This is a genomic window from Kluyvera huaxiensis, assembly GCF_040149365.1.
Lineage (GTDB): Bacteria > Pseudomonadota > Gammaproteobacteria > Enterobacterales > Enterobacteriaceae > Kluyvera > Kluyvera intermedia_A.
In genome coordinates this window covers 229,200-281,727 of record NZ_JBEFLV010000004.1, presented here as the reverse complement: position 1 = coordinate 281,727, position 52,528 = coordinate 229,200, and the positions used below count along the sequence as shown (strand labels likewise).

The following is a 52,528-nucleotide window of genomic DNA, read 5'->3' as shown; positions in this document are numbered from 1 at the left end:
GATACGTCGGGGCTAAATCGCGCCAGCGCTGGCTGTTTTACGCGTATGACAGGCTCCGGAAGACGGTTGTTGCGCACGTATTCGGTGAACGCACTATGGCGACGCTGGGGCGTCTTATGAGCCTGCTGTCACCCTTTGACGTGGTGATATGGATGACGGATGGCTGGCCGCTGTATGAATCCCGCCTGAAGGGAAAGCTGCACGTAATCAGCAAGCGATATACGCAGCGAATTGAGCGGCATAACCTGAATCTGAGGCAGCACCTGGCACGGCTGGGACGGAAGTCGCTGTCGTTCTCAAAATCGGTGGAGCTGCATGACAAAGTCATCGGGCATTATCTGAACATAAAACACTATCAATAAGTTGGAGTCATTACCCTCCTTATTAATTGAGAATGTTATTCTCATCTTGTTAAAAGCAATGTTGGGCCCTGACGCCAGATGAATAATCTGTCGCACATGGATGATTAATGCGAAAACCAACACTCCCCAGTAGCAATTTGGCCTGAACATCGGCCACCATAATCACCATCTCCGGTTTAATTTTGAGATATCCAGATAAAATGACATGGTGGCTGCATTATTTCCCCGCAGACCAAACATTTTTTTCGTTTTCTGCCTTAAATAATATATATGTTTCTCATTGAACCCAGCTATTTCATTTATTTGCGATACAGAATATCCTTCGCAGAAATAGCGAAATACAATAAGCTCCCGTTCAGAGAATTCCCTCTGATTGAAAATAGACTCACTTGCCTCATACAGGCATGAGTACAGCTCTGCAAAGCTTATCCTCTCAGGGATGAGCCATGGAAACGGCCCCTGAAAAGCATAATCGGAAGAAACATCCATCTTGTATAACAGTATGATTCGGCAGTGAGAACTACGTGAAGCTAATAAACTGAGTATGCGGTGTCTTTCTACAACGTCAGAAATATAAACTACAATGACATCACTGACGGATGTTCGTAAGTAACACTGCGACTGCAATTGCCAGGAATGGATTATTGAAACGTTTCCATCCTGAATAACTTCATCATCTTGTAATGCAAAAAGGAAAAAACTGTTATCCGAGATAATACACTTTCTCATATATTACCCCAACATCCTGGTCAGACTTTATTTAGCATCCATGTTGCATAATGCTAAAACCCTACTATCCAAACACCAGACGATTATATACACAGCAGCTATATATCGTCAAAAACGATCAATTAATTGCTACTGATAGTTATTATCTATTAATTTGGCGGATATGGATCGCCTTGATCGATCAATTATTTAATAAAAACAGGCAGATCAAGTAAATAGACAATTTAATTTTAGGATTTTTCCAAAAATAAGAAATTATTCTTATTGCTGTGTATCGATAAGGGATTGTAATGTTATGTAAAGATTATGTTTGAATTCATAATTTAACTTAATTGTTACATATTGGTTAATTGATTTAAATCAATTAATCAGTTATGTCGAAAAACACTTAGATTGATCTGATGTGGCTTATCATAAATAACATAGCCATTTATAGGTAATAACCGATTCTGATAGATACTCTACAGAGAGTATGGGGAGCACCTGGCGGCAGGAAAATAGGTTGGAAGGTAAGTTCAGAACGAAAAAAGAGACAGCATGCATTTCTGCGATACTGCCTCTTCTAGCGACAAAGAAAAGCCCATTTGTCTGGCCCCGCGAGTCAGTTTGTTAACAACTCAACCCTCGCAGGAGCGCACGGTTACGCCTTGCTGATGATAACCGGTACGCTCTTATAGGCAGGCGTCAGACTTTGCGTATCCACGGCATCCAGCGACAGTAATACGTTAGCCTCGGGCAGGTAAGCACCAATAGACCCCGCAGCCATGCTGTAGATAACTACAGTCAAGCCGTACATGGTGCGCTGAGAATCCGGCTGGCCGTTATCATCCAGCGCCTGGAGATGAATAACATCCCCTTCAACCAGACCCCGTGCATCGGTTTCTGCCTGACTTAAGAACACTACATCACGACGTCCGGTGATCCCGCGATAGCGATCGTTCATCCCGTAAATCGTGGTGTTGTACTGATCGTGGCTACGCAGCGTGGCCAGCACCAGCGCATCGGCAGGCTGTTTATCACGTTTAACGGCATGCTGGCGGCTCACCACAAAATTGGCTTTACCGGTAGCGGTATGCCACTCGCGGCGTGAAGCCGGGATATCCATCCGAAAACCACCGGGCTTTTCGATCCGCGTATTATAGTCAGCGAACGATGGGATCACGTCGGCAATCGCCTCGCGAATCAAATCGTAGTTACCGCTCATCGCTTCCCAGTTAACAGGGGAATTCGGCAACGTGGCGCGAGCCATTTCGGCCACAATCGCCGGTTCTGATTTCAGCCACGCTGACGCGGGTTTCAACGCCCCGCAGGAGGCGTGTACCATCGACATGGAATCCTCAACGGTGACGGATTGAACGCCCGTCGACTGTATATCACGTTCGGTTCGCCCCAATGCGGGCAGTAAATAGTTGTGCTTCGCCAGCAACAGGTGCGAGCGGTTAAGTTTAGTCGCGACATGGACCTGCAGATCCAGCTTTTTCATCGCCTCGAAGGTCCGCTGCGGCTGCGGCATTGCCACCGCCAGATTGCCGCCCATACAGATAAGCGCTTTCGCCTCTTCCCGCTCGATGGCACGGATACTCTCCACGCTCGAACGACCGTGTTTACGCGACACGTTAATATTGAAGCGAGCTTCGAGACGCTGTAAAAACGCCTCTGACGCGGCTTCGTTGATTCCCACCGACCGGTCGCCCTGCACGTTAGAGTGGCCGCGCAGCGGACAAATACCGGCCCCGCGTTTGCCAATATTACCTTTTAGCAGCAGCAGGTTAACCAGTTGCTGAACGTTCTCGGTGCCGTTCTTATGCTGCGTAATCCCCAGCCCGTAGCAAACAATCGTCGCCTTCGATTTATCGTAGCGGTACGCCAGATCTTCCATCTGACTGCGCGTAAGCCCCGAGTCCTGTTCCAGATCTGCCCAGCGACACTGGTGCAGATCGTCATACAACGCTTGATACCCTTGGGTATGCTCAGCCAGAAACGCGCGGTCGAGGCACGGTTGCTGACCGAGCAAAATTCTGGCTTCATCCATCTCAATCAGCGCTTTCATTACCCCTTTGAGCAGCGAAGCATCACCGCCCATTTTAAGCTGGTAGTAATCATTACTCAGAACGGTGGAATGGCCTTTGAGCATATCGGTGGGGCTTTGCGGAAAGCTAAAGCGCTCAAGTCCTCGCTCCGCCAGCGGGTTAATAGAAATAATCCGTGCGCCGCGCTGCGCCACTTCCCGAAGCGTGGTTAACATCCGCGGGTGGTTGGTACCCGGATTATGGCCGATACAAATCACCAGATCGCAGTGCTCAAAATCCTCGAGTTCAACGGTACCTTTGCCCATCCCAATAGACTGGGTCAGCCCGGCGCTGGTTGGCCCGTGACACATGTTGGAGCAGTCGGGGAAGTTGTTGCTGCCGTATTCGCGGGCAAACAGCTGATAGAGGAATGCCGCTTCGTTGGAGGTACGTCCGGAGGTATAAAACTCTACCTGCTCCGGGGAATCATAGCTGCGTAGACGCTCGCCGATTTCCGCAAATGCCTGCTGCCACTCCACCGCCTGCCAGCGGTCGGTCGCGCGGTCATACTTCAGCGGATGCGTCAGGCGGCCGATATTTTCCAGCTCATAGTCGCTGTAATTCCAGAGTTCGGCCACCGAATGCTGGCGGAAAAACGCTGGCGAGGCTTTCTTACTGGTGGTCTCCCAGGAGACCGCCTTAACGCCGTTTTCGCAAAGCTCCATCGACGAACGATGCTCAGGGTCAGGCCACGCGCAGCCTGGGCAGTCAAAACCTTTTACCTGGTTCATCCTGAACATGGCGATAATATCGCGCGCAACGGCCTTTTGTGAAAATACCGACGCCGTCACTGCTTTGACCGCGCCCCATCCACCCGCAGGCCCTTGATAGCCGCTTACACCCTGAACCCCATTGCTCATTTTTACCGCTTATTCTGTAGACTATTTCAATACTGAATACGGTAGCAATTTCATCGGGCTAAAGATTTCCTCTTCACGGAGTACGCGGGCTCTACGCTGTACGGGTTAGAAAACCGCTCCCTGCAGGTGGCATATCTCATCACCCAAAGCACGCGAGACACAGGCGCTCCCACACGAAAAAAGGGGTTGATCTGATACGAACAACCTCTTATTTTCATCGCTGTTTTTTTAACTGGGCCCTACGATGTCGACGATGAAAACAGCGAACACGTTAGTGAACAGCGGAATAATAAGAAGAATAAGCTGAGGAATTTGTTATGTGGTTATTTATTGGTACCGCGGCTGTCGCCATTCTGGCAACGCTGATGCTGGTCTGGCTTGACGACAGAATTGCCGACCCAGAGTAGATACGGATAACGTTCCGCGCCAGAGGATGGCGCGGAACATGAAGCATTACAGAGACTTCGCCAGACGTTCCACGGCGGTCATCAAGCCATCTTCCGACACGGTGGAGTAGGATAAACGCAGGGTGCGGGTATCCGGATTGTCGTTATAGAACGCTTCACCCGGCACATACACTACGCCATTCTCCAGCGTCTTTTTCAGCCACTGCATGGTATCGAACGGATAGCGGAAGCGCGCCCACAGGAACATCCCCCCTTTCGGTCGGCTAAATTCCAGATGCTCGCCCAGGCGAGTTTCCAGCGCATTGGCCAGCGCTTCGCATTTCTTGCGGTAGTCTTCACGGATAAGCGCAATCTGGTTTTCCAGGCGATTCATACCCAGATACTCAGTAGTAATCACCTGCGACAACATATTGGTATGCAGATCGGCGGCCTGTTTGACGATAACCGTCTGCTGCGCCAGCCAGTCTGGCATCACTATCCAGCCAATACGCATCCCCGGCGCGAGGATCTTGGAGAAGGTTGAGGTGTACACCACCTGATCTTCACAGCCCAATTCCACAGCGTGCTGATACAACGGGCGCTGCACTTCATCGGTAAAGCTGATTTCGCCGTACGGATCGTCTTCGATGATCACAAAGTCATGCTGTTTCGCCAGCTCGACTAGCCGACGACGACGATCGTCGCTCAGAGTTTTACCGCCCGGATTACCGAAGGTTGGCACCAGATAAACCGCTTTGACGGTAGTGGTCGCCAGCAGTTCGGCAAGCTGTTCCACCAGCATGCCGTTGTCGTCGGTATCAACGCTGAGAATATTGGCCTGCGCCAGCTGGAAAACCTGCAGCGCCGCCAGATAGGTCGGACGCTCAACCACAATCGCATCGCCCGGATCGAGCAGCGTACGCGCTACAATATCCAGCGATTGCTGCGATCCAGAGGTGATGTACACATGGTTTGCCTGGCAGGCTACGCCGCGCGCCTGGCACAGCTCGCTGACGGCCTGACGCAGCGGCGGATAGCCTTCGGTCAAACCATACTGGAATGCGTCGTTGAAGCGCTCGCTCATCACTTTCTGCACCGCCAGCTCAAGCCCTTCGGTATCAAAAAGCTCCGGGGCAGGAATACCACCGCCAAGAGAAATCACGCCGGGCAATTTACTGTGTTTTAAGAGTTCGCGGACGGCGGAGGGTTTGAGTTCACCCGCGCGGACGGCAAGGCGCCGATCGTGCATAGTATTTTCCTTTTCTGTCTTGTTGTTGTGTTTATTGCCAGCGGATTTTTAAAAGTAGCCCGGTCGAACGCAGCGACATCGGGCTACTCATCCGCCTTTACTCGTTATCTTTTATGACGATCAGCGGTTCGATATCGCTCTCTTTTTTAATCACCAGAGAGTCATCGCCCCGCAGGCAGGTGCCGCCATAGTTACCGCCAACGGTAAAGGTACATACCTGAATATATTTTCCCGCCACGTTTGGCAAGCACCAAAGTTGCTGGTAAATATTTTTCCGGTCGACAAACTTACCGCTGGTTTGATCCAGCAGTTGATCATGACCGCTAACCAGATCGATATTGCTGCCGCAGCGGCCGGAAATCGGCTTCACGGCGTAGCCGGTTTTCGCCAGATGCTCACTCACCTCAAAATCGGTATCCAGTAGATACGGATGGTTCGGGAACAGCGACCACAGCACAGGCAGAATCGCTTTGTTACCCGGAATGACCGTCCACAGCGGTTCAAATACCATCACTTCCGGGCGCAGCAGCACGTCAATCAGGCGCACTTCATTATCCGGATGACCGGTACGAATCGGCACCGCCGCGTACTCGCTTTCACTGACTTCACGCACCTGTTCGATGGCAGTTTCCCATGCCCAGGTTTTCCACACGCAGTTAACCAGACGCCCGTCACCGTCAATCAACTGGCCTGCGGCATCCCAGCGCAGCTCATCAAGGCCGTAGAGAATTTTGCACTCAAAGCCCGCTTGGGTCAGCGCGCGCTGCATAAACTGGGCGTGATAGTTCTCTTCGAGATCTTTGTCCTGCATGATGTGCACGAACGGTCTGGCCAGGCTGTGTTTCCACGCCCCCACCAGCTCACTCAGCAGCTCTTCCGCCGGGTTATGACCGGTGCCCTGATAGCCGGTTTTCAGCCATTGTTCAAGGATCAGACCGCCTTCAGTATGGCAGGAAGCGGAGTCGGCATTGTATTCATAAACCTTCAGGCCGCGCTCATCCATGCAGAAATCCATCCGCCCGGTTATCATATCGTGGCGACGGCGCTGCCATGACAGACGCAGACGCGGCCAGAGGATTTTCGGGATATCAAACAACGCCAGCAGATTGTCGTCGCGCATCACTTTGTCGGTGGCGTGGAGATACATCAGGTGCATCTCGTTGGTCGCTTTAATCAGTTCCTGCTCTGCGCTTTCCGTCATGGTGAAGTACTGATACGGGTCGCGGTTAATCACGTGGCCGTTAGCGGCAACATACGCTTTTTGCAGCGAGTCGCGCTCGTCCAACCAATCGCCATCGAATTGACCGTGATTGTCGAGACGCGCCCCGCCAAGCTTCAGCGCCTCACCGGCAATGGCTGGCTGCGGCAAGCTATAACGCGCATCATCGCTCTGGATCATCCAGCCGAGAATGGTGGTGTCGTCGAAGGTGTCATGCAGGATGTAGTGACCGTCTTTGATTTCAAGCGTCAGCTCGCGGGTCCACTGCTGGCCTGCGGGCAGCGGCGAGTGCAGCACGTTCTGTTCGGCAATGCGCACTTTGTTGCCAAGCAACTGGGTAATGACCGCGACGTGGCCGGTTTCATTAAACTCACCGCCCTTCTGCCAGATAAGCAGCGAGCCGACGAGCGGCGGACGACGGGAGCCGTTAGCGAAAGCCTGCAAAGGAAGAATGGCGTCATTCACCACCTGGCGCAGATAGCGCAGCGAGAAGATCTCGTAGGCCATGCCGACATCGGTGAAGACAAATCCGTAGGTGATAAACAGGAAGCGGCGGGCAAACTCCACGCATTGCCACTTGTAGCCCATATATTCGTTGTCGATGTAGCTGCGAAACGATGCGTCGTCAGGCATGTCACCTGGCTTTAAACTGCTGTAATTCGAAGAGTAAATGGCTACGCCACCCGGCGCATACCCCAACAACGTGCCAAATGGGGCGTCACTATTGGTACTTCCCGTATTCATGAACCTTCCTCAAACATACCGTGCGATTTACTCGCCTGAACGTTGAAATTTATCCGACAAAAGTGGATTAATCATACACCCGAGTATGCGAGGATGACCTATCGCTGGGAAAAATAATCCTCCGAAAAATACACATTAACGACATCAGGAGTCCGCATGAGTTTACAGGCACAACCGCTGGTCTGGGGCCACGGAGCGCGCACGTTCGAGGTGTTTCTGGAACCTACCTGTCCATTTTCCGTAAAGACATTCAATAAGCTGGACGCGCTGCTAGCGCTGGCCGGCGAAGACAAGGTCAGCGTAAAAATTCGCTTGCAGTCACAGCCGTGGCATCTGTTTTCCGGGGTGATTGTTCGCTGCATTCTCGCCGCCTCTACCCTGGCAGACGGCAAAGCCGCCGCGCATAAGGTGATGAAAGCGGTCGCCGATCATCGCGAAGAGTTTGAATTTACCGATCACTGCAGCGGCCCCAACATGCAGGCCACACCGCAGGAGATTATTGAGCGCCTGGAACGCTACAGCGGCGTGCCGCTGGCCGAGGCGTTTGCCCAGCCCGAGCTGCAAAAAGAGATCAAATGGCACGCCCGCTATGCCCGGCAGAACGGCGTTCACGTCTCGCCAACCTTTATGGTTAACGGTCTGGTTCAGCCAGATTTAGGCAGCGGCGACGATATCAGCGTCTGGGCAGCACGGATTTTTGCCTGAGACTGCTACACTTTCACCCTCAACACATCATCAAAATAAGGCGAGCGATTATGTCAGAGAACACCTATCAGCCACCCAAAGTCTGGGAGTGGACGCAAAGCAGCGGCGGCGCATTCGCCAATATCAACCGCCCGATTTCCGGCGCAACTCATGAACAGGCGCTGCCGGTAGGCCAGCATCCACTTCAGCTTTACTCTCTGGGCACGCCAAACGGCCAGAAAGTTACCATCATGCTGGAAGAGCTGCTGGCGGTAGGCGTCACGGAAGCAGAGTACGATGCGTGGTTAATCCGCATTGGCGAGGGCGACCAGTTCTCCAGCGGTTTTGTCGAAGTGAATCCGAACTCAAAAATTCCTGCATTGAGCGACCATTCCACCACGCCGCCAACCCGCGTGTTCGAGTCCGGCAATATTCTGCTGTACCTGGCGGAGAAATTCGGTCACTTCCTGCCAAAAGACCCGGCAGGACGTACTGAAACCCTGAACTGGCTGTTCTGGCTTCAGGGCTCAGCCCCGTTCCTCGGCGGCGGCTTTGGCCACTTCTATAATTATGCGCCGGTCAAAATTGAGTACGCGATCAACCGCTTCACCATGGAAGCTAAGCGTCAACTCGACGTGCTGGACAAACAGCTGGCGCGCGGACGCTATGTTGCCGGAGAAGAGTACACCATCGCCGATATGGCAATCTGGCCGTGGTACGGCAACGTAGTGCTGGGCAACGTCTACGGCGCGGATGAGTTCCTCGACGCACAGAGCTACAAAAACGTGATGCGTTGGGCGCAGGACATCGCCAGCCGCCCAGGCGTGAAGCGTGGCCGTATCGTTAACCGCACCAATGGCCCATTGAATGAGCAGTTGCACGAGCGTCATGATGCCAGCGACTTCGATACCAACACCGAAGATAAGCGTCAGAAATAAACGTCTCCAGCCGGGTGCTTAGCACCCGGTTTTACTGCCCCTCCAGACGGTAGCCCGCCATAAAGTAGCGTACGGTGGTGCTGGAGTCGTGCTCCTTAAAGAAGTCCATCACCATCTCTTTATCCAGCCCGTAGCGCCGCGTCAAAATTCCCGCCTCCCAGGCACTCAACTGACGGTCGCCGGTTTTCTCAAACATGCGGTGCGAAAAGCCCAGCACGAAGCCGCGCTTGTAGTCCGCACAAAATCCGACCACTTTCTGCGCGCTATCGGCATAAGGCGCCTTCATCCCCGCAATCAGCCCCTTACCAAAATGGTTGTCCATCGTTCCCCCCACTCACTCGTTATATATAAAATTATATAGCGATATTTTGAGCAATGGCTAGCGCTATTTATCGGCTACCTATAAAGAGGCACAACGCTGGCTTTTTCTGCGCATGTGATCGAGCCAACGGGCATTCATATCGAAACAACGTATTGTGGAAACAGCGTTTCAAAAAAAGAAAGGAGAAGTTATGGCCTGGCAAGCAAACCCAGCCCGTTATGAAAGTATGCAGTATCGCTACTGTGGCCGCAGCGGCCTCCAGCTTCCTACTCTATCCCTCGGCCTATGGCACAGCTTTGGCCACATCCACGCACTCGATGAACAGCGCGCGCTGCTGCGCAAAGCCTTTGACTGCGGTATCACCCACTTCGACCTCGCCAATAACTACGGCCCACCACCGGGCAGCGCTGAAGAGAATTTCGGCCGTCTGTTACGTGACGATTTTGCCAGCTACCGCGACGAACTGATTATCTCCACCAAAGCGGGCTACGACATGTGGGCAGGGCCTTACGGATCCGGCGGCTCGCGCAAATATCTACTGTCCAGCCTCGATCAAAGCCTCAAGCGTATGGGGCTGGATTATGTCGATATCTTCTACTCTCACCGGGTCGATGAAAAAACGCCGATGGAAGAGACCGCCGCCGCGCTGGCGCAGGCGGTACAAAGCGGTAAAGCGCTATACGTAGGGATCACCTCGTATTCAACCGAACGCACCCAGGCAATGGCTGAACTGCTGCGCGAATGGAAAATCCCGTTACTCATCCACCAGCCGTCTTATAACTTGTTAAACCGCTGGGTAGATAAGAGCGGCCTGCTCGATGCCCTTGAACACAACGGCGTCGGCTGTATTGCCTTTACCCCACTAGCGCAAGGGCTGCTGACCGGTAAATACCTCAACGGTATTCCCGACGGTTCACGCATGCAAACAGAAGGTAAAAAGGCGCGAGGCCTAACGGAAAACATGCTGAGCGAAAGCAACCTGAGCAGCCTACGCTTGCTCAATGAATTGGCGCAGCAGCGTGGACAGTCGATGGCACAAATGGCGCTGAGCTGGCTGCTTAAAGACCAACGTGTGACGTCGGTCCTGATTGGCGCAAGCCGTCCGGAACAAATAGAAGAGAACGTGAAAGCGTTGGATAATCTGCATTTCTCGCCTGAAGAGCTGGCGCAGATAGATAAACACGTGGCGGATGGGCAGCTAAATCTCTGGCAGGCGTCGTCTGATAAATAGAGAGTCTGCGCATCAGCAGGCCGGATAAGGTGTTATCCGGCCTGCAATATATTCACAGGGAATACGCTAAAGTCAGCCTTTTTTCGCGCGGGTTACGCTATCGAGGTAGCCCATCACAAACGCCGAAAGTACAAAAGTCAGGTGGATAATCACGTACCACATCAGCTTGTTGTCCGGGACGTTTTTAGCATCCATAAACACTCGCAGCAGGTGAATAGACGAGATGGCCACAATCGACGCCGCCACTTTATTTTTCAGCGAGGTGGCATCCATTTTACCCAGCCAGTTCAGCTTCTCTTTGTGGGCGCTAATATCCAGCTGCGAGACGAAGTTCTCATAGCCGGAAAACATCACCATCACCAGCAACCCGCCGACCAGCGTCATGTCCACCAGCGACAGCAGGGTCAGTATCAGATCCGCTTCGGCCAGGCTGAAGATATTAGGCAGAACATGAAAGATCTCCTGAAAGAACTTGATGGCTAAAGCCAGCAGCCCCAGCGAAAGACCAAAATAAACCGGGGCCAGAATCCAGCGCGATGCATACATCATATTCTCAAGAAAGCGTTCCATAGTGTCCTGTTGATAAGTCAAATCCGGCAGAGAGTATATCGCAACTACGCAACATAATATCAACAGCTAAAATCACACATCATGAGGGCGAATAAACGGCCGCTGATAGTCTGGCCATACCAACGCAACCAGCTCGGGATAGGCTTCCTGAGCAAATTCCCGGTAGCACTGCTGAAGACTGGTCACCACCGGATCGCCCAGCGTAACCTGCTCGCCCTTGAGGCAGCGTCGTTTGATCTCGTCGTAATACTCATAGACGGCACCATTGAGGTCACGACAGCGCTCCTGCGCTTCAAAAAGGCCGGGCGTTTCTTTTAATTCATCAATCGACATGCGCTTAATCGTGGACTGGAGAAAATCGATATACTCATGATTAATACGCCAATACCATGGCGGGGTAATGGTACTCATCAGCCCGGCGAAATGGTTTTCACCTTCATCTTTGTTCAGCGTCGCGGCTTCTGTAGGTGCCGCCTTTTCATTATCAGTATCAGATGTTTCGTTATTTTGACCATACATGAAAAATAAAATAATGACGGTGAGTAACAGCAACACCATCACAAAATAAATAATACCGCTCATGGTTTTCTCCACTTTTTTTGATTTTAAAAGTGCTCCATGATAATGTCAACGAACCTCACTATAATAAAAACTACGCTCCTGCCAATCGAATGATGATGCCTATATGATAGCTGAAACCCTTATCCCAGCTCGCTTTTGTATCTCAGCCGTAGACGCTGAGAGCAGTGATGTGAAGCCGCTTCAGCTCGTCGAGCCGGAGAAGGCTTCGCTCGCCGATTGGCAGGATGAGATATTGATAAGCGGCGGTCAGTCCCGTAACCCATTACTCGAAGAGCGCGATCGTCATATTAAAGATAGATTATATCGGGTGGCTAAAATTGAAGCCTTTGCCCTTATGCTAAATAACCTGGTCGTACAGGGGGAGATCTCCGCGCTGGAGTTAAGTCAAATTATAGAGTTAAAAACCCAGGACATTAATGAAGACGGTAATAAAATCTGGCTTAATTTAATGACCCAGGAAAGAGCTGCTCCGCTGTTTTATAATCTGACGGAAAAGTAGTATGAAACTTGTCGATGTTACTGAGGCTAATATAACGTTAAGCCCGCAGATAAGTGATGAAACGCTTCTCCAGCGAAATCTTCAGGCATTACGTGATGAAAAAAACGCCGAAGGTCGTCGTATCTCTAGCCCTTCAGCGCCCATTCCCGCGGCGTTAGTCAAAATGAAGTGGCAAAACCGCCGTGAAATCTATGCTTATCAGGTCAAAGAGGAAATCTTTGGCTCCGCGCTGTGTGAAGTGATGGCGCGTTATCCCCACCTGCGGGACAAAATCCTGGCGCATACGGAAGCCTGCTATCAGCACGTCCTCAGCCGGGAGACCGCGACTCTCGAGATCAGTCGCGGCCTGGCCGACGGTGATTATCGGACGTCTAATATCATCCTGAAAATAGACAAGGATGACGAAAAACAGCCGGATCAGCCGATAATATCCAGAGCAAAATGATCGAACGCGCAGGAGCCGCCCGCTATCGTTGATTCCAGTGATAGCGCCAATAGCCCTACTTTTGCCCCAACCCATTTCCCTTTCCCTGCGGCAAAGGATTGCGGGATAGACCGCCAATCACCGCCATTCTGTCGCCAGGCAAAGCGGCAGATTCCCCCTAAGGAAACGTCTACCTTCATCTCGCAGGTTGCGGCATCAACATGCGCTATCGCCTCGCGGCTTTCACGTACGACTCCCGCATCGCTCATCCAGCCCGTCACCCACAGCAGCCGCTGCCTATCACCGACGTTTTCCAGCAGCAGTGCAGCATAACGTTCACCGTAGACAATCAGCCCACCGGCGTCACCGGACGTCGCCGCATTTAGCACCAACGAAGTCTGAGCGGAGAATTGCCAGGCCGGAAACTTTTGCAGCAACAGATTAGGTAGCCAGTAGAAATTATGCTTATTTTCTATCTGCGGTAGCGCGCAACAGCGGAGGTTCAACTGATGCTTTCCCGCTAGCAGCCACGCGGGATTGGGGTTGGCCTGCCACTGCCATTGCAGGCCGGGCTTACCATCAGAAAAATCATCGCTCGTTTGCGGCAGCACACGTGGGGATAGCGGCAGGCTTGCCGGGCGCGGCCCACGCATTATAGGTTGCCCTTCACCATCCTCACCCAGCGGTTCACCAATGCGTGGCCAGCCGTCGGCCTCCCAGCGCATCGGCTGAAGGTGCACAATGCGCCCGTACAAATGCGCGTCCTGGAAATGGACAAACCAACATTCGCCATCGTCCAGCTCAACCCACCCGCCCTGGTGCGGGCCATTAACCGGCGTATTCCCCTGGAACAAAACGTTTTTCGCCACCCACGGGCCCGTCATCTTTTTGGCACGCAGCACCGTTTCCCACCCGGTTTCCACACTGCCCGCTGGGGCAAAGATGTAATACCACTCGCCGCGTTTATAGACTTTTGGCCCTTCCAGCGTGGGCTGATCGCAGCTACCGTCATAGATAATGCGCCCTTCCCCCAAAAGCTGTTTACCGTCAGGTGACATAGCGAATAGCTGCAGTTGATGTTTAATCCCACTGCGGCTGTGGGCGAACGCGTGTACCAGCCATGCTTCGCCGTTGTCATCCCAAAACGGACACGGATCGATCCACCCTTTAGCCGCTTGCACACGGTGCGGTGGGCTCCACTCTCCCCATGGGGAGTCGGTGTGACACATGAAAATCCCTTCATCCGGGGTACTGAAAAACACCCACAGTTTATTATCGTGCCAGCGAATCGACGGCGCCCAGACGCCTTTTCCTGGCTGGTATTCATCAAACCCAGCCAGCGGTAAGGCGTTAAAAACATGATTGATGATTTTCCAGCTCACCAGGTCAGTCGAATGTAGAATCGGCAACGCTGGCATATGGTTAAAGCTGGAGGAAACCATAAAGAAATCATCGCCTACCCGCACGATATCCGGGTCTGAATAGTCCGCACAGAGGATCGGATTCTGATAGTCATTTGATGTCATCGCGCCCTCCTTAGGCCTTGTGCAGTACGCCAGTCACGGCTTCTGGTTTGGCATCGTTTAGCGCTGAGTTTGCCTGCTGGCGGGCCGACAAATCACGTTGAATCGTTGCCATCGCCTGATCATCGAGTTTATAAAAGCGCGACAACCACCACAGCACCAGATAGGAGAGCGATGGCCCCAGGGTCAGCAGCCCAACAATCCCCATTGTCGCCATCGGCGTTTGTACCGATACGCCCGCCTGATAGCCAAAGAATCCCAGCGAGAAGCCCACCACCGCACCGGCAACCGCCATCCCCATTTTCAGCGCAAACAGATTGCCAGAGTAAGACAGCCCGGTAATGCGACGACCAAATTTCCACTCGCCGTAGTCAGCGGCATTGGCCATCATGTTCCATTTAAACGGTTGATACATCTGGTGGAAGAAGCCAACGAGGAAATACAGCGGGAACACCACCGGCAGCCAGGTCGGCGGCACGAAGAACATCACCACACCGACCACAACCAACAGCAGGTTAATGTTTTTAAACAGCGACACTGCGCGATAGCGTTTTGCCAGCCAGCCTGCGGCGATACTGCCGATAATAGTGCCAACCACGCTGGTTGAAATAAACGCCGACTTCATCGCCGTCCCGGCTGCGGACTCGACGCCGCCCATCATCAGGTAGGTGGCGTAGTACAAGGTTGCCGCACCGCGCATAACCCCCGCCATGCTGGAGAAAAAGGTGATGATCGCCACGATCCGCCACTGATCGTTTGCCAGCAGCGAACGCAGATCCTCCCGAATACTACTTTGCTGTTCCACCGCCGGCGCAACACGCTCTTTGGTTGAGAAGAAACAGAACAGGAGCATCACTATGGCTATCATCCCCATGATCCCCATGGTGGCCTGAAAACCGAACTGCTTATCGTCTTTGCCCAGATAATCGACGAGGAACAAGGTCGCCACAGAGACCATCAGCCCGGCAACGGAAGAGATAGTAAACCGGTAAGATTGCGCCGACAGGCGGTCTTTTTCATCACGGGTAATGACACCGCCAAGCGCACAGTAGGGAATATTGATAAAGGTGTAACACAGCATTAGCAAGGTGTATGTCAGGTAGGCATATACCAACTTACCGGACTCACTAAAGGCTGGCGTAGTGAAGGTCATTACCGCCAGCACGGCGTAAGGAACAGCAAACCAGATAAGCCACGGGCGGAAGTGGCCCCAGCGGGTTTTTACCCGGTCGGCAACGATGCCGGTCAGCGGGTCGGTTATCGCATCAAGTACACGAGTCACCAGAAACATGACCCCCACAGCGGCTGCCGAGAGGCCGTATATATCCGTGTAAAACCAGGTCAAAAACATCGTTACCGAAGAGTAGACGATGCCGCAAGCGGCATCGCCCATGCCGTATCCCAGCTTTTCTGAAATAGACAATTTTGTATCGTTTGCCACGAGGTAATCCCCTTTAATTGAAGAGGCTTCAATGTAGGAGGATGAAAAAAACAATCCTATTGTCTTTTTTCGTACTGGTATTACGTTTTATAGCAACTGCGGAAGCTGTCACACATCTTGATCATTTATCATACAACTTTCATTTTTGTGACTTTACACCGGGCTAAATACTGAAACAGCCGACTACGGTTCATGCCCAACCCGATGCAGGTGCTTATATTATTGTTAGCATTCAGAATTAATCGCAGAAAGGTTAATAATATATTCCACGAATTAAATCGTACTAAATAACACTTAATTTTTGATTGTATTTAGAGAGTCACAATAGGACTTAAGGGAAATATTCAGCGCGGCAGGAGAGCATAAAAACGAATGGCGCAGAGTGCGCCATTCGGGATGATTATTTTTTGGCGACGGTCTCTTCGCCGACCAGGCCAATCTTCAGATAGCCTGCCTGATGTAGGGTGTCCATCACCTTCATCATCGTTTCGTAATCAACCGTCTTATCAGCACGGAAGAAGACGGTGGTATCTTTCTTACCTTCCGTCAGCGTTTCTAGCGCGGAAACCATGTTGTCTTCGGTAATGGGGTCATTGCCGAGGAACATAGATTTATCCGCTTTCACCGACAGATAAACCGGTTTTTCCGGACGCGGCTGCGGCTGGCTTGAAGAAGCCGGCAGGTTGACTTTAACATCAACGGTTGCCAGCGGTGCCGCCACCATGAAGATAATCAGCAGTACCAACATAACGTCGATAAACGGCGTTACGTTGATGTCATGCATTTCGCCGGTATCGTCCAGATTTTCATTAAGACGCATTGCCATGGGGCATTAACCTACTCGTAATTTCTGGGCGGTACGAACCGGATGCACGCCGCTGGCGCTGAGATCCAGATCGCGGCTCTGCAGCAGCAACACCTGGGCTGCAACGTCGCTGAGGCTCGCTTTAAAGCCGCCGATAAGACGCGCGAAGACGTTATAGATAACCACGGCAGGAATTGCAGCGAACAGACCAATTGCGGTCGCCAGCAGCGCTTCTGCAATACCCGGGGCCACGACCGCCAGGTTGGTGGTTTGCGTCTGGGCAATACCGATGAAGCTGTTCATGATGCCCCATACGGTACCAAACAGACCCACGAATGGAGAAATAGCACCGATGGTCGCGAGGAAGCCATTACCACGGCCCATGTGACGCCCAACCGCCGCCACGCGACGCTCAAGACGGAAACCGGTACGTTCTTTAATGCCTTCGTTATCTTCCGAACCCGCAGAGAGCTCCAGCTCGTTCTGCGCTTCGTTGATTAATTGGCTGCTCAGGCTGCGGGCATCAAATGCCGTTGCCACTTCACTCGCCTGGTTAAGAGAACGAACGTCCCCTAACAGTTTTTGTTCGCGCTTGAGGCGGCGCTTATGGGAGAGAAGCTCTGCACCCTTGCTGAAGAAGATGGCCCAGGTGACGACGGATGCCAAAATCAGGCCGATCATGACCACTTTAACCACGATGTCGGCATGATGATACATACCCCAAACGGAGAGATCCGCCTGCATCAAATTATTACCCACTGTGTATCTCCAGGACATAAATCACAAAATCTGAGCACAATAATATCAAAAAAACGTCGAATTGATAGTAGTTCTCATTAGTATTTGCATATTGACCTAAATCACACTTATTTTCCTTGCGCTTACGCAGTAAAAAAGTTTTCTCCGCCGGATACGGCAAAATTTTCTGCTGTATGTGCATGAAACGCTATACCCTGCTGACAATCGTGATAGTTTAGACGTCCAGACGTATAAAAACAGGTAAAACAGACATGGCAGATAAGCACCTCGATACCGCGCTGGTTAACGCCGGACGCAGTAAAAAATATACCCAGGGTTCGGTCAACAGCGTGATTCAGCGGGCTTCTTCGCTGGTCTTTGAAACGGTAGCCGCCAAGAAACACGCCACCCATAACCGCGCCAACGGCGAGCTGTTTTATGGCCGTCGCGGTACGCTCACCCATTTCTCGCTACAGGAAGCGATGTGTGAACTGGAAGGCGGTGCGGGCTGCGCCCTTTTCCCGTGCGGTGCGGCGGCTGTCGCCAATACCATTCTGGCGTTCGTCGAACAGGGCGATCACGTGCTGATGACCAACACCGCCTATGAGCCGAGCCAGGATTTCTGCACTAAAATTCTGGCCAAACTCGGCGTCGCCACCAGCTGGTTCGATCCGCTGATTGGCGAAGAGATTGCCACCCTCATCCAGCCCAATACCAAAGTGGTGTTCCTTGAGTCTCCGGGCTCCATCACCATGGAAGTCCATGACGTTCCGGCAATCGTTGCCGCCGTACGTCGCGTCGCCCCCGACGCTATCATCATGATCGATAACACCTGGGCGGCAGGCATCCTGTTCAAAGCGCTGGATTTCGGCATTGATATTTCGATTCAGGCGGGCACTAAATACCTGATCGGCCACTCCGACGCGATGGTCGGCACGGCGGTCTCTAACGAACGCTGCTGGCCGCAGCTACGCGAAAATGCCTATCTGATGGGCCAAATGCTCGACGCCGATACCGCCTACATGACCAGCCGCGGCCTGCGTACGCTGGGAGTACGTTTACGTCAGCACCATGAAAGCAGCCTGAAAGTCGCCGAATGGCTGGCGCAGCAGCCGCAGGTCGAGCGCGTCAACCATCCTGCACTCCCGGGTAGTAAAGGACATGAATTCTGGAAGCGTGATTTTACCGGCAGCAGCGGCCTGTTTTCTTTCGTGTTGAAAAAGCATCTGACCCACGATGAACTGGCAAACTACCTCGATAATTTCTCGCTTTTCAGCATGGCATATTCATGGGGTGGATTTGAGTCGCTGATTCTGGCGAATCAGCCGGAGGAACTTGCCAGCATTCGCCCTGACGGCAAAATCGACTTCAGCGGCACGTTAATTCGCGTCCATATCGGTTTAGAAAACGTTGACGATCTGATTGACGATTTAGCGGCAGGATTTTCCCGCATCGTGTAACATAGCCACCGCCCGACGGCGTAAGGTGTCGGGCAGGTTAACTTATTTTTTGGGCGCTCCGAGTGGCGCCTCAACGATGTTGAGAGCAGTCGTCTCCCGAATCGATACACCCACATCGGGCGTAAACAAATTACGCGTTGTTGTCAGAAAATCGGAACAACGCCGCTTCATTTGTTGCGTACGCGATCAAGGTGTTCTTAATCATTCGGGCGTACAATGTGTGAAAACGCTGTTCCACAGGAATGTTCATGGTCGTTATTCAAGAGATTGTCGCCGCGCTTTGGCAGCACGATTTTGCTGCTCTGGCGAATCCGCACGTCGTGGGGATCGTTTACCTGGTCATGTTTGCCACTCTGTTTCTGGAAAATGGCCTGCTTCCTGCCTCATTCTTACCCGGCGATAGCCTGCTGCTATTGGCGGGGGCACTCATTGCTAAGGGCGTGATGGGTTACGTGCCTACTCTGGTTATCCTGACGACTGCCGCCAGCCTCGGCTGCTGGTTAAGCTATATTCAGGGGCGCTGGCTGGGCAACACTCGCGTGGTGAAAGGCTGGCTGTCGCAACTGCCGGATAAATATCATCAGCGTGCAACCTGCATGTTTGACCGCCATGGTCTGCTGGCCCTGCTGGCCGGGCGCTTCCTGGCGTTTGTGCGTACCCTGCTGCCAACAATGGCGGGTATTTCCGGCTTACCTAACCGCCGTTTCCAGCTGTTTAACTGGCTGAGCGCGCTGCTGTGGGTTGGCGTGGTGACTAGCCTCGGCTATGCCCTGAGCATGATCCCCTTCGTCAAACGCCATGAAGATCAGGTCATGACCTTCCTGATGATTCTGCCAATATTCCTGCTGGTTGCCGGCCTTTTGGGTACGGTCATTGTGGTGATTAAGAAGAAGTACTGCGACGCCTGATTGGCGTATTCACCTGGGCGCTTTTACCGCGCGCATCTTGTGAATTATCTGAAACCCGGCAAATACCTAACATCGTTAGTTTAAGATTGAGATACCCGGGGCGACCGCCGGGTTTGGCGTCCCTCCGGGAACCAATTCCCGGCGTTTCCCCTAATCGCTTTGCTTAAGTGAACAGTGTTAGGTCTTTGCCGGGTTTGCTGTTTCTACATTCCGCGCAAACGCGCCGCATCTTCTCCCGGCGTGATGCCGAAGTAACGCTTAAACTCCCGGCTAAACTGCGACGCGCTCTCGTATCCCACCTGCATTGCCGCCGCGCTGGCCTTCAGTCCGTCATGCACCATCATCATTCTGGCTTTATGCAGGCGATAGGCTTTCAGATATTGCAGCGGTGAGGTGCTGGTGACAGATTTAAAATTATGGTGGAACGCCGACAGGCTCATATTCGCCTCCGCCGCCAGTTGGTCCACGCTTAGGGTTTCGGTGTACTGACTCTCAATGCGTTTGAGGACCCGGCTAATCTGGCTGAAATGGGTTTGACGACTAACCAGCGCCATCAGGGCACCGCCGCGCGGCCCAAGCAGCACGTGGTAGAGCATTTCGCGGATAATCTGTTTACCCAGGATACGCGCGTCCAGCGGTCGCTCCATCACATCAAGCAGGCGCTCTGCGGCGCAGAGAATTTCATCCGACAAGGTGGCGGAGTTTATCCCGCTTTCCGCCATCGCCGGACGAAACAGCGCATCCTCGCCAATATCCATTAGCAGTTCCTGCAACTGTAAAATATCGACGTCGAGGCGAAAACCCGCCAGAGGTGAGTCTTCGGTCGCAAAAGTTTCACATTCGAAGGGTAAAGGTACAGTCAGCAACAGGTATTCGTTGGCATCGTAACGAAAGGTGCGCTCATTGATATAACCGATTTTATAACCGGAAAAGAGAAACACGATGCCCGGCCGGTACATCACCGGCGTGCGCCCGTTCGGTTGAGTACCGTAGATCAGCTGAATATCAGGCAGCACGGCACGTAGATATTGTTCTTTATTTTTCAGCTGCTTAGTTTTTTCTGTCAGCAGCGCACAGATCTCTTCACGGTTCATCAATGGACGCTCCAGATACCTTTTCCGACGCAATCATTGTGGCCATGATTAATGCATTTCTCCAGCCTTATGGAGAAATGGGCAAGACAATCGCAGAAATGTGCATTGAGAGCTTTGCCGGTGAAGACCACAATGATGTCATTCGGCAGCGATCTTCGCCGCCTTGTTTTTCCACCTCTCAAGAAGGGAACGAGCAATGTTTAATTTCGATCTTCACACCCCGACCCGCATTCTGTTCGGTAAAGGCGCTATTGAAAATCTGCGCGCTCAGATCCCAGCTGACGCTCGCGTACTGGTGACTTACGGCGGCGGCAGCGTGAAAAAAACCGGCGTACTGGACCAGGTTCTGAACGCGCTGAAAGGTCTGGACGTGCTGGAATTCGGCGGTATTGAGCCAAACCCATCTTATGAAACCCTGATGAACGCGGTGAAAATTGCCCGCGAACAGAAAGTCACCTTCCTGCTGGCCGTTGGCGGCGGTTCCGTGCTGGATGGCACTAAATTTATTGCAGCAGCAGCCCACTACGATATCAACGTTGATCCTTGGGAAATTCTGGAAACCTACGGCAGCAACGTCACCAGCGCGATTCCGATGGGCTCCGTGCTGACTCTGCCTGCGACCGGTTCCGAATCCAACAAAGGCGCTGTCGTTTCGCGTAAAACCACCGGCGATAAACGCGCCTTTATGTCTGCACACGTGCAGCCCGTGTTTGCCATTCTCGACCCGGTTTACACCTACACCCTGCCGCCACGCCAGGTGGCTAACGGTGTCGTTGATGCCTTCGTGCACACCGTAGAGCAGTATGTGACCTACCCGGTTGACGGTAAAATTCAGGATCGCTTCGCAGAAGGCATTCTGCTGACGCTTATCGAAGACGGCCCGAAAGCGCTGAAAGAACCGGAAAACTACGCCGTACGTGCCAACATCATGTGGGCCGCTACTCAGGCGCTGAACGGTCTGATTGGGGCTGGCGTACCGCAGGACTGGGCCACCCATATGCTGGGCCACGAACTGACGGCAATGCACGGTCTGGACCACGCACAGACGCTGGCAATCGTTCTGCCATCCCTGTGGAATGAAAAACGCGACACCAAGCGTGCAAAACTGCTGCAGTACGCCGAACGCGTGTGGAACATTACCGAAGGCTCTGACGATGTGCGTATCGATGCAGCTATCGCCGCGACCCGCAGCTTCTTCGAACAGATGGGCGTACCAACCCGCTTCTCCGACTACGGTCTGGACGGCAGCTCCATCCCGGCGCTGTTGAAAAAACTCGAAGAACACGGCATGACCAAACTGGGTGAAAATCAGGATATTACCCTGGACGTGAGCCGCCGCATTTACGAAGCAGCCCGTTAATCCTTTCCCACTGAATACCGGCGTCAACACGGTTTTCCCCGGCCACGAGCTCAACAAAGCGGCTGGGGAAAACTGGCGCAGATAACGCATCGGCAGTTTGCAAAACGGCAAGTTTAACTTTCGTTTTTGCGTTTATAGACCAGACTTGATCCTACAAACCTTACCAGGGCATGCCCTGATAAGCTGTAAAAAAGGAGAAATGCATGACACATCCAACCGTGATTAAACTGCACGATGGCAATGTAATGCCGCAGTTGGGCCTGGGCGTATGGCAAGCCAGCAACGAAGAGGTTGTCGCCGCGATCCATAAGGCTATCGAGGTCGGCTATCGGTCTATTGATACCGCCGCCGCGTACAAAAACGAGTCGGGAGTCGGTAAAGCTATCAGCAGCGCAGGTGTGCCTCGCGAAGATCTGTTCATCACCTCTAAGCTTTGGAATGACGCGCATCAGCACCCGGCGCAAGCGCTGCAGGAAAGTCTGGAACACCTCCAGCTCGATTATCTCGATTTATATCTGATCCACTGGCCGGTTCCGGCGATTGACCATTATGTCGAGGCCTGGAAAGGACTCATTGAGCTGCAAAAACAGGGGCTGGTGAAGAGTATCGGCGTCTGTAACTTCCAGGTTCCCCACCTGCAACGGCTGATTGATGAGACCGGTATCGCGCCGGTGATTAACCAGATTGAACTCCACCCGCTGATGCAACAACGCCAGCTCAATACCTGGAATGCGATGCATAAAATCCAGACCGAATCCTGGAGCCCTCTGGCTCAGGGTGGCGCAGGCGTGTTCGATCAGAAAATCATCCATCAATTAGCGGATAAATACGGCAAAACCCCGGCGCAGATCGTCATTCGCTGGCACCTGGACAGTGGTCTGGTGGTGATCCCGAAATCGGTGACGCCATCGCGTATCGTTGAGAACTTCAACGTCTGGGATTTCCGTCTGGATAAAGAGGAATTGAGTGCAATCACCAAGCTGGACCAGAGCAAGCGTCTGGGGCCAGACCCGGATCAGTTCGGCGGGTAATCCTTCCTGCTCCGCCAGATTCTGGCGGAGCATTTCACCTTCACCCCGAAGCGGTAAGAAAACCTCTCCGGGGCCAGCACCCGCTTAGCGCGATGCCGGTTTAGGGCGTTTTTTCCCTTTGTTATCCGCAGGCGTCTGGCGTTGATGCGCCACCGGCGTGTGCTTGGTCAGCGCCGGGCGAGTATTGCGGTTTTGACGACGCGCTTCGCGCATTTCGTCAATAGTCGGCGCCGGTACCAGACAGTCTCGACGGCTGCCGATCAGGTGCTTTTTACCCATCGTTTCCAGCGCCTGACGGATCAGCGGCCAGTTAGCCGGATCGTGATAACGCAGCAGCGCTTTATGCAGACGACGCTGCTTGTCGCCCTTAGGAATCACCACATCTTCACTCTTATAACCAATCTTACCCAGCGGGTTCTTACCGGTGTAATACATGGTGGTCGAGTTGGCCAGCGGCGACGGATAGAAGTTCTGCACCTGATCGAGGCGGAAACGACGCTGTTTCAGCCACAGCGCTAAATTCACCATGTCTTCATCACGTGTGCCTGGGTGCGCCGAGATAAAGTACGGGATCAAATACTGCTCTTTACCCGCCTGTTTTGAGTAGGTATCAAACAGCTCTTTAAAGCGGTCATAGGTGCCCATGCCCGGCTTCATCATCTTCGACAGCGGCCCTTCTTCGGTATGCTCCGGCGCAATCTTCAGGTAGCCGCCCACGTGGTGGGTCGCCAGCTCTTTGATATAGCGCGGATCTTCAACCGCAATGTCATAACGCACGCCGGAAGCAATGAGGATTTTCTTGATGCCTTTAAGCTCGCGGGCACGACGATAAAGATTAATCGTCGGTTCGTGGTTGGTATCCATATGTGGGCAGATGTCCGGATACACGCACGACAGGCGACGACAGGTCTGCTCCGCGCGCGGGGACTTACAGCGCAACATATACATGTTGGCCGTCGGGCCGCCGAGGTCAGAGATAATCCCGGTAAAGCCGGGAACCGTGTCGCGAATAGCTTCGATTTCATTAACAATCGAATCTTCCGAACGGCTCTGAATAATACGCCCTTCGTGCTCGGTGATAGAACAGAACGAACAGCCGCCGAAGCAACCGCGCATGATGTTAATCGAGAAGCGAATCATATCGTACGCCGGGATACGGGCATCGCCGTATGACGGGTGCGGAATACGCTGATACGGCAGCGCGAATACGCTGTCCATCTCTTCGGTCGACAGCGGGATAGCCGGTGGGTTAACCCAAATATAGCGTTCACCGTGTTTTTGCATCAGCGCACGGGCGCAGCCCGGGTTGGTTTCATGATGCAAAATACGTGAAGCGTGAGCGTAGAGAACTTTGTCGCCTTTCACCTTCTCGAAAGACGGCAGCAGAACGTAGGTTTTTTCCCATGGCTTCGGACGCGGCGGCTGTACGGTGACGCGCTTAGCTTCCTGCTTTGGCGGTGCCACGGTTTTGTTATCGGCACACGGCAGGTCTTCACCATACGGATGCGGAATCGGGTCGATTTTGCCCGGGGTGTCGAGGCGCGTGGAGTCGACACCGCTCCAGCCCGGTAGCGCTTCTTTCACCATGATAGCGGTGTTACGCACATCGCGAATTTGGGCGATAGGCTCACCGGCAGCCAGACGGTGTGCGACTTCGACCAGCGGGCGCTCGCCGTTGCCGAACATCAGCATGTCGGCTTTAGAGTCGACCAGCACAGAGCGGCGTACGGTATCAGACCAGTAGTCGTAATGCGCGGTGCGGCGCAGGCTTGCTTCAATGCCGCCAAGAATGACCGGCACATCTTTCCACGCTTCTTTACAGCGCTGGGTATACACCAGCGTCGCGCGGTCCGGGCGTTTCCCGGCGACGTTACCCGCCGTGTAGGCATCGTCATGGCGCAGCTTGCGGTCTGCGGTGTAGCGGTTAATCATCGAGTCCATGTTGCCAGCGGTCACGCCGAAGAACAGGTTTGGTTTGCCCAGACGCATAAAGTCGTCTTTGCTGTTCCAGTCCGGCTGGGCGATGATCCCCACGCGGAAACCCTGAGCTTCCAGCATTCGGCCGCAAATCGCCATCCCAAAGCTCGGGTGGTCGACGTAGGCATCGCCGGTTACCAGAATAATGTCGCAGCTATCCCAGCCGAGTTGATCCATCTCTTCACGTGACATCGGCAAAAATGGAGCCGGCCCAAAGCAGGCGGCCCAGTACTGCGGCCAGGAGAAAAGGTCGCGATCCGGTTGGATCAGGGAGATAGCGCTCATTATGCTTCCAAAAAAATGGTAAAAAAATAATCAAAGGCCGGGGATTATAAGCCCGAATGGCCTATGAATGAAGTGGGATTATTGATGAAGTCATAACCCCGGCATCGCGACGCGCTACCGGGGTTATCGATATGAGGCGATTTACCGGCAGGCCATGAACGCAGCCGCCGGGATTTTATTTAATTACGGCGCGGGGTTAACCAGAATTTGACCAATAGAGCCACGGTCCGCCAGTTCCAGCGTCTGGCTGGAATACTGGAACGGGAAGTGCGGCCATGACGGCTGCGCGTAATACACCAGCAGCTCCACCTGACCATCAACCCATACGGTGTCTTTCCAGCCCCGGTCTTCCGGCATTGGCGTCGCACCGTTGACGTTACGAACCTGGAACGTCACTCCTTCAATATGGAATGACTGCGGCGCGTCGGCGCGAACGGTCCAGCGCTCCCACGTCCCTTGTTGGGCCGTGATATCAATACGTTGTGGATCCCAGCGCTGACCGTTAATCCCCGGATCGTCACCCAACAGAATATCGCGGCTGCGAATCGGGGTACCACTAAGCACGTCCGTCGGCAGTATGCGCATCGGTAAGTTATCGGTCACTAACGGTAACAGGCCCGTAGGACGTAGGGTCAGTACCAGCGTAGAGATCAAAATACTCGACGGCTCAAAGAAGCCGCGGATACGCTCCATAATGCTGGCTGACTCGCCACAGGTGATCGACACTTCATCGCCGTTGGTCATATCCACCAGGATTTCCCGGCGCTCGCCCGGCGCCAGCGAAATCTGCTTGGCTGAAACCGGAGCGGGCAAGAAGCCCTGATCGCTGGAGATCACGTGCAACGGGCGACCGTCGCTCATCTGCAGTAAATAACGACGCGAGTTGGAGGCGTTGAGCAGACGCAGACGGACCCAGCCGCGTGATACTTCGACATAGGGACTCTGTACGCCATTCACCAGCAGCGTATCGCCAACAAAGCCGCCGCTGCCCGGTTCGTCGTACACCGGCGTACCAAAGTTATCCAGACGCTTATCTTGAATGATGATCGGGAAGTCATCTACACCGTAGTGATTCGGGAAAGGTAAGGACTTACTAACTTCATCTTCCACCAGCCACATGCCCGCCAGGCCGTTGTAAACCTGCTGTGCCGTATGGTTTGGCGTATTGGCCTGATACCACAGGGTTGCCGCGTTTTGACGAATCGGCAGCACCGGAGCCCAATCAGCGTTCGGCGTCATCATACGCGCAGCACCGCCAATCAGCGGGCCTGGAACCTGCAGGCCGCGAACGGTCATGGCGACATTTTCAGTCAGTCGGTTGCTGTAGATGAGCTTAACATCATCGCCTTTCCAGACGCGGATCGTCGGCCCAAGATAACGGCCATTGATGCCCCAGACGTTCGCGCGGGTGCCTTCAGCAAAGGACCAATGCGTACGCTGCATCGTTAAGAAAAGGGGTTGTCCGCGGCGGGACTCCAACAGCGGTGGAACCGGCAATGGGAGTTGCTTTCCTGCGGCCTGCGCTCTCAGCGGCACGGCGCCCGCACAAAGCGCAACGCCCGAAGCCTGAATAAACTGACGCCGACTGAGTGACATATAAGCTCCATCAAAACTGACAAATCAAAAATGGGAAATCAATTTCCCAACAGCAAAACGACACACGATGCGGGCGATAGCCCGCATCACAATGCAATATTACACTTTACCGGCAGACTCACGCTGAGCGACTTCACGATCCAGCTCGTCAATTTTTGCCTTCATCACTTCACGACAATGTTTCGCCAAATCACGCACCTGGTCTTTATTCCACGCGCTGGTATCGATTGGCGGCAGCATTTCCACGATCACTAAACCGTTATTCCAGCGGTTGAGATTAATCTTGTTCGACGTATTTGAAACGCAGACCGGAATAATCGGTACGCCTGCCGCAAGCGCCGCATGAAACGCGCCGGTTTTAAACGGTAACAGACCGCGACCACGGCTGCGGGTCCCTTCCGGGAACATCCAGAAAGAGATTTTGCGTTTATTGAACGAATTCACCACTTCCGCAATGGTGCTGTGAGCAGCGGCACGGTTATTACGATCAATGAGCAGGTTGCCCGTCAGCCAGTAAATCTGACCAAAGAACGGGATCCACACCAGACTCTTTTTACCAACGGTTACGGTTGGCGGCTGCACGATGTTCGCGGCCGTCACCATATCGTAGTTATTCTGGTGGTTGGCGATATAGATAGCGTTGCCATAGCTCTCAGCATCAGCAGGCTTGCGGGTCTCGACCTTTAAGCCAAAAACTGGCGCCATACGACCAAACATGCGACCAAAAGTGGAGACATGTTTTGGATTGCGCGGGCTGAACAGGCAGTAGATACAGCCAAAGATGCATACCAGGATGCAATAAATGACAACAATAATGACACGTAAAATTAATAGCATAGCGTCCTCTGAACCCTGAACCGCTTAGAATTATACCCGTCAGATTGAATGATGGCGTGCGCAATACGCACCAGCACCACAGACAACTCACGGGGCATATAAACACATTATCTTTCAAGCCACTCGCCCCTTTGGGACCCGCGCTAGCACGGCACAAAACGCGAACGCGTTGCGTGATGCCTCTTGGATGATGATGTGTATAGATCGGACAAGGCTTTGTTACTTGCAGACCCCTGCAAAAGGGTATTGTTAATCGCAACGGCTGAATTAACAACGATTTTATGTATTCCGTAATGTCCCCCGCCTGACGACGGGGGAATAAGATTACTCTTCGCTGTCGCCCGCCGAAGCGCGCTGCGGCGAATCAATCTCTACGCGGTCAATTTTCTGCAGACCGCGCATCAACGTACCGCGACGACCGCGCTCACCGGTGACTTTCTGCAGCTCTTCCGGACGCAGTTTGATTTTACGTTTACCCACGTGGAAGGTCAGCGTACTTTGCGGCGGCAGAATGTAGAGATGCGCCAGACTATCAACGCCGCTCGCCGCTTCCGCTGACGGGATGTTGATAATCTTGTTGCCTTTGCCTTTCGACAGCTGCGGCAGATCGCTTAGCGGGAACATCAGCATACGACCTGCGCTGGTAATAGCCAGCAGCATATCCGACTCATCTTCCACCACCAGCGGCGGCATAACGTGCGCATTTTCCGGCAGCGAAATCAGCGCCTTACCTGCACGGTTACGAGCCACCAAATCGTTGAAGGTGCACAGGAAACCGTAACCAGCATCGGAAGCCATCAGCAGTTTCCGATCGTCGTTTTCCATCAGCATATGCTCAACAGTGGCACCCGGCGGCAGCGTCAGCTTGCCGGTTAACGGTTCGCCCTGCCCGCGCGCGGACGGTAGCGTAATCGGATCGATGGCGTAGCTACGCCCGGTGGTATCGACAAACACCACCGGTTGATTGCTCTTACCTTTCACCGAGGCTTTCCAGCTATCGCCGGATTTATAGCTGAGCCCCTGCGCATCAATATCATGGCCTTTGGCGCTACGCACCCAGCCCATCTGCGACAAAACGATAGTGACAGGTTCAGATGGCAGCATGTCATGGTCGCTCATGGCCTTCGCTTCTTCGCGCTCGCGCAGCGGAGAACGGCGGTCATCGCCAAAGGCGTCGGAGTCGGCCTGCAGCTCTTTCTTCAGCAGGTTGCTCATCTTGCGCTCAGACGCGAGGATGGCCTGCAGCTGATCGCGCTCTTTCGCCAAATCATCTTGCTCACCGCGGATCTTCACCTCTTCCAGCTTGGCGAGATGGCGCAGTTTCAGCTCAAGAATCGCTTCCGCCTGGGTTTCGCTGATACCAAAGCGCGACATCAGCGCAGGCTTCGGTTCATCTTCCGTACGGATTATCTCAATCACTTCATCAATGTTGAGGAAGGCCACCAGCAAACCTTCGAGGATATGCAGGCGCTTAAGCACTTTTTCCAGACGGTAGTTCAGGCGACGACGTACGGTATCACGACGGAATGCCAGCCATTCGGTGAGGATCTCCAGCAGGTTTTTCACCGCCGGACGCCCATCGAGGCCAATCATGTTGAGGTTGATACGGTAGCTTTTTTCCAGGTCGGTGGTGACGAACAGGTGATTCATCACCGGCTCCATATCCACACGGTTGGAGCGCGGCACAATCACCAGACGCGTCGGGTTTTCGTGGTCAGACTCATCGCGCAGGTCATCAACCATCGGCAGCTTTTTATTGCGCATCTGGGCTGCAATCTGCTCCAGCACTTTTGCGCCGGAAACCTGATGCGGCAGCGCGGTAATCACCACCGCACCGTCTTCTTTGTGCCACACAGCGCGCATACGCACGGAACCGCGACCGTTCTGGTAGATTTTGCGGATTTCCGAGCGAGGGGTAATGATTTCCGCTTCCGTCGGGTAATCCGGCCCCTGCACGATATCCAGCACTTCATCGAGCGTAGTCTGCGGTTTTTCAATTAAGGTGATTGCCGCTTTAGCCACTTCACGCAGGTTGTGCGGCGGAATATCCGTCGCCATACCGACGGCAATACCGGTGGTACCGTTCAGCAGAATATTCGGCAGACGCGCAGGCAGCATTTTCGGCTCCTGCATCGTACCATCGAAGTTCGGCGCCCAATCAGCCGTGCCTTGACCCAGTTCGCTTAACAGCAGATCAGCGTACTTAGACAAACGGGATTCGGTGTAACGCATTGCCGCGAACGATTTCGGATCGTCCGGCGCACCCCAGTTACCCTGCCCGTCAACCAACGGATAACGGTAAGAGAACGGCTGCGCCATCAACACCATCGCTTCGTAACAGGCGCTATCGCCGTGCGGATGGTACTTACCCAATACGTCACCAACGGTACGGGCGGATTTTTTAAATTTGGCACTGGCGTTAAGCCCCAGCTCCGACATCGCATAGACGATGCGACGCTGTACCGGCTTTAAGCCGTCACCGATAAACGGCAACGCCCTGTCCATGATGACGTACATGGAATAGTTTAAGTAGGCGTTTTCCGTGAATTCATGTAGCGCAAGGCGCTCTGCCATATCGCTCATTAACTGGGGATCCTCAATCTGCATGCTGACCGTACGGACGGCAATATTGCCGCAGATAATACCCTATCTCACGTTCTGAGTCACAGCCCGTGAGATAGGTTGCAGGATGGTTAACGCAGCGGTAAATAAATATCGGTTTCTAGCTCATGCTCCGGCACATCGTTAATAAGATTGAGGTAGTGGAAAAACACCGGGGCATCGCGCAGGGCCTCGCCGCTGCCCGGTAGCCAGTCGCGGAACATCGCCCACACCGTCTGGGAAATATTGTCCAGCGAACCGTTATGCCGCCCAACGGCATAGCGCCCACCGGCTATTTCACCGTTGATCACACCAAAATCGTTCTCCGGGATAGCTGCCGACACGCTGCCGCAGATATCGAAGCGGAAGGCTTCGGCAGAGGTAGTGGCCGGATCGTCCCAGGCGATACCAAACGTTTTACTGTCACGCACGGGTGATAAACCGGTGCTTTTACGCCACGCGATAAAGGTCGCGGCGCTGTCGTTAACGAGTTCCGGACTACCACGGTGTTGCAGCATCGCCACCGGCGTTTGCGGGAAATCGACAATATTCACTTCCATCGTTTGCGGCTCCTGTGAGGCCATTTTCGGGACGCGCTGGTGCCAGTCCAGCCAGTCCGGCCGTTGGCGGAACTGGCTTGGGCTTTTACCGAACGCGGTTCTGAAGGCGCGGCTGAACGATTCAGGGCTCTGAAACCCGGCATCAAGCGCAATATCGATAACCTTATCCTGCGGATTAAACGCCAGCCGCCAGGAAGCCCGGCGCAGGCGCAGCCACTGAATATAGCGATACAGCGGCTGGCCGCTGAAGGCCAGAAACTGGCGATGGAAATGATAAGGTGAACAGCAGGCCAGCGCGCTGAGTTTCTCAAGCGTTAGCACTTCATCGAGATGGCGGGCGATATAGTCGCACACCATTGAGAAGCGCTCGCGGTACGCCGTTGTGATTGCATCGTTCATTGCATCCTCCTGATGACCTACTTTGCCTTTCCGGTCGACAATAATCCTGACCGATCTTGCGCAATGCAGTCGAAAACGAGGAGCGGCGGCAGGCGTTAGTTACTGACTTTACGGATCTGCTTCACATCAATTTCGACTGAGTTCCAGTCTTTGTCCACTTCGCCCTGAATCTCAACCAAATCCTGTGGCGTGATGGTCTGGCCGTTCCAGCGTTTATGGTCGATATCGACGTTCACAGTGCCGCTCGAATCCTTGAAAATATACAGATCGTCGGAGACGCGCTCGATAATATTACCGCGCAGAGTGACCCAGGTATCGTCACGCATCGATTTGGCATTTGCCGCCGTGGTGACGGTACCGTTTGGACCGACGAAACCGCCAGCCTGCGAGGTCGTCGTCGTGCTAGCCGGGCCGGAAAAACCGCCCTGATTAGCAGCCAAAGCCGGTGCGGAGGCCAGTGCCAGAATGGCGGCGATAGCAGCAAGTTTCTTCATGATATGTTCTCCCTTATTGGTTTCTGACGCCTATTACACACGCCAATTCTTAACAACTTCTTAAGGAAAAAAAAGATTTTTTATTGCTGTACAGCAGCCGTAAAGGCGCGGTTTACTTGGCTTATAGGGCAGCAGGCAAGGAGTGGCAAATGCGAATTCTATTAGTAGAAGATGACAAACTGATTGGCGACGGCATCAAAACCGGGCTCGGCAAAATGGGCTTTAGCATCGATTGGTTTACCCGTGGTGAAGAGGGCAAAATTGCACTCTACAGCGCGCCGTATGATGCGGTGATCCTCGACCTGACGCTTCCAGGTATCGACGGGCTGGATATTCTGCGCGAGTGGCGCGAAAAATCCCACCACGAGCCAGTGCTGATCCTGACCGCACGCGATGCCCTGAACCAGCGTGTGGAAGGACTTCGTCTTGGTGCCGATGACTACCTGTGCAAACCCTTTGCCCTGATTGAAGTCGCCGCGCGGCTGGAAGCATTGATTCGTCGGGCGCATGGGCAAACCAGCAGCGTGCTGCGCCACGGCGGCGTCGAACTCTGTCCGGGAAAACTGGTCGCCACCCTCGACGGTGAACCGCTGGCGCTAAAGCCGAAAGAGTTTGCGCTACTGGAGCTATTGTTGCGTAACGCCGGACGCGTGCTGCCGCGTAAGCTAATTGAAGAGAAACTCTATAGCTGGGATGAAGAAGTCACCAGCAACGCCATTGAAGTCCACGTCCACCATCTGCGCCGCAAGCTCGGCAGCCATTTTATCCGTACCGTCCACGGTATCGGCTACACCCTGGGTGACCAATGAATCTGCTCCGCCGCCTGAGTTTACGCTTTCGCCTGACGCTGCTGTTTATGCTCCTCGCCGCCGTGGCATGGTGTTTTGCCAGCGCCATCGCCTGGGAGCAGACCACGAATAAACTCGACAAGCTGTTCGACACCCAGCAGATGCTGTTCGCTAAACGCATCAGCGCCATGGACTTTGCCGACCTGCCGACCTCCCGACAGTGGATTCGTGCGCCCAAGAAGGTCAAACATGGGCATCTGGATGAAGATGCCCTGGCCTTCGCTATCTATACCGTCGACGGTGAAATGGTGCTGCATGATGGCGAGAACGGGCCGTACATTCCGTACCATTATCGCCGTGAAGGTTTTGATGACGGCCAGCTCAGCAATGATGACGATCGCTGGCGTTTTCTATGGCTCACCACCGCCGATAAAAAATACCGCATTGTGGTCGGCCAGGAGTGGGACTACCGCCGCGAGATGGCGCTGGATATCATCATCGGTCAGCTCACTCCGTGGCTCGTCGCCCTGCCAGTCATGTTTTTACTGTTGATACTGCTGTTGAGCCGCGAGCTGGCGCCGCTGAAAAAGCTGACCCGAACCCTGCGTCAGCGCGATCCTGACGCCAGCGACCCGCTCGATACTAAAGGCGTGCCAAGTGAAGTCCGGCCGCTGCTGGATGCTCTGAATCACCTGTTCCGCCGCACCCAGGACATGATGATCCGCGAACGACGCTTTACCTCCGACGCCGCCCATGAGCTACGCAGCCCGCTGACCGCGCTGCGGGTACAGGCGGAAGTGGCGCAAATGTCGCAAGATGATCCGCAAAGCCAGAGCAAAGCGCTCTTACAGGTGCACGCCGGGATCGATCGCGCCACCCGCCTGGTAGAACAGCTTCTTACCCTCTCCCGCCTCGACTCGCTGGAGCAGTTGGCCGACGTGCAGACGGTGAATCTCGACGATTTGCTGCAATCTTCGGTGATGGATATCTACCACTCGGCGCAAAAATCCGGGATTGAGATTCGCCTGCATCTGCACGCCCAGCGAGTCAGCCGCACCGCCCAACCGCTACTGCTTAGCCTGCTGGTCCGCAACCTGCTGGATAACGCCGTGCGCTACAGCCCTCCGGGCAGCGTGGTCGACGTCACGCTTGAGCGCAGCGGTTTCAGCGTTCGCGATAACGGGCCGGGTATTAGCCCAGAGGCACTGGCGCGCGTCGGCGAACGCTTCTACCGCCCTCCAGGACAGGATGAAACGGGTAGCGGTCTGGGGTTGTCGATTGTGCAGCGTATTGCCGCATTGCATCAGATGTCTGTCACCTTCAGTAACGCGCCAGAAGGCGGCTTCCGAGTAGAGGTTCTCTGGTAGCAGAATTATTGCGTTTTCAGCAAAAGACTTTGCACATTTTGTACATTTAACCGCTGTACTGAGCCGAGTATTATGGCTGACAAACGCATTTTCCTGAGGATAAATAATGAGCAACATTCTGATCGTCAACGGCGCGAAAAAATTCGGCCACTCTAACGGCCAACTCAACGACACCCTGACTGAAGTCGCGGAGACCTATCTGCGCGACCTCGGGCATGATGTTAAAGTCGTTCGTGCCGATGGCGACTACGACGTCAAAGCAGAAGTGCAGAATTTCCTGTGGGCCGATACCGTTATCTGGCAGATGCCAGGCTGGTGGATGGGCGCACCGTGGACCGTGAAAAAATACATCGATGACGTATTCACCGAAGGTCATGGTTCCCTGTACGCCAGCGATGGTCGCACCCGTTCCGACGCCAGCAAAAAATATGGCTCCGGCGGTCTGATTCAGGGTAAAACCTATATGCTGTCCCTGACCTGGAACGCACCGATGGAAGCCTTCACCGATAAAGAACAGTTCTTCCACGGCGTGGGCGTTGACGGTGTATATCTGCCATTCCACAAAGCCAACCAGTTCCTGGGAATGGAAGCGCTGCCAACCTTCATCACCAATGACGTTATCAAAATGCCGGACGTTCCACGTTATGTTGCAGAATACCGCGAGCATCTTGGGAAGATTTTTGCTTAACTGGTATGCTGGAATTAGAAGGAGTTAATCATGTTGACCGTTATTGCTGAAATCCGTACTCGTCCAGGACAACACCACCGCCAGGCGGTGCTGGAACAGTTTACGAAAATTATCCCTACCGTACTCAAAGAAGACGGTTGCCACGGCTACGCGCCGCTGGTTGATAACGCCGCTGGCGTAAGTTTCCAGACGACTGCACCGGACTCTATCGTGATGGTAGAAGTGTGGGAAAGCGTTGCCCACCTTGAAGCACACCTGCAAACCCCGCACATGAAAGCATGGGGCGAAGCGGTGAAAGGCGACGTGCTGGATACCACTATTCGTATCCTGGAACCGGGCGTTTAAGCGTTCGTTTCATACGGTGATTAACCGGGTTGCATTACGTTGACCCGGTGATATGACATACCCGGAGTCGGCGCTCACGCACCTCGTCCGGGTAATTAACTGCCGTTACCAGTACAGTTTCCAGCTCTGCGTCATGCGCACCAGCGCTTCTACATAGAAGTAATCCCCCCAGCTACAGCACTCATCCACGCCTTTATCGCTGGCGAAATGATAAACCGAATGCTTCAGCACGCCGGTACTCGGCTCGTCCACGCCCACCAGATAGTGTTTAGACAGCGATGACATCATACCCATGGCCCACTGCTGATAGCGCTCGCGATCGGGATCGGTCGTCGGCAAATATTTCACCAGCTCCAACAGGCCGCAGACCGCAATCGCCGCAGATGATGAATCGCGCAGCGCGTCGGTTCCCACCAGCGCCAGATCCCAATGGCATATAGCATCTTCCGGCAGACGGTTGAGGAAGTAATTTGCCAGCTTTTTCGACAGGCTAATCAACTCCGTATCGCCGGTGTAGATGAAGCTCAGCATAAAGCCATAGATTCCCCACGCCTGCCCTCGCGACCAGCACGAGTCATCCGCATAGCCCTGCTGCGTTTTGCCAAAGCGCGGCGCACCGGTCTGCACGTCCATATAGTAAGTGTGATAGGTCGATGCATCGTCGCGCACCAGGTATTTCGCCGACTGGCGGACATGCGCCCGCGCCGCATCAGCAAAGCGCGGGTCGCCGGTTTGCTCAGTCGCCCAGTAGAGCAGCGGCAGGTTCATGGTGCAGTCGATAATCATACGCCCCGCCTGCTCCGGATCGCTCAACACCCCCCAGGCCTGGATAATTTCCGCTTTACGATGGAAACGCTCTAACAGTGCTTCCGCCGCCTGCAGCGAAAACCCTCGCGCATCACGATTCCCGGTCAAACGCCACGCCGATACGCAGGAGAGCGTATACAGGAAACCCAAATCGTGAGTATTGGTATCATGCCGCCCGGCGATGCGCAGACCAAACGAGCGGACATGCTTCTCAGCCAGCGCACGGTATTTTTCATCTCCGGTCATTTCCCATGCCAGCCACAGCTGACCGGTCCAGAAACTGGTGGTCCATTCCACGTTTTCCGTTAACGGGTAGTAGCCATTGACGCAGGCTTCCGCAGGAAACTTATCACCGAAATCCGTTAAATGGCGGCTAATCAGCTTAAGGACATGGCTACGTGCCGAGCAGAGCTCATCGTTAAACGTCTGGAGATTAACGGGGGCACCCGGGTATTCGCGCAGTTTTTCCAGAGCGATATGGTTTAACATTTTCGGTTCCTTCATTCAGTAGAGCTTATTTAGAAATACCGTTTTCAGCCATATCCAGCGCAGGCTGGCGGTGATTCTGGCGTTTACAAGCGGATAAAGTGAAAGCGGAGACAAGCGTGAAGAACAATGCAATGCCGCCCATGATCATATAGGTCTTCTCAAAACCAATGCGGTCGTACAATAAACCTGCGGGCGAAGAGACCACGACGTTGCCGATATACAACATGGCCTGATAGCCGAGTAAATACATGGTGGCATTAACGCGCTTATCGAAATGCTCCGCGATATATTTAAATACCGACACCAGCAGCAGACAAATTTCCAGACCGTATAGCGGTTTAATAACGGAAATCAGCAAGTGAGAATCGCAGACGCCGGAAATAATAAGGCGAGCCCCCACTAATGCGCCAACAATCAGCAGACCGCGTTTAGCGCCGATATAGTTCACGAACATAGGCATAAAGATATACATGACGAATTCAGTACCGGACTGTACCGTGCCCAGCAAACCAAATACCGTGTTACCTTCATGCACATCATTAAAGAAGGTTACGAAGTAGCGCGAGAACTGCTGCTCGGCGACAAACATCATCCATGCGACGCCCGCCACGTAAAGGCAGAAAGCCCAGAATTTGCCGCTTTTCAGTAGGTTGAAAACGTCATTCAGGACAATCTTATCTTTCGAGATTACCGCGTCGGCATTACTGTTTTGCGTATCCACCTTCAGGCTCATCAGCACGGCCAGCATCACCAGCGATGCCACGCTGCCCATAATGAAGTTATAGGCCGGTGAGATATTAAATAACAGGCCGGAGAACGACGATGCCACCGCCCAGCCGAGCGAGCCCCACATACGGATCTGACCAAACTCCATACTGTTTAGGCGGCTGTAGCGATCGGCGTAGGATTCACAGGCAGCAACGCCCGCGTACCATGCAAAGCTCAGATAAATCGCCCCGACCACAATCCCCACCATGGTGTGGGACAGCAGCAGCGGCTGGTAGACATAAATAAAGAACGGCGCCATTAAGGCGGACATCACCACCACAAAGTAGAGCAAATATTTGCTCATGCCGATTTTATCGAGGATATAACCATATATTGGTTTAAGGATCACCGAGAATATCCCGTTAACGGCAAATACGGTACCAATCACCGCCCCGCTCAATTCGGCTTTCTGCCCTAACCAAATGGCAAACAAACCAATACTGGCAGACCAGGTAAAAAAGTATAACAAGATAAAAGAACTTATTTTGTAATATTCCAGCCTGTTTTGAGACGATATCTTTTCCATACAGCCCTCGACAAAACGTTGTAGGGTGCACGCTCTAAACATTTATTTCAGAGCGCGCCAGAGGTTTTTTATTAATGACTATTTTTAAATATGCAGAGAAAGAGTTTTCCCGCAGGTGTTATCCGTCACGCGCAGCGTATTATTATCAATGAGCAACGTTGGCAATATCGGTTGTGGCGCAGCGCGTTCGCCACTGGCGGCCACCGCGCTGCACAGCCAATGTTTACCGGGTTCAATTTCTCCGGTTAAGGTCGGGATAACCGCACACTCAGCAAACATCACGCTGCTATTAGGTGGCGTCACCACGCTATCGCCCTGACGGACGCCAGTCTGCGGCGTAATATCCGCAATCATGCTGACACCGTTGGCGGCATGCACCCGACTGAACTGCGCACGGGATTCGACGTCCGCTTTCATCACCGCAAAACCGCCTTCCACCGTCTGTAGTCGTCGTGCGGTATTCACACGGTGTACGCGCACATGCCACTCGCCGCACGGAATAAGCCAGGTATCAATCTGAACGTCGTGCCACGGCAGCCAACGGGAATAGATAGCGCCATCCAGCATCTCAACGCTGTCGCACTCACGGCGGCCGCGCCAGTAGTTGTCGTTGTCCGATAGCAGCAGCATTGAGTCACAGGCCGCATGTTTGATGCCGTAGCGCCCCCGCTCAATGGTGAAGCCAAAGCGGGTGGAATAGGCAAATTTGGTGTATTTCGCCTCGGTGTTAACGTAGTTGTTCAGCTCCAGCTGACCGGAGGTTAGCATCACCACGTGCTGTGATTTTTCATGGTGCTGCAGGATTTGTTGAGCGGGGATAATGGCGTGAACCGGTGCAAGTTCAGGCAACGGCAGTTCTTGCGCCTGCCAGAAATCGCTATCCGCCGGCAGTGCCAGAATCAGGAACACCTTCAGCGCCCAATATGGCGACCCCGGCGCGTTATAGTCTTCGCACATCGCCAGATTCGGATAAGCAAAGCCCAGGGTTAAGATTCCGTCGCGGTCGAAAATCGGCTTTTCCAGCCACCAGCGCAAGTGGCGCAGGATAATACCCTTCACGACGCCAGGCGCGAAAACATCCAGCCCAGCAAAAGCCACGCCGCTCCAAAATGCGACCATCGCAAAACGGTAATTCAGGCTGCGGCCAAACGGTACCGATGCACCATCGGCGGCAGAGAGATAGATAAAGTCTTTCGCGAACAGGCTGGCCCGTTCGCGCAGCGTCGCCGCACGAACGGGATCATCGTGGGCATTCAGGGTGGCGTAAATCAGGCCGTAGAAATGGAACGCCATCGAGATGTAGTAATCTTTTGGCCGACCGGGGCCGTCAGAGTACCAGCCATCGCCGAGGTAGTACGCTTCCATCATATTGAAACGGCGGTCGATAGCCGCCTGGTCGTATGGCATTCCGGCGCGTTTAAAACCGAGCTGCACGATAATGGCAAAATAGTTCCAGTTGCTATCCGGCATCTGGGCATCGGTAATTTGATTCAGCCAGCGATGCAGGTTCTTCAGCTCCGTTTCACTGAAATGATCGGTTAAGGTGTCCTGCATCAGCGCCAGACCGAGGCCGTAGGCCGCCATCTCAACCAACCGCTGGTCATACGGCCCGGTTTCTCCCCAGTAAGAAGGGCTTTGCGGGTCAGTGCCAAGCTTAATCGCGGTGATGTATTTATCACTAAACGGCACCTCCGCCCCACCCGCCAATAGCGGGAACAGGCCCCAGAGCGCTCTCGATAAGCCCTCCATCTCCGCAATGTCCGTGCTGTAGTGCGTACAGGTTTTACCCAGCGAGAACTGCGCTACGCCTGCGGGGAATTGTTTATCGAGAGCGTTCAGCATCATCATCAGCGTTTGCGTCACATCTTCTCGTGATGACAATATTTTTGATATTTTCGCCACTGTGCTGCCCCTTTATTTAACCATCCTCGAAAGTGGCTAAAGCATAGAGAGTCCGAGGGTTGGAGAAATGTTAACCAGGTCACAACTGATAGCAATGCCTGAACCGCTGCTTGATAAAATTTAAAACAGTGGTTTAGTAGTAAGATTAATGTCGAGAAAATTTAAATCTATTGCACATGACTTCATCCTTGAATGCCGAGCATCTGGAGCTGATCACACTCAATGACACCGTGGCGTCATTCAGCCGGCTTTTTGCCAATAGCGTACGCTACCACCATTGGCATCAATGTCTGGAAATCCTCTACGTTGAAGAGGGTTTCGGCGTGGTCATCGTCGATAATCGCCAGTACACCATGCGGCCCGGCAGGCTGTTTTTCTTCCCACCGTTTACGCTGCATAAAATTATGGTCGACGAGAAAGCCGAAGATAGCTATCGCCGAACCATTATTCATGTCGATCAGCACGCTATTGCCAAACTTCTTCAGCATTTCCCCGACAATCACCGCCGTTTACAGGCACTTTCCGCACGCGGTCGCCCGGCATTTGTTGCCGATTTAGCTGATGCCCATCCTCATATCGACCATCTATTTAGCCTCTACGCCAGCGCGGCAACAACTTCCGGACTCAGCACCGAGCAAATAGCCAATATGCTGATGACGCTCTTCAGTATGCTGCCGCCGGTGCAGGAAAAAATGACCGAGTCGGCGCAGGGTATCGCCACCCCAGTGATGTTCTGGATTGAAGAGAACTACCGGCAGAAATTCAGCCTCGACGCACTAGCGGCAGAATTGGGGAAATCACGCAGCTACCTGTCGCGCCGTTTCCATGCGGAAACCGGTGAGCATATTCACAATTATCTCAATACTCTTCGCCTACGCCGCGCTTGCGAACTGCTGCGGCATAGCGCGCTGCCGGTGAACGAAATTGCCGGGCAGGTGGGATTTTCTGAAGTGACCTACTTTATCAGTTCGTTTAAAAAGGGGATCGGTGAGACCCCCTTGCAGTACCGTAAAAATCACCTTAGCGTCAATAAGTTAGTGAAACACTGACGGTAGCCATAACGAAATAATCGGCACGTAGGTAATGACGATAAGCACGGCAAACAATGCCAGATAGAACGGCAGCATTGATTTCACGACTTGTTCAATCTTGACGCCACTGACGGCGCTGGCAACAAATAATACCGAGCCAACGGGCGGCGTAATCAGACCAATACCCAGATTGGTCATCATAATAATGCCAAAGTGCACCGGGTTAATTCCCAACTGTACCGCGACGGGCAGCAAAATAGGCGTCAAAATAAGAATCAGCGGTGCCATGTCCATCAGGCAGCCCAGCAGCAGCAGCAAAATATTGATAATCAGCAGGATGACGTATTTGTTATCGGACAACGTCAGCAGTGCCGCTGATATCTGCTGCGGCAGATCAACCAGCATCATCACTGAACCAAAGGCAGCCGCAAAGGCAATCAAGACCATCACCATGGTGACCGTTTTGATAGTGCGATGAATTAGCTTAGGAAAATCTCTGAACTTATATTCACGATAGACAAAGAAGGTGACGAACATCGCCCAAATACAGGCAATAGCACCGGACTCCGTCGGCGTGAAGAATCCCGAAAGAATCCCTCCGGAAATAATAACAATGGTGATCAGCCCCCAAATCGCATCCATGGCAATTTTAACCTTGCGACGGAATTCAATTTTTGCCTCTTTCGGGTAGTTATTCTTACGCGCTGAGAATAGGCACAGCACAATCAATGTCCCGCAGAGCACAAACGTGGGAATTATCCCGGCAAGGAACATCGCAGGGATGGTCACGGCGGCGGTATTAGCGACGATGGCAAACAACACCGAGTTATGGCTTGGTGGCACCAGAATGGCTTGTACCGAGGCACTCGCCGTTAGCACCGCCCCAAACGTTCGCGGGTAGCCTTTGCGCTCCATTTCCGGGATCAGCACCGAGCCAATCGATGCGGTATCCGCGACAGATGACCCCGAGATCGCGCCAAACAGCGTGGAGGCCAGGATATTAACCAATGCCAGACCACCACGAATCCAACCGACGAACAACCCGGCAAAATCCACCAGCCTTCGCGCCATTCCCCCTTCGGCCATAATTGCCCCAGCAAAAACAAAGAACGGGACCGTCAACAGGTTCACGTTATCCGTACTGTGGAAAATCGTAATAATCAGGCCATCAAGGGAGAAGTCCGCATACACCGTCACAATCGCCGCGGTAAGGCCAACGGCATAAGCCACCGGCATTCCTATCGCCATGAGCACGACAAAGGTCACTACAAAAACCAGCAACGTCATATCCATAATGATCGCTCCTTAATGGCCAACCGTCGGCGAGCCGTACTGCACCAGTTTTCGGTGCGTCTGCGGCCCACAGAGTAATTTTTCAATGACGAACAACAGCGTAAAGAACGACCCTAGCGGGATAGGTAAATGAGTAATACCGGAGGTCAGTAACGGCAGCGATGGCACGATATCTTCCCAGGCATCCATACAGCCTAAAATTCCCCATCGGATAATATATAAGCAGGTCACTAACATCGCTAAATCGACAACAATCCGTAACCCTTTTTTGGCACTTTCTGGAATATGATCCACCAGCATGGTGATCGCAATATGTCCGCCCGCACGATAGGCAGCCGCTGCGCCAACGAAGGAGAAAGTGATCATACAGATTTGCGACAACGGTTCCGGCCAACTGGTTGAAGCATGTGGTAAAAAATCGAGCCAGCCGGGAAAGTCTGGGCGAAAGCGGGCATAAATACCCACCAGATAAATAAACGTCATAAATAGCAGGCTGATTCCCGATAGCCAGATACAGACGCGGTAAACCCCATCCATAAGTAGAATGTATAAATTCTTCATATGTTCTCCGCAAAGAAGGCAGGCCAATAAAAATAGCCTGCTAAATAATTACTTGGTGTTTTGAATTTCTTGCATCAGTGAGCTGAACTGCTGGCTATATTTTTCGCGGACGGGAGCCGTTGCATCAATAAACGGCTGTTTATCAACCTCAATAAACTGAACGCCCTGTCCCTGAAGTTTTTTGGTAGATTTATCCACATACTGTGCCCACAGCACGCGTTCTTCCGCCTGAGCCTCTTTCGCCAGTTTGACAATTAATGCCTGATCATCAGGCGACAACTTTGCCCATTTCTTTTTCGAGAACACAAAGACTTCTGGAATCATAAAGTGTTCGGTTCTGTCGAAATATTTGGTCCCTGATACGACATAGTTTTCCGTGTCAAACGTCGGTTCATTATTTTCAGCGGCGTCAATAACCCCCGTTTGCAGACTGGCAAAAACATCGCCTACCGCCAGTACGACAGGGTTAGCGCCCATGGCTTTGAAGGAGTCGAGACCAATCGGGTTATTCTGCAGACGAATTTTCACCCCTTTTAGATCAGCCAGCGTTTTCACCGGTTTTTTGGTAATCAGACTGCGCGATCCGGCATCCATCCAGCCAAGAAACACCAGCCCAAGGTTGCTGGCGGTAATTTTCTGCCCCAACTGCGTACCCACATCTCCGTCCAGAACGTGGTGCAGGTGGTCAGTATCGCGAAACACAAATGGCATGTTGAAGACGCTGACTTCCGGAAGAATACCGCCTACGGGGGCCATGGAAACACGAAGAATATCAATCGCGCCGGCACGCGTTTTTTCAAGCGAGGCCCCCTCATCGCCCATTTGTCCATTTGGGAACATCTTGATTGAAAGGCGGCCATCGGTTTCGGTACTAAGCTTTTCCCCCATATGGATAACCGCTGCCGTCGTCGGGTAATCGGCCGGATGCACATCAGAAGCAATAAAAACCGTTTTCGCCATCGACATTGACGATGCCATAAATAGAGAAAGCGAAATAATCCCTGAAATAACATTTATTTTTTTCATGATTCACCTATCAATTATATTCATCAGATATGGGTTATTGGTATGCCAGCCCTTTCGTCCGCACATAACGTTATGCAAACCACCAAAAACTTTCTGTGATAGATAACCAAAAAGAAAAAGGATTTCAAATAAATAAAAAACGCGTTTAAGATAATTAATTTATATTTATTTGGATTGGATTATTTATTTTATAAATGAATATAGTGATTATTTTAAATGTGATTATTTTAAATGCGTTTACTTAAATGAAAGTATAAATAGTTATAGAAACAAGAAGGGTCAAATTAACTTCACAATTGCATACTGTCGCTGGGTGGCGCGATGCCACCCAGCGAACTTTTTAGGCTTCGATATCCGCCATGTCGCCTTTTTCCTGCAGCCAGTTACGGCGATCTTCCGAACGCTTCTTGGCTAACAGCATATCCATGGTGGCATCGGTCTGCTGTTCGTCTTCATCGGTAATGAAAAGCTGTACCAGACGGCGAGTGTTTGGATCTAGCGTTGTTTCACGCAGCTGCATCGGGTTCATTTCACCCAGACCTTTAAAACGCTGCACGTTCGGCTTGCCCTTTTTACGCTTGAGCTGCTCGAGCACGCCCGCTTTCTCTTCTTCGGTCAGGGCGTAGTAAACCTCTTTACCCAGATCGATACGGTACAGCGGTGGCAGCGCTACGTACACGTGGCCTTCTTTCACCAGCGCACGGAAATGCTTCACAAACAGCGCGCACAGCAAAGTCGCAATGTGCAGACCATCGGAGTCCGCATCCGCGAGGATACAGATCTTGCCGTAGCGCAGCTGGCTGAGATCCGTGCTGTCCGGATCGATACCAATGGCTACGGAGATATCGTGTACTTCCTGCGATGCCAGAACTTCATCCGAGGAGACTTCCCAGGTATTCAGGATCTTACCTTTCAGCGGCATGATCGCTTGATATTCACGATCGCGCGCCTGCTTGGCGGATCCGCCTGCAGAATCACCTTCGACGAGGAACAGCTCGGTACGATTGAGATCCTGGGCGGTGCAGTCAGCCAGTTTACCCGGCAGCGCAGGGCCGCTGGTCAGCTTTTTACGCACCACTTTTTTCGCCGCGCGCAGACGACGCTGGGCGCTGGAAATCGCCATCTCAGCCAACAGCTCTGCCGACTGAACGTTCTGATTCAGCCACAGGCTAAAGGCGTCTTTAACCACACCGGAAACGAATGCCGCGCACTGGCGTGAAGAGAGACGCTCTTTGGTCTGACCGGCAAACTGCGGATCCTGCATCTTCACGGAAAGTACGTAGGCACAGCGATCCCAGATATCTTCCGCCGACAGCTTCACGCCGCGCGGCAGGATATTGCGGTACTCGCAGAACTCACGCATCGCATCCAGCAGGCCCTGACGCAGGCCGTTGACGTGCGTCCCGCCCTGCATCGTTGGGATGAGGTTGACGTAGCTTTCGGTCAGCAGCTCGCCGCCTTCCGGCAGCCACAGCAGCGCCCAATCCACCGCTTCGGTTTCCCCGGAGAAATTACCGACAAACGGTTTCTCCGGCAGCAACGGCAGGCCGTTCACCGCTTCGCTCAGGTAGTCGGTCAGGCCGTCAGCATAGCGCCAGGTCTGTTCGGTATCGTTAACTTTATCTTTAAAGACGATTTCCACACCTGGACAAAGTACTGCTTTGGCTTTCAGCAGATGGCTTAAGCGAGAAGCGGAAAAGCGCGGGCTGTCAAAGAAGCTTTCGTCAGGCCAGAAGTGCACGCTGGTCCCGGTGTTGCGTTTACCGCAGGTACCGGAAACATGAAGCTCTTCGACCTTTTCACCGTGTTCAAAAGCGATGCTGTAGATCTGACCGTCACGACGAACGTTCACTTCAACACGCTTTGACAGGGCGTTGACTACCGAGATCCCTACGCCGTGAAGGCCGCCGGAGAACTGGTAGTTTTTATTAGAGAATTTACCGCCCGCATGCAAACGACAGAGGATCAGCTCAATCGCTGGCACCCCCTCTTCCGGGTGAATGTCGACGGGCATGCCGCGGCCGTCATCGATAACTTCCAATGACTGATCGGCATGAAGGATAACCTCAACGCGCTTCGCGTGTCCGGCTAGCGCTTCGTCCACACTGTTATCAATAACTTCCTGACCCATATGGTTAGGGCGTGTGGTATCTGTATACATCCCCGGGCGGCGGCGAACCGGCTCAAGCCCGGTGAGTACCTCAATGGCATCAGCGTTATAAGAAGATTGCGTCATGATCTATTCGTAGGTAGTTGGCGTTGCTTAATGCAACCCCAGAAAATCGATAATCTGTGTGAAGTGATCTTCAAAGCCGGTGAATGCATGATTACCGCCCTCCTCGACCGTTTGTCGACAGGAGGCGAAATAGTCCACGGCCTGGCGATAATCAAGAACTTCGTCGCCGGTTTGTTGAAGCAACCAGATAAGATCCGGCGCCTCAAGGGGATCAATTTGCATCACTTTGAGATCGTAAATATGGCGAGACTCTAGCACATATTGTTGGCCGGTGTAGGGATTCTCGTTCGGGCCAAGAAAATTCGTCAGCAGCTCAAACGGCCTCATCGCCGGGTTGACGACTACCGCAGGCAGCATGAAGCATTGTGACAGCCAGGTGGCGTAATACCCCCCAAGTGACGACCCGACGATACCGAGTGGCTCACCGCCGTTTTTCAGTACCAGCGCTTCAAGCATTTCGGCTGCTTGCGCCGGATAAGCCGGCAACTGCGGAATGAGCATGTTCACATTGGGATAGTGCTCTGCCAGCCACTGCTTAAGCGCAGTGGCTTTCGCCGACCACGGGGAGCTGTTGAATCCGTGCAGATAGAGAAGCGTTGACATCAATAGCCTTCAGATGCGGTGTCAGGATGGAATTCCACCCCGGCCAGACGGCAGACTTCGGTGGTTAATGAGCCATCATCGTGTAACTCCAACCAGCGCCAGCCGGGAGAAACGGTATCCAGGGTAAAGTTCGAACAATGCGGTTTAAACTGCACGCAGGTCGATGGCGTCGCCATAATACGACGACCGTTCCAGTCAACGTCCAGCTCCTGATGGATATGGCCGCAGAGCAGATGTTTCACTCGTGGGTAACGTGCCAGTACGCCATCCAGCGCCCCGGCATTACGCAAGCTGTGTTGATCCAGCCAGCTACAGCCCGAAGGTAGAGGATGATGGTGCAGCAGCAGCAACGTGTAACGCTCAGAGGCTTCCGCCAGACGTTTCTCCAGCCATTCCAGCTGAAAGTCGCTCAGCTCACCATGAGGCACACCGAAAACCTGGCTGTCCAGCAGCAAGATCTGCCAGCGCTCACCGATCAGTACGCGCTTCGCCGATGAAATACCAGCCTCCTGCAGCGTACTGTACATTGAAGGCTGAAAATCGTGATTGCCCGGCAACCAAACGCAAGGTGCAGAAAAACTCGCGATGCCATCAGCAAAGTGCTGATAGGCCGCGGATGAGTGGTCCTGCGCTAAATCGCCAGTTGCAACCACCAGGTCTACATCACGCGCCGAGGCATGAATGGCCTGCAAGACGGCGTGGTAGCTTTCCCAGGTATTCACCCCTAACAGCGTTTCATCCTTCTGGGCAAACAGGTGAGTATCAGTAACTTGCAGTACCCTGACACTGGCCCCACCAGCCAGAGGAAGGTTTAAAAGGCTTTCCAAATGGTGTCCTTAGGTTTCACGATGCAAACATACACGGCATCCTCTCAGGCGACTTCTCGCTGGCAGCGTCATCAATGCCACCTGAAGGGTGCTATGTACAAACCGGAATCGCCATCGCTCCATGTGCTAAACAGAATCTAAGCCAATCGGCCAAAAACTGATTAATTTGATGCTTTTCGTCGCGTTGATGCAACTTTTTATTTGGATAATCATACCGCGCTTTGAAGCGAAAGATCTGCTGACTTGAACACACTTCAGCCACCATCGCATCATGATACAGCCGAACCGTCATCGACGGCAGGCTCCAGTAGCTTACCGCAGGCAGCGTTTGTTCAATCGTCACCAGCGTAGTGTAGCGAGTCGATTCGACTATCGTTAAGCGATATTGCGCATTAGCCACCTGATAGTTCACCGTTTCACCGGCTTCATCAACGCGCGGCAACAAGCGACGCAATTGTGCGAAGTTGGTCTCGCACAGGCGCATCATTTCTGGGAAGTCAGGCGTATATCGCTTCATTTGATCCACTCTTTTCGTAAGTCCTGATAATGCAGCTGTAGCCATTGCAAAGCGATGACAGACGCTGCGTTGTCAATTTTTCCATCCTCTACGCATTGATAAGCGAACTCCCGGCTTACCACATGAACCCGAATATCTTCGTGTTCTTCCGCCAGCCCATGAATACCTTTGGCCGTTGTCGCATCGACTTCACCGACCATAATAGTCAGACGTTCACTGGTGCCCCCAGGACTTGCCAGATAGCTGAGGCACTCCTTCACGCGGCCCACATTCAACCCCGCTTCCTCCTGCGCTTCCCGGCGAGCAACGTCTTCGACGGTTTCCCCTTCTTCTATCATGCCGGCAACCATCTCCAGCAGATAAGGCGTTTCGCTGGTGTCATAGGCGGCAATGCGAATTTGCTCAACCAGCACTACTTCATCACGCACTGGGTCAAAGGGTAGCAAGACTGCGGCATGACCGCGCTCAAAAATTTCGCGTCTAACCTCACCGCTCATCTCGCCGTTAAACAAGCGATGGCGAAAACGGTATACATCAAGCGAAAAAAAACCGCGATATACCGTTTCTCGTGCAATAATTTCTACATCATTTTTCGAGAGCGTTGCCACTGGGTTAACTGTTTTTGTCATGGACAGGCCTATGCAGTGATTGTGTTGAAATTATGGATTTAAAGTTGGTGGGTCAAAGAATCCACTAACTCTATGGTAGATTGGTGCAAATTAACGCCAGATGGCACATTACGACAACTTTTTAACGTGGCAGACTCTGGTACAATCGGCGAATATTTTTTCTGTGAATTAGATCAGCGCTAAGCTTCACAACAAGGAATGCAAATGCAAATGAAGAAATTGCTCCCCATCCTTATTGGTCTGAGCCTTACGGGTTTCAGTACAATGAGCCAGGCAGAGAACCTGTTACAGGTGTATCAGCAGGCACGTACCAGTAACCCAGATCTCCGCAAATCTGCCGCAGATCGTGATGCTGCGTTCGAGAAAATCAACGAAGCGCGCAGCCCTCTGTTACCGCAGTTAGGTTTAGGTGCAGATTATAACTATACCAACGGCTTCCGCGACAGCAACGGCGTGAACTCTAACGTCACCAGCGGTTCGCTGCAGTTAACGCAAAGCCTGTTTGATATGTCCAAATGGCGTGCTCTGACCCTGCAAGAGAAATCGGCAGGCATTCAGGACGTAACGTATCAGACCGATCAGCAAACCCTGATCCTCAATACCGCTACGGCGTACTTCAACGTGCTGAGCGCTATCGACTCGCTCTCCTATACCGAAGCGCAGAAACAAGCGATTTACCGCCAGTTAGATCAGACAACTCAGCGTTTTAACGTGGGTCTGGTAGCAATTACCGACGTGCAGAACGCCCGTTCACAGTACGATACCGTCCTGGCGAACGAAGTGACCGCGCGTAACAACCTCGACAACGCCGTTGAATCGCTGCGTCAGGTCACCGGTAACTACTACCCAGAACTGGCTTCACTGAACGTTGACGGCTTTAAAACCGATAAACCACAGGGCGTGAATGCGCTGCTGAAAGAAGCCGAAAACCGCAACCTGTCTCTGTTACAGGCTCGTCTGAGCCAGGATCTGGCGCGTGAGCAGATTCGTCTGGCCCAAGATGGCCATCTGCCAACGCTGGATTTAACCGCCTCTACCGGGGTGTCTAACACCTCTTACAGCGGCTCCAAAACTAACGGTACCGGTAGCTACAACGATAACGACGCCGGGCAGAACAAAATTGGCCTGAGCTTCTCCCTGCCGCTGTATCAGGGCGGGATGGTTAACTCGCAGGTCAAACAGGCGCAGTACAACTTCGTCGGTGCTAGCGAGCAACTGGAAAGTGCCCACCGTTCCGTGGTGCAGACCGTCCGTTCTTCCTTTAATAACGTTAACGCCTCTATCAGCAGCATCAACGCCTATAAACAGGCCGTTGTTTCTGCGCAGAGTTCTTTAGACGCGATGGAAGCGGGTTACTCCGTCGGCACGCGTACTATTGTTGACGTATTGGATGCGACCACGACCCTGTATAACGCTAAGCAACAGCTCTCCAGCGCACGTTATAACTACCTGATCAATCAGCTGAATATTAAATCAGCGCTGGGTACGCTTAACGAGCAGGATCTGCTGGCGCTGAACAATACGCTCGGCAAACCAGTTTCCACAGCGAACGCAAGCATTGCGCCAGAAAACGCGCAGCAGGATGCCGCCGCTGATGGTTACACCTCTGGCGCAACCAGCAAAGCGCGCATTCGCTAAGTACTCGCGCTAGATTGCCAGAATAAGGGTTCGCATCGTGCGAACCCTTTTTTTCAGCCCTCTCAACGTAAGGCAACGTAAAGATCCCCCGCTTTATCCCCTTCTTAGCTTCATTTTCAACCACTCATCCACTATCCTGAGCGCTATTGCAATACCACTCTACTGGGTCCAGGAAGATTAAAATGAAACGGACAAACAATATTCAGCACGCTGCTTTTCGTAAAAGCTGGGGTGCACGCCATTTAACGCCGGTTGCACTCGCCGTTACCGCCGTATTCATGCTAGCGGGCTGTGAGAAGAGCGACGAAACCGTGACGCTGTATCAGAATGCGGATGATTGCTCTGCAGCCAACCCGAGCAAAAGCGCGGAATGTACAACCACCTATAACAACGCCTTGAAAGAAGCCGAGCGCACCGCGCCGAAATACGCCAGCCGTGAAGACTGCGTAGCCGAATTCGGTGAAGGCCAGTGCCAGCAGGCACCTGCTCAGGCTGGCATGGCGCCAACCGGCGAAGGCCAGGCTCAGGCGCAGAATCAGAGCAGCGGCAGCTTCTGGATGCCGTTGATGGCAGGTTACATGATGGGTCGTATGATGAGCGGCGGCATGGGCGGCTACCAGCAACAGCCTGTCTTCACCTCGAAAAACCCATCCAGCCCGGCCTACGGTAAATACACCGATGCAGGCGGTAAAAACTACGGCGCCGCGCAGCCGGGTCGTTCTATGAACGTACCGAAAACTGCGATGGCACCAAGACCTGCGACCACCAGCACCGTCACCCGCGGCGGCTTTGGCGAGTCCGTGGCGAAGCAGTCCACCATGCAGCGTAGCGCGACGGGCAGCACCTCCCGTTCAATGGGCGGCTGATTATCATGGAAAGAGTCAGTATTGTTGAACGCCCAGACTGGCGTGAAAAAGCGACTGAATATGGTTTTAACTTCCACACCATGTATGGCGAACCGTACTGGAGTGAAGAGGCCTATTACAAGCTGACGCTCGCGCAGGTAGAAAAGCTGGAAGACGTCACCGCCGAACTGCATCAGCTGTGCCTGAAAGTGGTGGATCGCGTTATAGCCAGCGATGAACTGATGGCCAGGTTCCGCATTCCAAAACATACCTGGAGTTTCGTCCGCCAGTCATGGCAAACCCAGCAGCCTTCGCTCTATTCACGCCTCGATCTGGCGTGGGACGGTACCGGCGAACCGAAGCTGTTAGAGAACAACGCCGATACACCAACTTCGCTGTATGAAGCGGCGTTCTTCCAATGGATTTGGCTGGAAGATCAGCTAAACGCCGGCAACCTACCGGAAGGCAGCGACCAGTTCAACAGCCTGCAAGAAAAGTTAATCGAGCGCTTTACCGAACTGCGCGAGCAGCACGGTTTCCAACTGCTGCATCTCACCTGCTGCCAGGATACCGTGGAAGATCGCGGTACGGTGCAGTATTTGCAAGATTGCGCAGCCGAAGCGGAAGTCGCCACCGAGTTCCTCTATATCGATGAAATTGGTTTAGGCGAAAAAGGCCAGTTTACCGATCTGCAGGATCAGGTTATCGGCAATCTGTTCAAGCTCTATCCTTGGGAATACATGCTGCGTGAAATGTTCTCCACCAAGCTGGAAGACGCTGGCGTGCGCTGGCTGGAGCCGGCGTGGAAGAGCATTATCTCCAACAAGGCGCTGCTGCCGATGCTCTGGGAAATGTTCCCGGATCACCCGAACCTGCTGCCTGCCTACTTTGCCGAAGACGCTTATCCCGCGATGGATAAGTATGTGGTGAAGCCTATCTTCTCCCGCGAAGGGGCGAATATCTCGATCGTCGAAAACGGCAAAACCATCGAACAGGTGGAAGGCCCGTACGGCGAAGAAGGGATGATCGTGCAGCAGTTCTATCAGTTACCAAAATTTGGCGATAGCTATATGTTAATTGGCAGCTGGCTTATCAACGATCAGCCAGCTGGGATTGGCATCCGTGAGGACAGAGCGCTGATCACCCAGGATCTGTCGCGTTTCTATCCCCACATTTTTGTTGAGTAACCGTTAGCCCACCAGCACCGACAGCATGCTTAAGGAACCCATTTCGATACCATCTACCGGGATCGTGATGGGTTCTTCTCCATCCCATGCACCTAAAACATACAGCAGCGGCAGGAAGTGATCCGCCGTTGGGTTAGAGAGCGAACCGCCTTCATGCTGCAGATAGTTCACCAGCGGATGCTGTTCAACCGGCCCTTGCCATTGCAGATTCGCCTTAACATAGTCGTTAAATGACGTGGCCCACGGATACGGTGCGGAATCGCCGTGCCATTTTGCGGTACGCAGGTTATGTACTACGTTACCACTCGCCACCAGCATAATGCCTTCATCGCGCAGACTGGCCAACTTGCGCCCCATCTCCAGATGCCAGGCAGCCGGTTTGGTGCTGTCAATACTCAACTGCACCATCGGGATATCCGCGTTCGGGTACATCTTAATCAACACGCCCCATGAACCGTGGTCAAAGCCCCAGGCTTCC

Annotated in this window: 45 protein-coding genes and 2 pseudogenes (1 of these 47 running past the window's edge); 18 read left to right on the top strand and 29 right to left on the bottom strand. The window is 53.1% G+C overall.

Annotated features, from left to right (window positions below):
• A pseudogene (locus tag ABOC97_RS06815) lies at positions 1-362 on the top strand (IS1-like element IS1B family transposase); the annotation flags it as partial.
• Between the two features lie 1,369 nt (positions 363-1,731).
• Here ABOC97_RS06815 and ABOC97_RS06810 read toward each other — a convergent pair.
• From ABOC97_RS06810 to gss, 3 genes are all read right to left on the bottom strand, one after another.
• Complete coding sequence (locus tag ABOC97_RS06810; protein WP_349595522.1) at positions 1,732-4,020, bottom strand: FdhF/YdeP family oxidoreductase; 2,289 nt, start codon at positions 4,018-4,020, stop codon at positions 1,732-1,734.
• A 453-nt stretch (positions 4,021-4,473) separates the two neighbouring features.
• The gene (locus tag ABOC97_RS06805) at positions 4,474-5,655 is read right to left on the bottom strand and encodes an aminotransferase-like domain-containing protein (RefSeq protein ID WP_349595519.1); all 1,182 of its coding nucleotides are present in this window, start codon (positions 5,653-5,655) and stop codon (positions 4,474-4,476) included.
• Between the two features lie 97 nt (positions 5,656-5,752).
• Positions 5,753-7,618: a bifunctional glutathionylspermidine amidase/synthase gene (gene gss, locus ABOC97_RS06800; RefSeq protein WP_349595516.1), complete on the bottom strand. Its 1,866-nt coding sequence runs from the start codon at positions 7,616-7,618 to the stop codon at positions 5,753-5,755.
• 156 nt (positions 7,619-7,774) lie between these two features.
• On the opposite strand from gss, the gene ABOC97_RS06795 reads away from it, so the two are divergent.
• A complete protein-coding gene (locus tag ABOC97_RS06795; RefSeq protein ID WP_349595513.1) occupies positions 7,775-8,323 on the top strand; it encodes a DsbA family protein in 549 nt (182 codons plus the stop codon).
• Between the two features lie 50 nt (positions 8,324-8,373).
• A complete protein-coding gene (gene yghU / locus ABOC97_RS06790; RefSeq protein WP_349595511.1) occupies positions 8,374-9,240 on the top strand; it encodes a glutathione-dependent disulfide-bond oxidoreductase in 867 nt (288 codons plus the stop codon).
• Between the two features lie 31 nt (positions 9,241-9,271).
• Here yghU and ABOC97_RS06785 read toward each other — a convergent pair whose 3' ends face one another.
• Positions 9,272-9,562: a DUF2623 family protein gene (locus ABOC97_RS06785; RefSeq protein WP_061284311.1), complete on the bottom strand. Its 291-nt coding sequence runs from the start codon at positions 9,560-9,562 to the stop codon at positions 9,272-9,274.
• Positions 9,563-9,752: 190 nt separating this feature from the next.
• Between ABOC97_RS06785 and ABOC97_RS06780 the strand changes: the two genes are divergently transcribed.
• Positions 9,753-10,793: an aldo/keto reductase gene (locus ABOC97_RS06780; protein WP_349595508.1), complete on the top strand. Its 1,041-nt coding sequence runs from the start codon at positions 9,753-9,755 to the stop codon at positions 10,791-10,793.
• A 72-nt stretch (positions 10,794-10,865) separates the two neighbouring features.
• Here the strand turns inward: ABOC97_RS06780 and ABOC97_RS06775 are convergent, their stop codons facing one another.
• On the bottom strand, positions 10,866-11,363 hold the full coding sequence (locus tag ABOC97_RS06775) for a TIGR00645 family protein (RefSeq protein WP_234507621.1): 498 nt from the start codon (positions 11,361-11,363) through the stop codon (positions 10,866-10,868).
• Between the two features lie 72 nt (positions 11,364-11,435).
• The gene (locus ABOC97_RS06770) at positions 11,436-11,945 is read right to left on the bottom strand and encodes an ESA_00282 family adhesion-associated protein (protein WP_349595503.1); all 510 of its coding nucleotides are present in this window, start codon (positions 11,943-11,945) and stop codon (positions 11,436-11,438) included.
• 103 nt (positions 11,946-12,048) lie between these two features.
• Between ABOC97_RS06770 and ABOC97_RS06765 the strand changes: the two genes are divergently transcribed.
• Both ABOC97_RS06765 and ABOC97_RS06760 read left to right on the top strand, forming a co-directional pair.
• Positions 12,049-12,444, top strand: coding sequence for a hypothetical protein (locus ABOC97_RS06765; RefSeq protein ID WP_234507626.1), 396 nt, complete (start codon positions 12,049-12,051; stop codon positions 12,442-12,444).
• A gap of 1 nt (position 12,445) precedes the next feature.
• On the top strand, positions 12,446-12,889 hold the full coding sequence (locus tag ABOC97_RS06760; protein WP_349595500.1) for a cytoplasmic protein: 444 nt from the start codon (positions 12,446-12,448) through the stop codon (positions 12,887-12,889).
• On the opposite strand, the gene ABOC97_RS06755 is transcribed toward ABOC97_RS06760, so the two are convergent.
• The 4 genes from ABOC97_RS06755 to exbB form a co-directional block, all read right to left on the bottom strand.
• Positions 12,862-14,394: a glycoside hydrolase family 43 protein gene (locus tag ABOC97_RS06755; RefSeq protein ID WP_349595497.1), complete on the bottom strand. Its 1,533-nt coding sequence runs from the start codon at positions 14,392-14,394 to the stop codon at positions 12,862-12,864. The two genes, ABOC97_RS06760 and ABOC97_RS06755, sit on opposite strands and share 28 nt — an antisense overlap.
• Before the next feature lie 10 nt (positions 14,395-14,404).
• Positions 14,405-15,832, bottom strand: coding sequence for an MFS transporter (locus ABOC97_RS06750; RefSeq protein WP_349595494.1), 1,428 nt, complete (start codon positions 15,830-15,832; stop codon positions 14,405-14,407).
• Positions 15,833-16,232: 400 nt separating this feature from the next.
• Positions 16,233-16,658: a TonB system transport protein ExbD gene (gene exbD, locus ABOC97_RS06745; protein ID WP_052281894.1), complete on the bottom strand. Its 426-nt coding sequence runs from the start codon at positions 16,656-16,658 to the stop codon at positions 16,233-16,235.
• A gap of 6 nt (positions 16,659-16,664) precedes the next feature.
• Entirely contained in the window at positions 16,665-17,396 is a 732-nt protein-coding gene (gene exbB, locus ABOC97_RS06740) for a tol-pal system-associated acyl-CoA thioesterase (protein ID WP_234507635.1), read from the bottom strand.
• Between the two features lie 251 nt (positions 17,397-17,647).
• Between exbB and metC the strand changes: the two genes are divergently transcribed.
• Both metC and yghB read left to right on the top strand, forming a co-directional pair.
• Positions 17,648-18,835, top strand: a complete 1,188-nt coding sequence (metC, locus tag ABOC97_RS06735; RefSeq protein ID WP_349595489.1) for a cystathionine beta-lyase — start codon at positions 17,648-17,650, stop codon at positions 18,833-18,835.
• Between the two features lie 248 nt (positions 18,836-19,083).
• Entirely contained in the window at positions 19,084-19,743 is a 660-nt protein-coding gene (gene yghB, locus ABOC97_RS06730; protein WP_052281891.1) for a DedA family general envelope maintenance protein YghB, read from the top strand.
• 203 nt (positions 19,744-19,946) lie between these two features.
• On the opposite strand, the gene ABOC97_RS06725 is transcribed toward yghB, so the two are convergent.
• Positions 19,947-20,837: an AraC family transcriptional regulator gene (locus ABOC97_RS06725; protein WP_349595485.1), complete on the bottom strand. Its 891-nt coding sequence runs from the start codon at positions 20,835-20,837 to the stop codon at positions 19,947-19,949.
• 196 nt (positions 20,838-21,033) lie between these two features.
• Between ABOC97_RS06725 and yqhD the strand changes: the two genes are divergently transcribed.
• Both yqhD and dkgA read left to right on the top strand, forming a co-directional pair.
• The gene (gene yqhD, locus ABOC97_RS06720) at positions 21,034-22,197 is read left to right on the top strand and encodes an alcohol dehydrogenase (RefSeq protein ID WP_349595483.1); all 1,164 of its coding nucleotides are present in this window, start codon (positions 21,034-21,036) and stop codon (positions 22,195-22,197) included.
• A 203-nt stretch (positions 22,198-22,400) separates the two neighbouring features.
• Positions 22,401-23,228, top strand: a complete 828-nt coding sequence (dkgA, locus tag ABOC97_RS06715) for a 2,5-didehydrogluconate reductase DkgA (protein WP_349595479.1) — start codon at positions 22,401-22,403, stop codon at positions 23,226-23,228.
• Here the strand turns inward: dkgA and ABOC97_RS06710 are convergent.
• The 6 genes and pseudogenes from ABOC97_RS06710 to ABOC97_RS06685 form a co-directional block, all read right to left on the bottom strand.
• Positions 23,213-25,548: pseudogene (locus ABOC97_RS06710) on the bottom strand (YgiQ family radical SAM protein). The gene dkgA and the pseudogene ABOC97_RS06710 overlap by 16 nt on opposite strands.
• A 125-nt stretch (positions 25,549-25,673) precedes the next feature.
• Positions 25,674-27,086, bottom strand: a complete 1,413-nt coding sequence (gene ftsP, locus ABOC97_RS06705; RefSeq protein ID WP_349595477.1) for a cell division protein FtsP — start codon at positions 27,084-27,086, stop codon at positions 25,674-25,676.
• A 99-nt stretch (positions 27,087-27,185) separates the two neighbouring features.
• On the bottom strand, positions 27,186-27,923 hold the full coding sequence (gene plsC, locus ABOC97_RS06700; protein WP_234507647.1) for a 1-acylglycerol-3-phosphate O-acyltransferase: 738 nt from the start codon (positions 27,921-27,923) through the stop codon (positions 27,186-27,188).
• Positions 27,924-28,247: 324 nt separating this feature from the next.
• Positions 28,248-30,506: a DNA topoisomerase IV subunit A gene (parC, locus tag ABOC97_RS06695; RefSeq protein WP_349595474.1), complete on the bottom strand. Its 2,259-nt coding sequence runs from the start codon at positions 30,504-30,506 to the stop codon at positions 28,248-28,250.
• Positions 30,507-30,616: 110 nt separating this feature from the next.
• The gene (locus ABOC97_RS06690; RefSeq protein ID WP_349595471.1) at positions 30,617-31,483 is read right to left on the bottom strand and encodes an AraC family transcriptional regulator; all 867 of its coding nucleotides are present in this window, start codon (positions 31,481-31,483) and stop codon (positions 30,617-30,619) included.
• Positions 31,484-31,578: 95 nt separating this feature from the next.
• Positions 31,579-31,977, bottom strand: a complete 399-nt coding sequence (locus tag ABOC97_RS06685; RefSeq protein WP_349595468.1) for a YgiW/YdeI family stress tolerance OB fold protein — start codon at positions 31,975-31,977, stop codon at positions 31,579-31,581.
• A gap of 149 nt (positions 31,978-32,126) precedes the next feature.
• On the opposite strand from ABOC97_RS06685, the gene qseB reads away from it, so the two are divergent.
• The 4 genes from qseB to ABOC97_RS06665 all read left to right on the top strand — a co-directional run bounded on the left by qseB (position 32,127) and on the right by ABOC97_RS06665 (position 35,165).
• Positions 32,127-32,786 carry a quorum sensing response regulator transcription factor QseB gene (gene qseB / locus ABOC97_RS06680; protein ID WP_349595465.1) on the top strand — a complete coding sequence of 220 codons (660 nt, stop codon included), beginning with the start codon at positions 32,127-32,129 and terminating at the stop codon, positions 32,784-32,786.
• A complete protein-coding gene (gene qseC, locus ABOC97_RS06675; RefSeq protein WP_349595462.1) occupies positions 32,783-34,132 on the top strand; it encodes a quorum sensing histidine kinase QseC in 1,350 nt (449 codons plus the stop codon). The genes qseB and qseC overlap by 4 nt, the downstream gene beginning before the upstream one ends.
• Before the next feature lie 106 nt (positions 34,133-34,238).
• The gene (locus ABOC97_RS06670) at positions 34,239-34,820 is read left to right on the top strand and encodes an NAD(P)H-dependent oxidoreductase (RefSeq protein WP_234507658.1); all 582 of its coding nucleotides are present in this window, start codon (positions 34,239-34,241) and stop codon (positions 34,818-34,820) included.
• Positions 34,821-34,850: 30 nt separating this feature from the next.
• Positions 34,851-35,165: a putative quinol monooxygenase gene (locus ABOC97_RS06665; RefSeq protein ID WP_234507661.1), complete on the top strand. Its 315-nt coding sequence runs from the start codon at positions 34,851-34,853 to the stop codon at positions 35,163-35,165.
• A 105-nt stretch (positions 35,166-35,270) separates the two neighbouring features.
• On the opposite strand, the gene ABOC97_RS06660 is transcribed toward ABOC97_RS06665, so the two are convergent.
• From ABOC97_RS06660 to ABOC97_RS06650, 3 genes are all read right to left on the bottom strand, one after another.
• The gene (locus ABOC97_RS06660; RefSeq protein WP_349595459.1) at positions 35,271-36,461 is read right to left on the bottom strand and encodes a glycoside hydrolase family 88 protein; all 1,191 of its coding nucleotides are present in this window, start codon (positions 36,459-36,461) and stop codon (positions 35,271-35,273) included.
• 25 nt (positions 36,462-36,486) lie between these two features.
• On the bottom strand, positions 36,487-37,755 hold the full coding sequence (locus tag ABOC97_RS06655; RefSeq protein WP_349595456.1) for an oligosaccharide MFS transporter: 1,269 nt from the start codon (positions 37,753-37,755) through the stop codon (positions 36,487-36,489).
• 84 nt (positions 37,756-37,839) lie between these two features.
• Entirely contained in the window at positions 37,840-39,603 is a 1,764-nt protein-coding gene (locus ABOC97_RS06650) for a DUF2264 domain-containing protein (RefSeq protein WP_349595541.1), read from the bottom strand.
• A 230-nt stretch (positions 39,604-39,833) separates the two neighbouring features.
• Between ABOC97_RS06650 and ABOC97_RS06645 the strand changes: the two genes are divergently transcribed.
• Complete coding sequence (locus ABOC97_RS06645) at positions 39,834-40,706, top strand: AraC family transcriptional regulator (protein WP_349595454.1); 873 nt, start codon at positions 39,834-39,836, stop codon at positions 40,704-40,706.
• Here the strand turns inward: ABOC97_RS06645 and ABOC97_RS06640 are convergent.
• The 8 genes from ABOC97_RS06640 to nudF all read right to left on the bottom strand — a co-directional run bounded on the left by ABOC97_RS06640 (position 40,692) and on the right by nudF (position 48,380).
• Positions 40,692-41,981 carry a TRAP transporter large permease gene (locus ABOC97_RS06640; RefSeq protein ID WP_349595451.1) on the bottom strand — a complete coding sequence of 430 codons (1,290 nt, stop codon included), beginning with the start codon at positions 41,979-41,981 and terminating at the stop codon, positions 40,692-40,694. The two genes, ABOC97_RS06645 and ABOC97_RS06640, sit on opposite strands and share 15 nt — an antisense overlap.
• 12 nt (positions 41,982-41,993) lie before the next feature.
• Positions 41,994-42,542: a TRAP transporter small permease gene (locus tag ABOC97_RS06635; RefSeq protein ID WP_349595448.1), complete on the bottom strand. Its 549-nt coding sequence runs from the start codon at positions 42,540-42,542 to the stop codon at positions 41,994-41,996.
• A gap of 48 nt (positions 42,543-42,590) precedes the next feature.
• Complete coding sequence (locus ABOC97_RS06630) at positions 42,591-43,568, bottom strand: TRAP transporter substrate-binding protein (protein ID WP_349595445.1); 978 nt, start codon at positions 43,566-43,568, stop codon at positions 42,591-42,593.
• A 340-nt stretch (positions 43,569-43,908) separates the two neighbouring features.
• A complete protein-coding gene (gene parE / locus ABOC97_RS06625; RefSeq protein WP_349595442.1) occupies positions 43,909-45,804 on the bottom strand; it encodes a DNA topoisomerase IV subunit B in 1,896 nt (631 codons plus the stop codon).
• Between the two features lie 27 nt (positions 45,805-45,831).
• On the bottom strand, positions 45,832-46,407 hold the full coding sequence (yqiA, locus tag ABOC97_RS06620; protein ID WP_349595439.1) for an esterase YqiA: 576 nt from the start codon (positions 46,405-46,407) through the stop codon (positions 45,832-45,834).
• Positions 46,407-47,234, bottom strand: coding sequence for a 3',5'-cyclic-AMP phosphodiesterase (gene cpdA, locus ABOC97_RS06615; RefSeq protein ID WP_349595436.1), 828 nt, complete (start codon positions 47,232-47,234; stop codon positions 46,407-46,409). The genes yqiA and cpdA overlap by 1 nt, the downstream gene beginning before the upstream one ends.
• Positions 47,235-47,325: 91 nt before the next feature.
• Positions 47,326-47,751, bottom strand: coding sequence for a DUF1249 family protein (locus ABOC97_RS06610; RefSeq protein WP_112202397.1), 426 nt, complete (start codon positions 47,749-47,751; stop codon positions 47,326-47,328).
• A complete protein-coding gene (gene nudF / locus ABOC97_RS06605; RefSeq protein ID WP_234508733.1) occupies positions 47,748-48,380 on the bottom strand; it encodes an ADP-ribose diphosphatase in 633 nt (210 codons plus the stop codon). The genes ABOC97_RS06610 and nudF overlap by 4 nt, the downstream gene beginning before the upstream one ends.
• Before the next feature lie 210 nt (positions 48,381-48,590).
• On the opposite strand from nudF, the gene tolC reads away from it, so the two are divergent.
• The 3 genes from tolC to ABOC97_RS06590 all read left to right on the top strand — a co-directional run bounded on the left by tolC (position 48,591) and on the right by ABOC97_RS06590 (position 52,050).
• On the top strand, positions 48,591-50,018 hold the full coding sequence (gene tolC, locus ABOC97_RS06600; RefSeq protein WP_349595538.1) for an outer membrane channel protein TolC: 1,428 nt from the start codon (positions 48,591-48,593) through the stop codon (positions 50,016-50,018).
• Between the two features lie 182 nt (positions 50,019-50,200).
• On the top strand, positions 50,201-50,884 hold the full coding sequence (locus ABOC97_RS06595) for a DUF1190 family protein (RefSeq protein WP_234508732.1): 684 nt from the start codon (positions 50,201-50,203) through the stop codon (positions 50,882-50,884).
• Positions 50,885-50,889: 5 nt separating this feature from the next.
• Positions 50,890-52,050 carry a glutathionylspermidine synthase family protein gene (locus tag ABOC97_RS06590; RefSeq protein WP_349595432.1) on the top strand — a complete coding sequence of 387 codons (1,161 nt, stop codon included), beginning with the start codon at positions 50,890-50,892 and terminating at the stop codon, positions 52,048-52,050.
• 3 nt (positions 52,051-52,053) lie between these two features.
• Here the strand turns inward: ABOC97_RS06590 and ygiD are convergent, their stop codons facing one another.
• Positions 52,054-52,528, bottom strand: the 3' portion of a protein-coding gene (gene ygiD / locus ABOC97_RS06585; RefSeq protein WP_349595429.1) for a 4,5-DOPA-extradiol-dioxygenase. It continues 314 nt past the right edge of the window; only the last 475 of its 789 coding nucleotides appear in the window; its start codon lies beyond the right edge, outside the window; its stop codon occupies positions 52,054-52,056.

Bases quoted from the DNA above. Each gene is read 5' to 3' on its own strand.
- ABOC97_RS06810 (WP_349595522.1), bottom strand. From the start codon at position 4,020: ATGAGCAATGGGGTTCAGGGTGTAAGCGGCTATCAAGGGCCTGCGGGT.
- ABOC97_RS06805 (WP_349595519.1), bottom strand. From the start codon at position 5,655: ATGCACGATCGGCGCCTTGCCGTCCGCGCGGGTGAACTCAAACCCTCC.
- gss (WP_349595516.1), bottom strand. From the start codon at position 7,618: ATGAATACGGGAAGTACCAATAGTGACGCCCCATTTGGCACGTTGTTG.
- ABOC97_RS06795 (WP_349595513.1), top strand. From the start codon at position 7,775: ATGAGTTTACAGGCACAACCGCTGGTCTGGGGCCACGGAGCGCGCACG.
- yghU (WP_349595511.1), top strand. From the start codon at position 8,374: ATGTCAGAGAACACCTATCAGCCACCCAAAGTCTGGGAGTGGACGCAA.
- ABOC97_RS06785 (WP_061284311.1), bottom strand. From the start codon at position 9,562: ATGGACAACCATTTTGGTAAGGGGCTGATTGCGGGGATGAAGGCGCCT.
- ABOC97_RS06780 (WP_349595508.1), top strand. From the start codon at position 9,753: ATGGCCTGGCAAGCAAACCCAGCCCGTTATGAAAGTATGCAGTATCGC.
- ABOC97_RS06775 (WP_234507621.1), bottom strand. From the start codon at position 11,363: ATGGAACGCTTTCTTGAGAATATGATGTATGCATCGCGCTGGATTCTG.
- ABOC97_RS06770 (WP_349595503.1), bottom strand. From the start codon at position 11,945: ATGAGCGGTATTATTTATTTTGTGATGGTGTTGCTGTTACTCACCGTC.
- ABOC97_RS06765 (WP_234507626.1), top strand. From the start codon at position 12,049: ATGATAGCTGAAACCCTTATCCCAGCTCGCTTTTGTATCTCAGCCGTA.
- ABOC97_RS06760 (WP_349595500.1), top strand. From the start codon at position 12,446: ATGAAACTTGTCGATGTTACTGAGGCTAATATAACGTTAAGCCCGCAG.
- ABOC97_RS06755 (WP_349595497.1), bottom strand. From the start codon at position 14,394: ATGACATCAAATGACTATCAGAATCCGATCCTCTGTGCGGACTATTCA.
- exbD (WP_052281894.1), bottom strand. From the start codon at position 16,658: ATGGCAATGCGTCTTAATGAAAATCTGGACGATACCGGCGAAATGCAT.
- metC (WP_349595489.1), top strand. From the start codon at position 17,648: ATGGCAGATAAGCACCTCGATACCGCGCTGGTTAACGCCGGACGCAGT.
- yghB (WP_052281891.1), top strand. From the start codon at position 19,084: ATGGTCGTTATTCAAGAGATTGTCGCCGCGCTTTGGCAGCACGATTTT.
- ABOC97_RS06725 (WP_349595485.1), bottom strand. From the start codon at position 20,837: ATGAACCGTGAAGAGATCTGTGCGCTGCTGACAGAAAAAACTAAGCAG.
- yqhD (WP_349595483.1), top strand. From the start codon at position 21,034: ATGTTTAATTTCGATCTTCACACCCCGACCCGCATTCTGTTCGGTAAA.
- dkgA (WP_349595479.1), top strand. From the start codon at position 22,401: ATGACACATCCAACCGTGATTAAACTGCACGATGGCAATGTAATGCCG.
- ftsP (WP_349595477.1), bottom strand. From the start codon at position 27,086: ATGTCACTCAGTCGGCGTCAGTTTATTCAGGCTTCGGGCGTTGCGCTT.
- plsC (WP_234507647.1), bottom strand. From the start codon at position 27,923: ATGCTATTAATTTTACGTGTCATTATTGTTGTCATTTATTGCATCCTG.
- parC (WP_349595474.1), bottom strand. From the start codon at position 30,506: ATGAGCGATATGGCAGAGCGCCTTGCGCTACATGAATTCACGGAAAAC.
- ABOC97_RS06690 (WP_349595471.1), bottom strand. From the start codon at position 31,483: ATGAACGATGCAATCACAACGGCGTACCGCGAGCGCTTCTCAATGGTG.
- ABOC97_RS06685 (WP_349595468.1), bottom strand. From the start codon at position 31,977: ATGAAGAAACTTGCTGCTATCGCCGCCATTCTGGCACTGGCCTCCGCA.
- qseB (WP_349595465.1), top strand. From the start codon at position 32,127: ATGCGAATTCTATTAGTAGAAGATGACAAACTGATTGGCGACGGCATC.
- qseC (WP_349595462.1), top strand. From the start codon at position 32,783: ATGAATCTGCTCCGCCGCCTGAGTTTACGCTTTCGCCTGACGCTGCTG.
- ABOC97_RS06670 (WP_234507658.1), top strand. From the start codon at position 34,239: ATGAGCAACATTCTGATCGTCAACGGCGCGAAAAAATTCGGCCACTCT.
- ABOC97_RS06665 (WP_234507661.1), top strand. From the start codon at position 34,851: ATGTTGACCGTTATTGCTGAAATCCGTACTCGTCCAGGACAACACCAC.
- ABOC97_RS06660 (WP_349595459.1), bottom strand. From the start codon at position 36,461: ATGTTAAACCATATCGCTCTGGAAAAACTGCGCGAATACCCGGGTGCC.
- ABOC97_RS06655 (WP_349595456.1), bottom strand. From the start codon at position 37,755: ATGGAAAAGATATCGTCTCAAAACAGGCTGGAATATTACAAAATAAGT.
- ABOC97_RS06650 (WP_349595541.1), bottom strand. From the start codon at position 39,603: ATGATGATGCTGAACGCTCTCGATAAACAATTCCCCGCAGGCGTAGCG.
- ABOC97_RS06645 (WP_349595454.1), top strand. From the start codon at position 39,834: ATGACTTCATCCTTGAATGCCGAGCATCTGGAGCTGATCACACTCAAT.
- ABOC97_RS06640 (WP_349595451.1), bottom strand. From the start codon at position 41,981: ATGGATATGACGTTGCTGGTTTTTGTAGTGACCTTTGTCGTGCTCATG.
- ABOC97_RS06635 (WP_349595448.1), bottom strand. From the start codon at position 42,542: ATGAAGAATTTATACATTCTACTTATGGATGGGGTTTACCGCGTCTGT.
- ABOC97_RS06630 (WP_349595445.1), bottom strand. From the start codon at position 43,568: ATGAAAAAAATAAATGTTATTTCAGGGATTATTTCGCTTTCTCTATTT.
- parE (WP_349595442.1), bottom strand. From the start codon at position 45,804: ATGACGCAATCTTCTTATAACGCTGATGCCATTGAGGTACTCACCGGG.
- yqiA (WP_349595439.1), bottom strand. From the start codon at position 46,407: ATGTCAACGCTTCTCTATCTGCACGGATTCAACAGCTCCCCGTGGTCG.
- ABOC97_RS06610 (WP_112202397.1), bottom strand. From the start codon at position 47,751: ATGAAGCGATATACGCCTGACTTCCCAGAAATGATGCGCCTGTGCGAG.
- nudF (WP_234508733.1), bottom strand. From the start codon at position 48,380: ATGACAAAAACAGTTAACCCAGTGGCAACGCTCTCGAAAAATGATGTA.
- tolC (WP_349595538.1), top strand. From the start codon at position 48,591: ATGAAGAAATTGCTCCCCATCCTTATTGGTCTGAGCCTTACGGGTTTC.
- ABOC97_RS06595 (WP_234508732.1), top strand. From the start codon at position 50,201: ATGAAACGGACAAACAATATTCAGCACGCTGCTTTTCGTAAAAGCTGG.
- ABOC97_RS06590 (WP_349595432.1), top strand. From the start codon at position 50,890: ATGGAAAGAGTCAGTATTGTTGAACGCCCAGACTGGCGTGAAAAAGCG.